Here is a 57259-nt window from a genome sequence, read left to right on the forward strand (position 1 = left end):
AGGTCGTACGCGCGGGGACCGTGTTCACCACCCACACCCCGGTGCCGGCTGGCATCGACCGGTTCGAGGCGTCGCTGGTTGAGCGTTACTTCTCCACCGACCTGCTCCCGGGCGTCGACGTGTCGGCGATTCTCACTCTCGGCGACGAGGTCGACAACGGCGGCAGCCCCGGCATGTTCAACATGGCCGTGATGGGCCTGCGGCTCGCGCAGCGCGCCAACGGCGTCTCCCAGCTGCACGGTGAGGTCAGCCGCGGCATGTTCGCCGGGCTCTGGCCGGGATTCGACCAGGCCGACGTGCCCATCACCTCGGTGACGAACGGTGTGCACGCACCCACCTGGACAGACCCGATGCTCATCGAACTCGCCGAGAACCGGCTCGGCACGTCAGAGACGGCCACCGCCGATTGGGCCTCACCGGCGGTCACCGACGCCGACCTCTGGGCGGTGCGCGGCGAGATGCGGCGCCAGCTCGTGATCGACGCGCGGCACCGGGTGACCGAGGCATGGCTCGAACAGAACCCCGGTTCGATTCCACCCGCGTGGTACCGCACCCTGCTCGACCCGTCGGTGCTCACGATCGGTTTCGCCCGTCGGGTGCCCACCTACAAGCGCCTGACGCTCATGCTTCATGACCCCGCGCGCCTCAAGTCGATTCTGCTGAACCCGTCGCAGCCCGTTCAGCTCATCATCGCGGGCAAGTCGCACCCGGCCGACGAGGAAGGCAAGCGCCTGATTCAGAAGCTCGTGCAGTTCGCCTCCGACCCCGAGGTTCGGCACCGCATCGTGTTCCTGCCGAACTACGACATCGGTATGGCGCAGAAGCTCTACCCGGGCACCGATGTGTGGCTGAACAATCCTCTGCGCCCGCTCGAGGCGTGTGGAACATCAGGAATGAAGTCGGCTCTGAACGGTGGCCTCAACCTCTCCATTCTCGACGGCTGGTGGAACGAGTACTACGACGGCGAGAACGGCTGGGCCATTCCCACCGCCGACTCGGCCGACAGCCCCGAAGAGCGCGACCTGCTCGAGTCCGAGGCGCTCTACGACCTCATCGAGCACCAGGTGGCGCCGCGGTTCTACGACCGAAACGCCGAGGGCATTCCCGAGCGCTGGACCACCGCCATCAGGCACACACTCGCCACCCTCTCGCCCGAGCTCTCGGCCGAGCGCATGGTGCGGGAGTACGTCACCCGTCTCTACGTGAAGGCCGCCCAGGCTGAGCACGAGATCAGCGGCCACGACTACAGCCCGGCAGTCGAGCTTGCCGAATGGAAAGATCGCGAACGCGCGGCCTGGCCGTCGGTCGCCGTTGTGCACGTCGAGTCGGGCGGTCTCGATGACACCCCGCAGGTCGGCGACGAACTGCAGGTTCGGGCCCGCGTGAACCTCGGTTCGCTGACCCCCGAAGACGTCTCGGTCGAGGTCGTCTATGGCCACGCCGGTGGCGGCGACCAGCTGGTGGATGCCCGTACGGTGGCCCTCTCGCCGACCACCATCCCCACCTCCACCACTCCTCTTGCCGTCGTGGCGCCGAGTGCAGCAGAGAGCGACTCGGAGGGGCTGTTCGCGTTCTCGGGCACCGTCGTGCTCGAGCGCGCCGGGTCTTTCGGCTACACGGTTCGCGTGGTGCCGAGGCACCCGCACCTCGCCTCCTCCGCCGAGCTGGGGCTCATCGCGTCGGCGCGGTAGGCGGGGTATGACCTGAGACGGGGAGGCGTCGGCAGCTGCTTGTGGGCAGCCGGCGCCTCCTTTCGTCGTGAGTTTGTCAGTGCGCGCGGAAGAGTTGGATCGACGAGGCCGACACGGGCAGAACGACCCCGGGTTCGAGGGCGGGGAGTTGGGCATCCGGAGCCGGCGGGGCGTCTTCGGAGCTGTCCCAGAGCAGCTCGTACGAGTCGACACCCTCGTGGTGCGGCAGGGTCACGGTGGTGGGGTGCTCGAGGCCGTGGATGATGAGCAGAATACGGTTGAACTCTTCGTGCTCGGGGGTCGAGGCGGCGAGAAACTGCAGGGTGCGGTTCTCGGGGGAGTTCCAGTCGACGTTACTCATCTCGTTGCCCTCGGCGTCGTACCAGTCCATCTGGCTGGCGCTCGGGGTGGTCTCGCCGAAGACACCGAAGTGGCTGGGGCGAAGGGCTGGGTTCTCTCGGCGGAGCTTCAGCAGGTACTGGGTGGTCTGCCAGAGTCCGTTCTGCCATTTGCGGCGATCCCAGCTGAGCCAGGTGAGCTCGCTGTCGTGACAGTAGGCGTTGTTGTTGCCCTTCTGGCTGCGGCCGAACTCGTCACCGGCCGTGATCATGGGCACGCCGGCTGAGAGCAGAAGCGTGGCCATGAGGTTACGAATGGTTCGGCGGCGACCGGCTTCGATGGTGCGATTGGTCGTCGCGCCCTCGACTCCGTGGTTGTACGACATATTGTTGTCGGTGCCGTCGCGGTTCGACTCGCCGTTGCCCACGTTGTGCTTGACGTCGTAGGCGGTGAGGTCGGCGAGCGTGAAACCGTCATGGGCCGTCACGAAGTTCACCGACGCGAGCGGGCCACGGTTCTGCGAGAAGGTGTTGCTCGACCCGGCGAGACGGGTGGCGAGCATCCCGACGCCGTCGCCCGGTGAGCCGTGGTCGCGAATCGATTTCACGTCGCGCAACCAGAATTTGCGCATGCGGTCGCGGTAGCGGTCGTTCCATTCGTGCCAGCCGGCGCCGAAGTTGCCGGTCTGCCAGCCGCCCATGCCCACATCCCACGGCTCGGCGATCATCTTGACGTCGGCGAGGGCGGGGTCGTTGACGATGGCCTCGAGCAGCGGATGCGACGGGTCGAAATAGGCGTCGGAGTTACGACCCAGCGTGGCCGCCAGATCGAAGCGAAAGCCGTCGACCTGCACGTCGTTCGCCCAGTACTTCAACGAATCGAGCACCATTCGCGACACGGCCGGAACGCTCGTGTTGACGCTGTTGCCGCAGCCGGTCACGTCGATGTAGGTGCCCGACTTCGTCTGCCGGTAGTAGTTCGCGTTATCGATGCCCCGAAAGCTGGTGCGCGGGCCGGTGATGCCCTCCTCGGCGGTGTGGTTGTAGACCACATCGAGGATGACCTCCAAACCGGCCTCGTGCAGCAGCTTGACCATGCCCTTGAACTCGCGGAGCACCGCGCTCGGGCCGCCCTGCTGGGCCGTCTTCGTGCCGTAGAAGGAGTGCGGGCTGAAGAAGTTGAGCGTGTTGTAACCCCAGTAGTTGCTGAGGCCCTGCTTCATGAGGCGGCGTTCGGAGACGAACGCGTGCACCGGCAGTAGCTGAACGGCGGTCACCCCGAGCTTCTGCAGGTAGCCGATGGTGGTCTCGTGTGCGAGGCCCGCATAGGTGCCGCGCAGGTGTTCGGGCATGCGGGTGTTCAGCTTGCTGAGGCCCTTCACATGGCCCTCATAGATGACGGTGCGATCCATGGCCGTGTTCGGTTTGACGGCGCCGTTCCAGTCGAACTCGTCGTCGACGACGACGCCCCGCCACGTGTCGGGGCCGGTGCGGGTGAGGCCGCGCGCGTACGGATCGAGGAGCAGCGCGTTCGGGTCGAATGAGTTCATGGGGGCATCCGGACCGCTCACCTTCAGCGCATACTTGCGCCCCGGAGCCAGCGACTTGGTACGCCCATGCCACACACTGTTCGCGTCACGGGTCAGTGAGACGGTCTTGTAGACCCAGTTGGCGTCTTTGTGGTCGAAGAGGCAGAGGTCGATGCGGGTGGCGTTCTCAGACCAGACCCTCAGCTCACCGCCGGCCGAGGTCTGCCTGATACCGAGGTGGGCGAAGGGGTCAGGCTGGGTCATGCGTTCTAGAGTAGTGAGTGCGTGTTACGGCAATAAAAACTGGGAGGGCTCGGCCTGTGGTGATCTACCTCGACCATGCGGCTACGACGCCCATCATTCCCGTTGCGCTCGCGGCGTACGTCGACGCATTGGGGCTGGTGGGAAACCCGTCGTCGATTCACAGCCAGGGCCAGCAGGCGAAACGGATGCTCGAAGAATCGCGTGAGACGGTGGCGGCGTCGCTCGGGGCCGATGCTGTGGAGGTGGTGTTCACCTCCGGAGGCACCGAATCGGTGAACCTCGGCATCAAGGGTCTGTGGTGGAAGCGGCAGGAGGGCGGGGTCTCACGCCCGCGCATCCTGGTTCCGGGTGGGGAGCATCATGCGACGAACGACGCGGTCGAGTGGTTGGTGCGGTACGAGGGCGCGGTGGTGGAGTGGTTGCCCGTCGACGCGTTCGGGCGGCTGACGCCCGAGGTCTTGGCAGCGGCGCTCGCGGGGGGCGCGGCGGACGCGGGGGCGGGCGTGGGGGATGATGTCGCGTTGGTCAGTTTTCTGTGGGCCAACAATGAGGTGGGCACGCTGCAGCCCGTGGCCGAGCTGGCGGCGGTGGCTGCGCGGTTCGGGGTGCCCGTTCACGTCGATGCGGTGTCGGCGTATGGATATGTTCCGATCGACTTTCGGGCGCTCGGGGTGGCGGCGCTCAGCGTGTCGGCGCACAAGATCGGCGGCCCGGTGGGGGTGGGGGCGCTGCTGCTGTCACGGAGCGCAGAAGTGGTGCCGCTGATTCACGGCGGGGGGCAGCAGCGCGGGCGCTCCGGTACGCAGGATGCGGCGGGAGCCGCGGCGTTCGCGGCCGCCGCCCGTGCCGCCGTGCACGGCCTGAGCGAGTTCGGCGACGAGCTGGCGGTGCTTCGCGATCGGCTGGTGGCGGGCATCCTGAGCCGTGTGCCGGAGGCGGTGCTGCGCGGCGACCCTTCGCGCGATGGGCGGCTGCCGGGCAATGCGCACTTCACATTTGCTGGCTGCGAGGGCGATTCGCTGCTTTTTCTGCTCGATGTTGCGGGGTTTTCGGTGTCAACTGGGTCGGCGTGCCAGGCGGGGGTTCCTGAGGTGTCGCACGTGCTGACCGCGATGGGCGTGCCCGAACTCGAGGCGCGCGGGGCGCTGCGCATGACGCTCGGGCACGGCACGACGGTGGCCGATGTGGATGCGCTCGTCGGGGCGATGCCGGCGGCGGTCGCGCGGGCGTCGAAGGCCGGGTTCGCCGACCGGGTGGTGGCGTAGAGCGATCGGCCGCTCGGGGCGCGTCGTGCCGGGTCGCTTCGTGCGCGGCGTGCGGGTCTGCAGCTACAGGGGTAGCCGAGTGGTGTCTCGCCTGTCGGAGACGTCTGAAAGGTCAGCGGCGGCGGCGGCCGACTCGGAGGCGGCGTTCAGCTTGGCGGTGAGCATTTCGCGGGCGGACTCGCGGTCGACGAGCGGCCCGTACGTGGCCAGGAGCGGCGATGCGGTGACGGGCGACTCGATCTGGGCATCCGGAGTCGGCGACATGGAGCCCTGCGGCGCTCTCCGTCGGGTCCAGGCGACGGGGCTCGGGGCGCCTTTCTCGTTCATGACGGTAACGATGGCCTCGCCGGTCGCGAGGTTCTGCAGTACCTCGGCCAGGTCATACCCTGACTTCGGGTAGGTCGAGACGGTGGCGCGCAGGGCTTTCGCGTCGTCAGGCGTGAACGCGCGGAGCTGATGCTGGATGCGCGACCCGAGCTGTGCGAGAACCTCACCCGGCACGTCTTTCGGGGTCTGCGTGACGAAGAAGATGCCCACGCCCTTCGAGCGGATCAGCCGGACGGTCTGGGTGATCGAGTCGAGAAAGTCTTTCGAGGCGCCCCGAAACAGGAGGTGCGCCTCGTCGAAGAAGAACACGAGTTTCGGTTTGTCGAGGTCGCCCACCTCAGGTAGGTCGTTGTAGAGGTCGGCGAGCAGCCACATCAGGAAGGTCGAACAGAGCCGGTTTGTCGGCAACGCCCGGTACCTCGAGCAGGCTCACGATTCCGCGGCCGTCGGCGGTTGTGGGATGCCCCGGCCGATGCCGCCCAGACTGAAGAACTCGGTCGGGGTGGCTGTCGATTGCCAGTCCTGGCCGATTCCCTGCGTGCGGGCGAGAAGTTTTTCGTTCGATTCGCCTGCGGAGGCGATGCCGGAGAGATCGCCCTTGATGTCGGCGGCGAAGACGGGAACGCCGGCTGCGGCGAGTTGCTCGGCGAGCACCTGCAGGGTTTTGGTCTTGCCTGTTCCGGTGGCGCCTCCGACCAGTCCGTGGCGGTTCGTCATGGCCAGGGGGATGCGCACCTGAACAGCCGGCTGGGCGTCGCCGTTGACCAGGGCGCCCATCTCGAGGGCTGCTCCTTCAAAGGTGTAGCCGGCACGAATGGTGTCGACGGCTTCGGGGGTGAGTGGGCCGAGTTTGGCAGCGGGGGTGGGGCTGGCGGCGACGGCAGCGGCTGCGGCGTTGACCGCCGCAGTATCGACGGCGTCTTGGGCCCGCTTCAGAGCGGCTTCGGCCACCTGTTGGGCGCGGCGAGCGGCTTCGACCGCGGCGGCGGCTTCTTCTTGGGCGAGGCGAGGAGCGTCATCGGTCATGTCGCCAGCTTAGAACGCGGGCATTCGCGGCGATAGGCGATAGGCGATAGGCGTTGGTCCGGCCTGGTGTCTCAGAGGTTCAGAGCCGTGAGAATGGCTCGGTGGTCGCTGGCGCCGGCGCTGAGGGTGGTGTTGGAGGTGACCTGCATTCCGCGTTGCAGGAGGTGATCGAGCCGCGTGACCGGCATGTTCGACGGCCAGGTGTTGCCGAACAAGCCGCCACTCTGGTTGGCCTCGCTGAGCTGACCCTCGATGCCGCTCATCGCCCGATCGGTGAGGGCGGCGTTGAAGTCGCCGACCGCGATGACGCGCTGGTTCTCGTCGCGCGGCAGCGTCTCAGCTAGAGCGCTCAGCATGGAGTCGCGGTCGGAGACCTCGCCGGGGCGGGCCGACGCGGCATGGATGACGTAGATGCTCACGAGGCCCTGCGGTGTTTCGAGATCGGCGGCCAGCGCCCTGTTCCAACCGAGGCCGAGCGGCAGCGGCTGGGCGTGTACGACCGGGTACTTGCTCCACAGCCCGACGGTGCCCACCCCGAACGAATAGGGATATTTCTCGGCCAGCGTTGACGACACGGTGGTGAAGTCGGGTGCGGTCATCTCTTCGAGCGCGATGACATCGGCGCCGGTTGCAGCAAGCGTCAGCGCTGATTCGTCGCCGGTCGACGACGATGCCTCGATGTTCTGGCTCGCCACGGTGAGGGTCGTGCCGGCGGCTGTGTTCGCGGCCGGGGCCGACCAGCTGAGGGGCACTGTCGCAGACCCGAACAGCAGGGCCCAGGCGAAAACCGGCACGAGCACGGCCGCACGGCTCCACCGACGCCGGGCCACCAGCCCGAGAACGGCGAGCGGAACGATGAGAAGGCCGAGCCACGGGATGATCGTGTCGATGATGAGCCCCACCCCGCCGACATCCGGAATCGCCCGGTGAAACACGAGTATCAGCGTGAGAAAGACGGCGAGAGCTACGACGACTGCGGCAAGCGCCGGATGCCCGGGGCGACGCCCGGAGGCTCGTTCGAGCGGCTCGACCGGGGTCGGGCGCGTGGGGCTCGAAAGCAACGACATGGTTTCATTGTCGACGACGCGGCTGAGGCTTTGGTGTCAGAACTGTGCACAGGGTTGCGTGTCGCGCAGTTGTGCACAGATGAGGCAACCCGGCGCGCGTGTCAGCGGGGGCTCATACACTTGGTACATGAAAGTTTTGGCAGCAATGAGTGGCGGGGTCGACTCCGCCGTGGCCGCAGCACGAGCGGTCGAGGCCGGGCACGACGTCGTCGGTGTGCACCTCGCGCTCAGCCGTATGCCCGGAACCCTGCGCACGGGCAGCCGCGGCTGTTGCACGATCGAAGACTCCTCCGACGCGCAGCGTGCCGCGAACATCATCGGCATTCCTTACTATGTGTGGGATTTCTCCGAGCGGTTCAAGCTCGATGTGGTCGACGACTTCATCGCCGAATACACAGCCGGCCGCACGCCGAACCCCTGCATGCGCTGCAACGAGCGCATCAAGTTCGCCGCCCTTCTCGAGAAGGCTCTCGACCTGGGTTTCGACGCCGTGGCCACGGGCCACTACGCCACGATTCTCACTGACGAGAACGGCAACCGCGAGCTGCACCGCGCCAGTGCCTGGGCGAAAGACCAGAGCTATGTGCTCGGTGTTCTGACGGCGCAGCAACTGGCGCACTCCATGTTTCCCCTCGGCGCGACGCCGTCGAAGGCGCTCGTTCGCGCGGAGGCCGCCGAGCGCGGTTTCAGCGTGGCGAACAAGCCAGACAGCCATGACATCTGCTTCATCCCTGACGGTGACACCCGCGGTTGGCTGGCCGACAAAGTCGGTACGGCGACCGGTGACATCGTCGAACGCGACGGCACGGTCGTGGGCAGCCACGAGGGCGCTCACAGCTTCACGGTGGGCCAGCGACGAGGCCTACACCTCGGCACACTCGCCGACGACGGTCGCCGGCGCTTCGTGCTCGAGGTGAAGCCCGCTACCAACACGGTTGTGGTGGGGCCGAAAGAGGCGCTCGCCATCGCCGAGATCGCCGGCTCACGCTACACGTGGGCTGGGCTTGCGCCCGAGCATCCTGACGTGGCGTTCGAATGTGAGGTTCAGATTCGTGCGCATGCCGACCCCGTGCCGGCGGTTGCCCAGGTGCTCGACGGCGTCGACGGGTCGCCCGAGCTGGTCATCCGGCCGCACTCGCCCCTCATCGGGGTCTCGCCCGGGCAGACCGCGGTCGTGTACATCGGCACCCGGGTGCTCGGCCAGACCACGATCGACCGCACGGTCAGTGCACTGCCCGTCGACGCGTCTGCCGGAGTGTCCGTCGACGCCTCTGTCACCGCGTGACCGGAGCTGACGTGGCTGACACCGCAGACGATCTCACTCTCGACCAAGCAGCGGCAGAGGGGGCCGGTCTCACGGCACGCATCCAGGAGCTGCGAGACGCCTATTACGACAAAGACGCATCGCTTGCGTCTGACGAAGAGTACGACGGCCTTCTGAAGCGGCTGGGCGAACTCGAACGGCTCTTTCCCGAGCTGCAGAGCCAAGACAGCCCCACCCAGACGGTCGGTGGCCGCGCCGAGACCACACTGTTCTCGCCGGTCGAGCACGCCGAACGCATGCTCAGCCTCGACAACGTCTTCTCTCTCGACGAGTTCGCCGAGTGGGCCACGAAGGTCGAGCGCGACTCAGGCCGTGCGGTGCACTACCTGTGCGAGCTCAAAATCGACGGGCTCGCCATGAACCTGCGCTACATCGACGGTGAATTGGTTTCTGCCGCGACGCGCGGTGATGGGGTCGTGGGCGAAGATGTGACTGAGAACGTGGCCTTCATTCCGGGCATCCCGACCCGGCTGGTGCCTTCAGGCAAGACGCCGGTTCCTGCGCTCATGGAGGTGCGCGGCGAGATCTTCTTTCCCGTCGCCGCTTTCGATGAACTGAACGCTGCACAGATGGCAGCCGGCGACCGCATTTTTGCGAACGCCCGTAACGCGGCAAGCGGGTCGCTCCGGCAGAAGTCAGAGGGCAAGAACCCCGACCAGCTCGCTCTGATGCGTGCGAGGCTCGGCCGACTCCGGATGCTCGTGCACGGTATCGGCGCGTGGGCCAACCCTCCCGTGGCGTCGCAATCGGCGGTGTACGACCTGCTGCAGTCGTGGGGTCTGCCCACGAGCACCCACTACCAGGTGAAGCCCGATGCGCAGGGTGCAGCAGACTTCATCCAGCATTTCGGTGAGCACCGCTACAGCGTTGAGCACGAGATCGACGGCGTGGTCGTCAAGGTCGACGAGCTCGCACTGCACGAAGAACTCGGCGCGACCAGCCGTGCTCCGCGGTGGGCTATCGCCTACAAGTACCCGCCCGAGCAGGTGCAGACCAAGCTGCTTGACATCGTTGTGAGCGTCGGTCGCACCGGCCGAGCCACTCCCTTCGCGGTGATGCAGAAGGTACGCGTCGCTGGTTCTGAAGTGCGGCAGGCCACTCTCCACAACCAAGATGTGGTGAAGGCCAAGGGCGTGCTCATCGGCGACACCGTGATTCTGCGAAAGGCCGGCGACGTCATCCCCGAGGTGCTCGGCCCGGTTGTCGAACTGCGAGATGGCACCGAGCGCGAGTTCGTCATGCCGGAGTTCTGCCCCGAGTGCGGCACCCGGCTGGCTCCGGCGAAAGAGAACGACATCGACCTGCGCTGTCCCAACGCACGCAGCTGCCCCGCGCAGGTTCGTGGTCGGGTGGAGCACGTCGGGTCGCGCGGTGCCCTCGACATCGAGGTACTTGGCGAAGTAGCCGCAGCCGCTCTCACTCAGCCGGTCGAGCCGGCAGAGCCGCCGCTCGTCACGGAGGCCGGCATGTTCGACCTGACCGTCGAACAGATCTTTCCGATCACCACTGTCGTGCGCGACTCGGAGACCGGCATGGAGAAGCTCGACGACAGCGGCAGCCCGAAGCGCGAGTCGCCGTTCCGTCGTCGCCGGCAGAAGAGAGACGGCCCGTTCGTCGCGCTGCCGCATTCGGCCGAGGTGACCACTTCGTTCGACGGAGACGAGTTCTTCGTTCCATCCAGCAACGCCATCAAGCTCATCGAGAACATCGGCAAGGCAAAGACGAGCCCACTGTGGCGCATTCTCGTCGCCCTCAGCATTCGCCACGTCGGCCCGGTCGCCGCCCGCGCCCTCGCCGACTACTTCGGTTCGCTCGACGCCATCCGCGCCGCAACCCGCGACGAGTTGGCGGCGGTCGACGGTGTGGGCGGCATCATCGCCGACGCACTCATCGACTGGTTTGCCGTCGATTGGCACGTCGAGATCATCGACCGTTGGGCGGCCGCCGGCGTGCAGTTCACCACCCCCGGTCATCCCGGCCCCGGTGCGGCAACAAGCGGCGGCGGAACCCTTGACGGGCTCACCATCGTCGCCACCGGCAGCCTCGAAGGGTTCACCCGCGAGGGTGCTCTTGAAGCCATCATCGCCGCCGGCGGCAAGGCGGCCTCTTCCGTCAGCAAGAAGACCGACTTCGTGGCTGCTGGCCCTGGCGCCGGCTCCAAGCTCCCCAAGGCCGAGGCCCTTGGCCTCCGCATCATCAACGCCGAGCAGTTTGCCCTTCTCCTCGCCGAGGGCCCCTCCGCCCTGGCCGAGCCCGAGCCGATCGCCGAGCCTGACCCCGACGTCTCCGAGGAGCCATCTGACTAGGCCCGAATCGCATGCGAGCATTACTCACAGCATTTAGTGAGCAATGATCGTATATTCTCGACTCAGCAGACGATCGAGCCGACCACCCGGGCGGTGACCGCTGCGCAAACGAGGAGTCAGCCATGTCATTGCGCGATCTGATCAAAGGCCTGGGTAGTGAGGTGGCAAGCAACCTGTCACTCGGTCTCTCGGCGGTGGGTACACCGCGGGTCATGCCCCCCGATCTTCGTGCAAGCGGCATCGACGGCACAGCCACGGTGCAGAGCATGTCGACGATGAATGTCGGTTACGGCAACACTCAGAACAATCCGATCATCTCGTTTCAGCTCGAGGTGGCGGTGCCGGGTCGGGAAGCGTACTCGATCGTCACCAACCAGACCGTGCCGTACCTGCTTGTGGGGGCGATCATTCCAGGGTCCACCGTGTTCGTGAAAGTCGATGCGAACAACCCAGGGAGGCTCGCCATAGATTTCGAGAACATCATCCCCAACGCCGGATCGTCTGGTGTTGGTCTGCCGGGCGGTGGCCTCTCGGGTGCCAATTTGCCTTCCAGCGGAACTCAAGGTGGCACTGGTGTCGGCGGGGCCATGAGTGGGGCAAGCATGCTCCGCACAGGTCAGCCCGGCACGGCGATTCTGCAGCAGACGTTCAGCGTCGGCAACATCACCGCGCCAAACGGCGATCCGGTGCTCGGTGTCATCATGCAGATCACCTACCCCGGGCTAGCGCCTCTGATCGGTAAGAATGGCCAACGAATTCCCCGGGCGCGTTACGAGCACGTCGTCGCGGGCGCGCAGTTTCCGATTAAGGGCAACCCCGGTAACCCCGATCTGTTCGCCATCGACTGGCCGGAGATGGATCGGGCTGACGGCACCGTGACGGCTGACCCGGCAGGCAACGTATGACCGTGGACTAGGAAGGCTCGCCGATCTGTGTGTCAACAAGGAGGCCGCGCGGCTCGGCCCCGCGCAGACGAGAAGCTCGCAGGCGGGCATCCGGCGCACCGAATACACTTGATGGGTTGTCGCAGCCACGAGCGCGCGACCCGACCAGCGCAGAGGCCCAGACCAGCGCAGAGTATTACGGAGCCGCATGTCTACTGAAACACCCCCGACCACAAGCGAGAGCGCCCGCCCGGCGACGAGCGCCAACAGCCGGCCGGTCGCCGCGAACAGCAACGGCAACGGCGGCAGCAACGGCCCCGGTGAGATCACCACCGAGCAGGTGGCGCACCTCGCGAACCTCGCCCGCATCAACCTCACGACGGCCGAGATCGCAAAGATGACCGTCGAACTCGCCGCGATCGTCGAGAACGTTGCAAAGGTCACCGAGGTGGCGACGCCTGACGTTCCGGCGACGAGCCACCCGATTCCCCTCACGAACGTGTACCGCCCCGACGTCGTCGGCGAGACCCTCACGCAGGAGCAGGCGCTCTCGGGGGCGCCCGAGCACGACGGCAGCCGCTTCCGCGTCTCAGCAATTCTGGGAGAAGAGCAGTGAGTCACGACCTGACCCGCCTGAGCGCGTCGAACCTCGCCGAGAAGCTGACGAGCGGCGAGGTGTCGAGCGCCGAGGCCACGGATGCCCACCTGAACCGCATTGAGGCCGTCGAGCCCGACGTGCACGCCTTTCTACACGTCGCGGCCGACGCTGCACGTGCCACAGCGAAAGCCATCGACGCGCGCCGCGCCGACGGGGAGAAGCTCGGCCCCCTCGCTGGAGTACCGATCGCCATCAAAGACGTTCTGTGCACGATCGACATGCCGTCGACCGCCGGCTCGAAGATTCTTGAAGGCTGGGTGCCGCCGTACGACGCCACCGTTGTGAAGCGGCTGCGCGCGGCCGGCCTTGTGCCGCTCGGCAAGACCAACATGGACGAGTTTGCCATGGGCTCCTCCACCGAACACTCCGCGTACGGCCCCACCCACAACCCGTGGGATCTCGATCGCATCCCCGGTGGTTCGGGCGGTGGCAGCGCGGCCGCAGTCGCGGCGTTCGAGGCGCCGCTGGCGCTCGGCAGCGACACCGGCGGCTCCATCCGCCAGCCCGCAGCCCTCACGGGCTCGGTCGGTATGAAGCCCACCTACGGTGGGGTGAGTCGCTACGGCGCCATCGCGCTGGCGTCGAGCCTCGACCAGGTCGGGCCGGTGAGCCGCACGGTTCTCGACTCGGCGCTGCTGCACGACGTCATCGGCGGGCACGACCCGCGCGACTCGACGAGCCTTCGCGACGAGTGGCCGAGCTTCGCCGCTGCGGCTCGCGAGGGTGCCGCCACGCGCAGCTTGAAGGGCCTCACGATCGGCATCGTAAAAGAGCTGCAGGGCGACGGTTTCCAGGCCGGCGTCACGCAGCGCTTCCAGGAGGCCGTCGAGTTGCTGACCGCCGCCGGCGCCGAGGTCGTGGAGGTCAGTACTCCGAGTTTCGAGTACGCGATCTCGGCCTACTACCTCATTCTGCCCGCCGAAGCGTCGAGCAACCTGGCGAAGTTCGACTCGGTGCGCTTCGGGCTTCGGGTGAACCCGGTGGGCGGCGGAACCGTCGAAGACGTCATGTCGGCCACCCGCGAGGCCGGGTTCGGCCCCGAGGTGAAGCGCCGCATCATCCTCGGCACCTACGCGCTCAGCGCCGGCTACTATGACGCGTATTACGGCTCGGCCCAGAAGGTGCGCACGCTCATCCAGCGCGACTTCGCCCGCGTGTTCGCCGACGTCGACGTGCTGGTGAGCCCCAGTGCCCCGACCACGGCGTTCAAGCTCGGCGAGAAGCTCGACGACCCGCTCGCGATGTACCTGAACGACCTCACCACGATTCCGGCCAACCTGGCGGGCGTGCCCGGCATCAGCCTGCCCGTAGGGCTTGCTCCTGAAGACGGGCTGCCGGTGGGCATCCAGTTCATGGCCCCGGCCCGTGAGGATGCCCGGCTCTACAAACTCGGTGCAACCCTCGAGGCGCTGCTCGAAGACAAATGGGGTCACACCCTGCTCAGCCAGGCGCCCGATCTGGCACCACAAGAAATGTTCGCGTCTGAAGAAGGTGCCGTCTGATGGCCAAAGCTGAACTGATGCCGTACGACAAGGCCATCGAGATGTTCGAGCCTGTGCTCGGCTTCGAGGTGCATGTCGAGCTCAACACCAAGACGAAGATGTTCTCTGACGCCCCGAACTTCTTCGGCGGCGAGCCGAACACGAACGTGACGCCGGTCGACCTCGGCCTGCCGGGTTCGCTGCCCGTCGTGAACGAGCAGGCCGTGAAGTACTCGATCAGCCTGGGGCTGGCTCTCGGATGCTCGATCGCACCCTCATCGCGGTTCGCTCGCAAGAACTACTTCTACCCCGACCTGGCGAAGAACTACCAGATCAGCCAGTTCGACGAGCCCATCGCGTTCAGCGGATCGGTCGAGGTCGAGTTGCCCGACGGGCGCCTCTTCACGGTGCCGATCGAGCGCGCGCACATGGAGGAAGACGCGGGCAAGCTGACGCACGTGGGTGGGGCCACCGGCCGCATCCAGGGTGCAGAGTATTCGCTGGTCGACTACAACCGTGCCGGTGTTCCGCTGGTCGAAATTGTCACTGACATCATCTACGGAGCCGAAAGCGACGCGCCTGAGCTTGCGAAGGCCTACGTGTCGACCATTCGCGACATCGTGGTGTCGCTCGGCATCTCAGATGCCAAGATGGAGCGCGGAAACCTGCGCTGCGACGCGAATATCTCGCTGCGCCCGCGTACTGCGCCGGGGGAGCCGCCGGCAAAGCTCGGCACCCGCACCGAGACCAAGAACGTGAACTCGCTGCGCTCGGTCGAGCGGGCCATTCGCTACGAGATCCAGCGCCAGGCGGCCATTCTGGCCAAGGGCGGAACCATCACGCAGGAGACCCGCCACTGGCACGAAGACACCGGTGAGACCTCTGCCGGGCGCCCGAAGAGCGACGCCGACGACTACCGGTACTTTCCGGAGCCCGACCTGCTGCCCGTCGAACCGAGCGCCGAGCTGATCGAAGAGCTTCGCGCCGCCCTGCCCGAAGCCCCGGCGCTTCGACGTCGTCGGCTCAAGGCCGACTGGGGTTTCACGGATCTCGAGTTTCAAGACGTCGTGAACTCTGGCCTGCTGAACGAGATCGTTGCCACGACGGCCGCGGGGGCATCCGCCCAGTCCGCGCGCAAGTGGTGGACCGGCGAGATCGCTCGCGTCGCCAACGTGCGCGGTGTCGACGCGTCGAGCCTGGTCTCGCCGCTCCATGTGTCTGAGCTTGTGGCGCTCGTCGACGCGGGAACGCTCACCGATCGGCTGGCCCGCCAGGTTCTCGACGGCGTGATCGAGGGAGAGGGCACGCCCGACGAGGTCGTGGCGAGCCGTGGCCTCGCAGTGGTCTCCGACGACGGGGCGCTGATCGTGGCGATCGACGAGGCGCTGGCATCGCAACCGGATGTTCTGGCCAAGATTCGCGACGGCAAAGTTCAGGCGGCCGGCGCCGTGATCGGTGCGGTCATGAAGGCCATGAAGGGCCAGGCCGACGCCGCCCGGGTACGCGAACTGGTGCTCGAGCGCGCGAACGCCTGAACAAGGGCGTATCGGTAGAGGGTAGTCGCAGGGCCTGGGCCGGTTCGCGGCCCGACTGTTTCGACGGTCGGGCCGCGACGCCTATTTGCCGGCGAGCCCCGCCACCAGATTGATGGTGGCCGCGAGAATGACGGCTCCGAACACGTATGACAGCAAGGCGTGCCGGAGGGCGGTCGAACGAAAGTCGCTCGATTGGAATGTCGTGTCAGAGACCTGGTATGTCATTCCGATGGTGAATGCGACATACGCGAAATCGCTGTACCGCGGCGACTCCTTCTGGTTGAAGTCGACGCCGCCGTCAGACCCTCGGTAGAAGAGCGAGGCGTAGCGCAGTGTGTACAGCGTGTGCACGAGCGTCCACGACAGGGCGAGGCTGACCAGCCCGAGTGCCCCGGCGCCGAATCTCTCTGCGCCACTCTGATCGCTCGAACCCAGCAGCACAATCACCACCGCGCCGATGCTCGCAACGCTGGCGAGCAGGATGAGAACTTCGGCGACGGGCCGCGAGGGATCTTCGCGCGTGGCGTGGCTCGCCGTCTGTTCCGGTGACAAATGATGCACGCGAGCCCACACCCACACCAGATAGGTCAGTGAAGCTGCGATCCAGCCGACGACAACCGCGCCCGACCAGTAGCCGAGCGCGCCGGCGCCCAAGCCGAAGAGAAGGCCGATGACAAGCATCACCAGCACACGAGAGACGGAGCGGTGCGTGACCGGCAGTTGAGAGGGAGTGTTCACCTCAGGATCATGCCACGAACGACTGCCGTGACTCCTCGTCGGCGCGCGGAACAATCGTGATGAACCGCGGTGCAGAGCGCAGGGTGACGCGTACACGCATCCGGCCCTGCCGCAGCAGGATCATGGCGATGACGCCAGCGGCCAGCACCGGCATCAGTCCCGAGATGGCCATGCCCACGTGGGCGCCGTAGGTTTCGACGATCCAGCCCATCAGCACGCCTCCGATGGCCTGCCCGCCGAGCAGCACCATCACATACACCGACATCACGCGGCCACGCACGCCCATGTTCGACGAGAGCTGCACGAGCGAGTTCGCGCCCGTGATGAACAGAAGGTTTGCGAAGCCCACGCCGACGAGCACCACCGAGAAGAACACCTGGTTCGGCATGAACGCCACCACTGCCTGCAAGCCGCCCAGCACGGCGGCGGCTCCAATGACCGTGCGAAGATGAATTCCCAGGCGCCGGGTCGAGGCGATTGCTCCGGCGAAGGCTCCGACGGCCATCAGTGTGTTGAACAACCCATACCCGCCCGCGCCCGCGTTGAACACGTCTCGGGCGTACGCGGCCAGAAGCACGGGCATCGAGAAGGTGAAGAGCGACATGACGGCGATCATGGCGACGGTCCAGAAGATGGCGGGCTTGGATGCCACGTACCGCAGCCCCTCACGCAATTGCCCCTTGGCGCGCACTGCCGGCGTGGTGCGGTGCAACTCGGAGGGGCGCAGCAGCAGCAACGCGGCTACGACGAACAGACAGCTGACGGCGTTGAGGGCAAACGACCATCCGGCGCCCACCGCCACTAGTAGCAGACCGCTGAGGGCGGGGCCGATGAGCCCGCCCAACTGGAACACCGATGAATTCACGCTGATGGCGTTGTGCAGGAGCTTCGGGCCCACCAGCTCGGTGACGAACACCTGGCGCGCGGGGTTGTCGAACACGGTCACCGAACCGAGCAGGAAGGCGATGACATAGACGTGCCACACCTGCACGCCGCCGCTCAGGGTGAGCGCCGCGAGTGCGGCGGCCAGCACGAAGCTCGCCAGCTGTGTGAAAAGCAGAATGGTGCGCCGCGAGTGGCGGTCGACGAAGACGCCGCCGAACAGGCCGAACAGCAGCATGGGGGCGAACTGCATGGCCACGGTGATTCCCACGGCGGCGACGCTGCCCGAGAGTTCGAGAACGAGCCAATCCTGAGCGATGCGTTGCATCCAGGTGCCGGTCATCGAGACCATGTTCGACAGGGTGAAGATGCGGTAGTTGCGCACTCGCAGTGACACCAGGGTGTCGCGCCACGGTGGGCGGTGGTGAATGACGGTGATCGGCGCTGTTGCCGGCGAAGCTGAGGGAGACACGAGAAGAACCTGAAATCTGTTGCGCAGTAATTGTCTTGTTCTTCGAAGTTATCGGCCTGGCGCCCATTGTTGAGGTAAATTGAGGCTATTACTCGTATTACGTTTTCGAATGCAAGGACAATGGATGTTCGATCCTGTGCTGCTCAGAACCTTCCTCGCGGTGGTCGAAACCCACAGTTTCACGGGCGCCGCCCAGCGGCTCGGCATCAGCCAACCCACCGTCAGCCAGCACATTCGCAAACTCGAACAGGCCGCGGGCCGTGTGTTGGTGGCGCGCGACACCCGTGATGTACGAATGACCGACAACGGTGACGCGATGGCGGGGTTCGCGCGCACGATTCTTGCGGCGCACTCGGCGGCGTCGGCGTATTTCTCCGGATCGGCGATGCGGGGGCGGCTGAGGTTCGGGGCGGCCGACGACCTCGCGATCACACAGTTGCCGCGCATCCTGCGCCATTTCAGGCAGCTCTACCCGCAGATCAACCTCGAACTGACGGTCAACCAGAGCACGCCGCTGTACCGGCGGCTGAAGAGCGGTCAGCTCGACCTGATCTTCATCAAACAGATGTCTGATTCAGATGAGGGCTCGCTTGTGCGGCGCGACGATCTGGTGTGGGTGGGGCAGGAGAAGACGCTGGTCGAACCGGGTGCGCCGGTGCCGCTGATCGCCTACCAGGCGCCGAGCATCAGTCGGCAGAGTGCCATCGACGCGCTGGAGGCGGCCGGGCGCACGTGGCGCATCACGTGCAACACCCGCGAGGTGAACGGAATGCTCGCGGCGGTGCGAGCGGGGCTTGGAATCGCGGTGTTCCCGCAGTCGCTGATTCCTGACGATCTCGTCATTGTGGGGCCGCGGTTCGGGCTGCCAGAGCTCGGGCACGTCGACTTCAGGCTGCTCGCGAACCCGGCGGCGTCGGCCGAGCCGATCGCGGCGCTGACGACGGCGATCATGGGTCGCGCGCTGAACTGGGCAGCGTGAACGGTGCCGAGGCAGCGGGTCAGTCGGTGGGGAAGTGCACGCCCGTGAGGTTCTCTGAGGCGGCCCAGAGGTGCGCGCCGGGGCGCTCGGTTTCGGCGCGTTTGGCGAAGTGGGCGAAGGTGGGCGCGCCGGTGAGCTCGAGAAAACCCGCGGGGCCGAAGTAGTCGCCGCCCAGAACCTCGGGGCTTGTCGCCGCGAACAGTTCGGGCAGGGCACCCGCCTCGGCTGACTGCGTCATGCCCGGCAGCGAACTCATGCGTTTCGACAGTGCCGAGGGCTTCGCGCGGCCGAGGTTCGGGCCCGCCGACTGCAGATTGGTACGGCTGAACCCGGGGTGCGCGGCTGCGCTCACGATCTGCCAGCCGTTGGCCTTGCTGCGCCTGGCGAACTCTTTCGCGAACATCAGGTTGGCGAGCTTCGAACGGGCATAGACGATCCAGGCGTTGTAGTGGTTCTCGCTCTGCAGATCGTCGAAGTCGAGACGACCGAACCAGTGCATGATGCTCGACATGGTGACGACGCGTGCCCGGTCAGAGCGCAGCAGCGCCGGTAGCAGCCGACCGGTCAGGGCAAAATGGCCCAGATGGTTCGTGCCGAACTGCAGCTCGAAGCCGTCATCGGTGAGGGTACGCCGGGGAACAGCCATGACGCCCGCATTGTTGAACAGCAGGTCGAGCGGATGCCCGTTGCCGACAATCTCGTCTGCCAGGCGCTCGATCGACCCCAGATTCGCCAGGTCGAGCGCTGCCAGGGTGACCCTGCCGCGCCCGGCCTCGCTGGCATTCGGAGTCTGCTGCAGGCGGGCAAGCGCGGCAGCGCCTTTGTCGGGGTTGCGGGCGGTGATGACGACGTCGGCGCCGGCGCCCAGCAGCCGCGCCGCGGTGGCGAAACCAAGCCCCGAATTTCCGCCCGTCACGAGCGCGCGAACGCCCGTGAGGTCGGGAAGGGTGATGTCGGGTTCTACTGCTGCCATGGTCGTCTCGCCTTCTTCTTCTTCTCTCTCGTCAGACGCGGTCGTCGCGCCCGGTGAGGGCAAGCAGTCGAGACTGCAGGGGAGCGTCAGCCGGCACCGGAACGGGTGAAGCGAACAGCCCGCTCGCCTCGAGCGTGTCTTTCTGCGGCTCGAAGACGGTGTAGACCGCCTCGACGAGAGCCGGGTCGAGGGTGTCGCTCGTGGCGGTGGCGCGCGCCAGATCCCACGTGTGGATCGTGACGTCAGAGACCTGCTCTCGCAGGTAGTCGCGCGCGGGGATCGTCGCGTACGACACGTGCACCGGCGATTCGGGGTCGGCCTTGCTCCACGCCGAGGTGGCGGCGGCAGAGTAGCGGTGCCATTCGGCGATGAGGTCATCGCCGAGCGGGCGGATGAGCGCCTGAGCCTGGCGCACGGTGCGCCCCTCGAGCAGCAGTGGCACCCACTGTTGCTCTTCGACGACGTGCTGCACGAGCTGGTGGATGTTCCACTCGGTGTCGGGCGTGGGCGCTGACCAGTCAGTGACAGCCGACAGGCGGTCGCCGAACTCGGCGTGGGCGGTTTCGTGGAGGCTAATCCAGTCGGTGGTCATGGGTTCTCCTCGGGTCTTCACAAGAGTAAAGCTTCTGGTGCGATCATCCATTCCTGAGTCCCTCCCTGTGCACAACGCGCGCAGTGCGGCTATTGTGCAGGAGTCTCGCCGCGGCGTGTACGGTCGTCTCGTGCCCCTTCAAACCCGTGCGTTGACACCGGATGACCTGCCCCAGCTGCTCGCTCTCAATACCGCTGCCGTTCCGGCCGTGAACGAGGTCGAGAGGGAGACTCTCGGCCGACTTGTCGAACTCAGCCATCTGCCGGTCGGAGTGGTCGACGACGACGCCCCAGCCAAGGTCGTGGGCTTCGCCCTGGCGATGCTTGCCGATGCGCCGTACGAAAGCGAGAACTACCGCTGGTTTTCCAAGCGGACGAAAGACTTTCTCTACGTCGACCGCATTGTTGTAGCCGACGGCGCGCGCGGCCACGGCATCGGCCAGCTGCTCTACGCCGCGGTCTTCGAGGCGGCTCGAGCCGCAGGCCAGCACCGCGTGTTCTGCGAGGTGAACGTCGAGCCGCCGAACCCGGGTTCGATGCGTTTTCACGGCCGGCTCGGGTTCACCGAGATCGGCCAGCAGGCCACGAAGGGTGGCACCGTCATCGTCGCGATGCTCGAGGCGCCGCTGCCCAGCCAGGCGCAGGCATAAGCACAGCCGCCATTCGGGCACGGCGGCTAGCGTCGCAGCATGAAACGCACGCAGATCACACGTGAGGTGCCGGGCCCCGGTCAAGAGTCGGTGTGGGAGTACCCGCGCCCGCCCCGCGCCGAACCATCCGCCGAACGCATCGTCATCGTGTTGGGCGGCGAGAGCATCGTCGACACCACCGACTCGGTACGCATACTCGAGACGAGCCATCCGCCCGTCTACTACCTGCCCGTGGCGGCGTTTCGCCCGGGGGCACTGTCGGATGCCCCTGGCCAGTCATTCTGCGAGTTCAAGGGACTCGCGGGCTATCTCTCGGTACACGGTGGCTCGCAGACGGCAGCCTCGGCAGCCTGGTACTACCCCGACCCGTCGCCGGGTTACGAGGTGCTCGCCGGGCGGGTGGCGGTGTATCCGTCGGCCATGCAGCAGTGCACCGTCGACGGCGAGGTCGTGACGAGCCAGGAGGGCGACTTCTACGGCGGTTGGATCACCTCGCGCGTCGTCGGCCCCTTCAAAGGAGCGCCCGGCACGCTCGGCTGGTGATGCAGCACGACTCACACCACCGCGAACCCGCGCGCCCGTAATCGGCGCCTCTCGGCCTCCAGCGTCGCCAGCAGGTGCTCCCTGGTCTGCCTGATGTGCTCCACGGCGAGCCGCTCGGCCGTGAGGGCATCACGCTGCCGCATCGCGGCCACGATCGCCCGGTGTCCGTCTCTGGAGTGCGCCCGCGATGCCTCGGTCTGCACCTCGAGCCAGCGGGTGCGGGCAAGCCGGGTCATCGACCCCGTGGCCGCGGCGACGAGAAACGGGTTCTGTGACAGCCGGGCGACCTCGACATGAAAGTCGGTGCCCGCTCGCAGCACCTCCTCGCCCGGCCCCGACGGGTCGACCGCCTCGAGCATGAGGTCGAGCGAGGCGAGTTCGGCATCCGTGGCCCTCGAGATGGCGAGCCCGATGGCGGCGGCCTCGATGATCTCGCGGTACTCGAGCAGGTCGCGGGTCTCAGCGAGGTCGATGGGCGCGACCATCCACCCTCTGCCGTCACGCTGCATGAGGCCCTCGGCTTCAAGACGGGTCAGCGCGGCACGCACGGGGGTGCGTGAGGCCGAGAGTTCGGTTTCGAGCCCGCGTTCGGTGAGCCGCTCGCCCGGAGTCATATCGAGGCTCAGGATGCCCGCCCGAAGCCGTTCGTAGATGACGGCGGTCTGCGACGTGTCGGTCATGCCTCCCAGCCTAGTCGATGTGGTATACCGTGTTGGTATACCGCTATGGTATTCCAATGACAACTTCTCTGCGCAAGAGCCAGAGCGCCAATACACCGAGACCGGCACCGACACCGACACTGGGCTTTCGGCCCTGGTCGATGCTTGCGCTCGGCGTACTGGCGCAGGTCGCGGGCACCATCGCCATCAGCGGGCCGGCGTTCCTGATTCCGCTGCTGCACTCCGAACGCGGGCTGTCGCTGGCCGAGGCGGGCCTGTTCGTTGCTGCGCCGAGTGTGGGCATGGTACTCACCCTCATCGCGTGGGGCGCGCTGGCCGACCGCATCGGGGAACACTGGGTGATCGGTGCCGGGCTCGTCGTCACCGCCCTCTCGGCGGTGGGCGCGCTGTTCGCGACCGACCTCGTCTCCACTGGCGCGTTCCTGCTGGTCGGCGGTATGGGCGCCGCCAGCGCGAACGCTGCAGGGGGTCGTCTGGTGGTGGGCTGGTTTCCGACCCGGCGCCGCGGGCTCGCCATGGGCATCCGGCAGATGGCCCAGCCGCTCGGCGTGGCCGTCGCGGCCATCGTCATCCCGCCCCTTGCTGCGGGCGGGGGCCTGAGCGCCGCGCTGCTTTTCCCACTCATCGTCGTGGCCGTCGCTGCCGTTCTGGCCCTGGTCTTCATCGTCGACCCGCCGAGGCGTGCCGACGACGTGCTGGTGCCCGGTCAGCGGCCTAAGAACCCGTATCGTGCGACATCGCTGCTGTGGCGCATCCACGGGGTCTCTGTGCTGCTGGTGATCCCGCAGTTCGTGGTGTCGACGTTCGCGCTGGTGTGGCTCATCGGCAACGAGGGCTGGCCGCCGCTCGCCGCTGGCATCGTGGTGGGCGGCTCACAGTTCGTCGGCGCCGTCGGGCGCATCGTGGTGGGTATCGTCTCCGACCGGGTGGGCAGCCGCATGAGGCCGCTGCGGGTGGTCGCCGCGGCTGCCAGCGCCATCATGCTCGTGCTCGCTCTGACCGATTCGCTGCACCTGGCAGGGTTCGCGGCGGTCGGCATCGTTTTCGCATCGGCCATCACCGTGGCCGACAACGGGCTGGCTTTCACCTCGGTTGCCGAGATCGCCGGCAGCAGATGGTCGGGCCGGGCGCTCGGCGCACAGAACACGGCGCAATACATGGCTTCGGCGGCAACGGCCCCGCTCATGGGTCTGCTGGTGGGTGCCGTGGGGTTCGGGGCGGCCTTCGCCGTCGTCGCAGTACTGCCGTTGGTGGCCATACCGCTCGTTCCGCTTCAAGACAAGGTCTCAGGCAAAAAGTTGTAGACGCCATGCCGTGACCTCAGATCGTTACAGCAGCATGCTAGCGTGCAAAAATGCCTCGAATCGCGGGAGTCGCCGCAGCGTTCCCCCCTCATTCCTATCCGCAAGCAGAGATCACTGAGCTGCTCGGCCCGATCATCACTAATGACGCCAGCAAACGGTTGTTACTGAACCGGCTGCACCAGAACAGCAAGGTGGCGTCGCGGCACCTTGTCATGCCGTACGAGTGGTATCGCGACAGCTCGTTGAACTTCACGTTGACAAACAACATCTTCATCGGTGCGGCCGTCGACCTGGCCGAAGAAGCGGTCGTGAGCGCCCTGGCAAAGGCCTCTTTGCAGGCAACTGACATCGATTACGTCATCTTCACGTCGGTGACGGGCATCTCGGCTCCGTCGGTCGATGCCCTGCTCGCACTGAGGCTGGGGTTTCGTTCTGACGTGAAACGCGTGCCCATGTTCGGGCTCGGGTGCGTGGCCGGTGCAGCCGGCATTGCTCGTGCGAACGACTACCTGCTCGGGCATCCGAATGACGTGGCCTTACTCATCTCGGTCGAATTGTGCTCGCTCACCGTGCAGCGCGGCGACGACTCGATGGGCAATCTTGTCGCCAGCGGGCTCTTCGGCGACGGAGCAGCGGCCGTTCTGATGGTCGGCAGCGACCGCGCCGAGACCATGGCCGTCACCGGGCCCGACGTGCTCGACTCGCGCAGCCGCCTGTACCCGGGAACGGAGGCGGTGCTCGGCTTCAACCCCGGCGAGAGCGGTTTTCGCATCGTGTTGACGGCGGGCGTCGCCGACGTCATCGATGAGCATTTCGACGACGATGTGGTGGGCTTTCTCACCGAGCACGACCTCGCCGTGGCCGATATCGACGTCTGGATGGCCCACCCCGGTGGCCCCCGCGTGCTCGAATCGTTCTCGTCGGCACTGGGGTTGCCACAGGGTGCCCTCGATGTGAGCTGGCAGTCGATGGCGGCGAAGGGCAACATGTCGTCGGCCTCGATTCTGCACGTGCTCGCCGAGACTCTCAGCCTCGAACGGTTCGATGAGGGTGGCCTCGGGCTGCTGTTCGCGCTGGGCCCGGGCGTCTGTGCCGAGATCGTGCTGCTGAAATGGCCGGAATCGCAGGCGCAGGAACAGCAGACGAGCGACTAGTGCTTCTCTATCTCGCCCTCATTCTGGCCACGGGCGGCGAACGATTCGTCGAACTCGGCGTCTCCGCGCGCAACGCCGCGTGGGCTTTTGAACGAGGGGGAGTGGAGTTCGGCCAGAAGCACTTTCCGTTCATGGTCGTGCTGCACACGGCGATGTTGCTGGCGTGCCTCGGCGAGGTCTTTCTCCTCGGGCGGGAGTTCGTGCCCTGGCTCGGCTGGCCCATGCTCGCGATTGCGCTCGCGAGCCAGGTGCTGCGTTGGTGGTGCATCGGTACGCTCGGCCGGCGCTGGAACACCCGCGTCATCGTGGTTCCGGGCCTGCCGCTGGTGAACCGCGGGCCTTACCGCTGGTTCGCTCACCCGAACTATGTGGCCGTGATTGCCGAAGGGGTGGCGCTGCCGCTCGTATACAGCGCGTGGATCACCGCCGTCGCGTTCACCGCGATCAACCTCGTACTGTTGCTGCGCGTTCGCATTCCCGTCGAAGAGACCGCCCTCGCCTTCGGGCTGACCCAGGCGCGACAGGAGTCGTAGGCGGCATGCCTGGAGTGAGCGCCTTCGACGCCGACGTCGTAGTGGTGGGCGGCGGCCCGGTGGGGCTCGCAGCGGCCATCGGGGCGCGTCTGGCCGGTCTCAGCGTGATCGTCGTCGAACCGAGAGTGGCGCCCGTGCAGAAGGCCTGCGGCGAGGGGCTGATGCCGGCGGCGGTTGACGAACTTCGGCGGCTCGGGGTGGCGGTGGCCGGGCATCCGATCGCCGGAATCACCTACCGTGACGCCCGCCGCTCGGTCTCGCACCGGTTCGGCGGCGAGGCCGGGCGCGGGGTGCAGCGCGTCGATCTGTCGGGCCTACTGACGGCGCGTGCAGAGCAGCTCGGAGTGCTCTTTCGGGTGGGCCGGGCCGAGACGCTGGTTCAGGATGCCCGCTCGATCACGCTCGGGCTCACGGGTTCGTCGACCCTCCGTGCCCGCTGGTTGCTCGGCAGCGACGGCCTGCACTCCACCGTGCGCACCCTCGCGGGGCTCGATCACGCCGCCATACCGTCGCCTGCAGCGCGGCGGTATGGGTTGCGGCAGCACTTTCACATCGCTCCGTGGAGCGACTTCGTCGAGGTCTACTGGAGCCCAGGGTTCGAGGTCTACGTCACCCCGGTGGGCGACCGGATGATCGGGGTCGCGATGCTCGGCCCCCGCGGTCTCGACTTCGCTGAGGCCGTGCGTTCGGTACCGGCGCTCGCGGCGGTGAACGATCTGCAGCGGTTCGCGGCCGACACGCTGCAGGGTGCAGGCAGCCTGCGCCAGCGGGTGACGCGGCACTCGGAGGGAAGGGTGCTGCTGGTCGGCGACGCCTCGGGGTACATCGACGCGCTTACCGGCGAGGGCCTGCGCATCGGGTTTGCGCAGGCGGCGGCCGCGGTGGCGGCGATCGTGGCAGAGCAGGGGGAGGCCGACAGTCGAGCTGCAGAGTCCGCGCAGACCGTTGGCGCGGCCTACGAACGCGGCTGGCGTCGGGTGAGCGGGCCCGCGAACAGGCTGACCACGGCGCTGCTTCTCGCGTCGCGATCGCCGCTGCGGGCATCCATTGTTCCACTGGCGGTTCGGGTTCCGAGACTGTTCGGAGCCGCTGTCGACCGCCTCGCCCGCTGAGTGCGCCTGCACGCCACATCGCCCGCTGAGTGCGCCTGCACCCCACATCGCCCGGGAGTGGGCTGGGAGTTGCCGTCAAGGGGCCGGGGGTCGGCCGCCGCGAGGCAGAGACTAGGAGGGTGAACGTTTTTCCTGAGAGCATGCGCAACCGGTTGCGGTCGACCTTCACCGGGCAGCTCGAAGGCCAGCCCGAGTGGGTACTGAACCTCGATCGGGGTGACGACGCCGGGTTCTTCGCGCCGGGTTCGGCCACGTGGGCGGTGCACGGTCAGACGGCCACCATCGTCGCCGGTGTTCGTGCGCTGCTGATGCAGGCGCTGCACCCGGGAGCCATGGCCGGGGTGCACGACCATTCCAGGTACAAGGAAGACCCGCTGGGGCGTCTGGCCGGAACCATCCGCTGGATCTTCACCGTCAGCTACGCCGACACCGAAACCGCTGTTGCGACCTCGAACTGGGTGCTGAAGCTGCACGAGCGCGTGGTGGGCACCTACCTCGACGCCCAGAACGTCGAGAGCCCGTACGCGGCGAACGACCCCGAGTTGCTCTCGTGGGTGCATCTGGCGTTCACCGACTCGTTTCTGGCCACGGCGAAGCTCTGGTCTGGGCCGATTCCCGGCGGCGCCGACGCCTACGTTCGCGAGTGGGCGAAGGCCGGGGAGCTGATGGGGGTGCCGAACCCGCCGCGGTCAGAGGCCGAGCTGCGCGACCAGCTGCACGCGTTCGTCGAGGCCGGAGTACTGAAGAGCGACGACAGGGTCGCCGAGGCGGTGAAGTTCATTCGCCGGCCACCGCTCGCACGAGCACTGATGCCGGGGTACGCCGTGCTCTTCGAGGGCGCCGTCTCCTCTATTCCAGGCGAATATCGCCGGATGCTCGGCCTCACCCCCGCGCACATCGGCCCACTGCAGCTGCCCACCATCGGGGCCACCGGGCTGGTGCTGAAGGTGATCGGCAGCATGCTCGGCGCAGACAAGCCGAGCGAGCTCGCTGCCCGGCGCCGCCTCACGCGCCTCGGCCTGCTCGAGGGTGCCGCGTAGCCGCAGCCGGCGCACGCATGACGCCGGCCCGCAGTAGCTCAGCGTACCTCAGCGAAAGCGCATGGTCGGCGGCATCGGCTTCGGAGGTTCAGAGAGCTTCCGCAGCCGCCGCCGCTCGAGGCGGGCCGACACCACCATGACCAGCGCGAACACGATGCCCGCCATCATCACGATGAGCAACACCGGGCCGTACAGACCGTGGGTCACTGCGTTGGCGACGGCAGCGCCCACCGTGACGAACGACCCGAGAAAGCCGAGCAGCGAGAATCGCGTGGCGCGGTCGAGGTTCACGGTCGGTCAGGCCAGTCGGCTGGCCGGCGAGGTGGTCTTCGCCGGGTCGCGCTCGACGATGTCGCCCAACGCCTCGTCGATGGCGGTGAGCACGGCGGCCTCGAGCTTCACTCCGGCGGCCGCCACGTTCGACGCGATCTGCTCGGGTTTGGATGCCCCGATGATGGCCGACGCCACGTTGGGGTTCTGCAGCACCCACGCCACCGCGAGCTGCGCCATGGTGAGCCCCACCTCATCGGCGATGGGCTGCAGTTTCTGCACCCGCTCGAGGGTCTCGTCGCGCAGCCAGTTCTTGATCATCTCGTCGCCACCTTTGCTGTCGGTGGCGCGTGAGCCCTCGGGAACAGGCGCGCCCGGCTTGTACTTGCCGGTCAGCACACCCTGCGCCACAGGTGACCAGACGACCTGCGAGATGCCGAGTTCTTCTGAGGCGGGAACCACGTCGCTCTCGATGACGCGCCAGAGCATCGAGTACTGCGGCTGGTTCGAGATGAGCTGAAAACCGAGCTTCGAGGCGAGGGCGGAGGCCTCGCGCAGCTGCGGCGCCGTCCACTCGCTCACGCCGATGTACAGCGCCTTGCCCGCCCGCACGATGTCGGCGAACGCTGTCATCGTCTCTTCGAGCGGGGTCTCGTAGTCGTAGCGGTGGGCCTGGTAGAGGTCGACGTAGTCGGTGCGCAGGCGCTTCAGCGAGCCGTCGATCGATTCGAAGATGTGCTTGCGCGACAGACCGGTGTCGTTGTGCCCCTTCGGGCCGGTGGGAAAGTACACCTTGGTGAAGATCTCGACCGACGCACGGCGCTCGTTCTTCAGCGCCTTGCCGAGCACCTCTTCTGCCACGGTGTTCGCGTAGGCGTCTGCGGTGTCGAATGTGGTGATGCCCGCTTCGAGCGCGGCCCGCACGCTGAGCTTGGCGATGTCATTCTCAACCTGCGAACCGTGCGTGAGCCAGTTGCCGTAGGTGATTTCTGAAACCTTGAGTCCGCTGTTGCCGAGATACCTGAAGTCCATGCTTCAAACGCTACCCCCTCAACGGCCGAGCCCCATGCGGGCGATGCCCAGCAGTGATTCTCCGGGGAGAAAAGCGCGGGTCAGTGCCAGTGCGATCTTCGGCAGATCGCCCTCGTCGCGAAACAGCAGGCTCATGCGTTCGTAGCGCGGGTTGAACTTGGTCTTGAAGTTGTGCAGCGACTGAAAACCGTAGAGCGGTTCGAGCGCGGTGCCGAGCGAGTCGAGTACGGCGTCGATGCCCGTGGGCTGGTAGTCGGCCCCGTGCGCGAGGGGCGCTCCCGAGAGCGAGACGAACAGGGCGCCCTCGGCCTGAAATGCCAGGCACGACGACGCGATGAGAAACTCCATCACCAGCTTGAACCCGTCGTCACGCCGGCGCATCAGGTCGAGGGTCCAGCCGCGAATCGTGCCGTCGGCGCCATATACCGGCAACCACGAGAGCACTCCGTGCACCGTTCCCGACTCGTCCAGCGCCAGCGCGGTCTTCACGTGTGGGTCGAGCGCCTCGTCGACGCCACCCAGCGTGAACCCCATCTCGGGCAGCGCTTTGTCGCCCACCCATTCCTCAGAGATGGCGCGCACCTGCGACACGACAGCCCACGGTTCGTCAGCCAGCGCGGTCATGCGAAAACTGATGTTCTCGCGCTCGGCTCTGTTCAGCGCCGACCGGATGCCCTGCCATTTCTTTCCCGTCATCTCGAGCGTGGGCAGGTCGATGATGGTGTCTTCCGCGACCTGCAGGTTTGCCCAATCGGTGGGTGCGGCATCCAGTACCGTGTCAGACACCGAGAAGAGACACGGCGCCAACCCGATGCGCTCGCACTCGGCCACGAACTCCACGATGGTCTGTGCGAGCTTCTCGGGTGGCCCAACAGGGTCACCGAGGGCGATGGCCACGCCGGAGTGGCGCTGGTAGGCCACGAAACTCTCGCCATCGGCCGTGATGAAATACGAGTTGGCGGGCCACATGGTCATCCACGACAGGGTTCCGCCGCCGTCGGTGGTGAGAATCTCGAGCGGGCTCGCGGCGGCCGTGGCATTGCGCACGACCCGTCTCGACCGGCGAAGCGGCACCCGGTATGCGCGGTGCCCGAGCAGAAAAATGACGAGCAGGGCGATCCAGAGCGCCGAGTTGGCCATGGCCGTGAAGAGGTCGGCAGGAAAGTCGAGGGCGACGATGGCGTAGATGGCGAGCCCCACGAACTCGAGCACGTTCAGGGCGCCCAGAATGACGCCGAGAACCCACGGCAACCGATGGCCGAGGCGGATGCCGTTCGCGATGAACGCGATGATGATGACGTCGACGGCGACATCGATCCACACGCTCGTGTCAGAGGTCGTGGCCCGCAGAGAGTCGTCGGTGGGAAAGAGCGTTCCGATGACTTCGACCGCCGCCAGAATGACCAGGCTGGCGAACGCGAGGATGCGCCACTCCCGTGCGCTCGGACGCCCGGCGGGATGCGCCCGGTCGAGTACAAACGGAGCAACCAGCATCACGACGGCGACACCCAGGAAGTGTTCGAGGTCGGCGAGAGTGCCGAGGTAGATCAGAGAGACCGTTACATACGCGAGCAGGGCGAACCGCAGACGCAGCCGCCATGGCGCACGCACGGTGATGAGCGCGGCGGCCAGGCACGCCAGCACCCCGCCCGACGGCCCTACGTCGTAGTGCGAGGCCAGGTCGGCCGCCCAGGCGCTGTCGAACGAGCGCGCCGCCAGCAGCACGAAGAGCGTGCCAGAGACGGCGGCGATCTGGCCGCCGGCGAAGATGCCGAATGCGCGCAGCGTTCCGAACTTCACTTCGGCCCAGCCCACTGCCACGACGATGCCGATCAGAATGAGGGCGTACTGAATGGGAACCTGCGACAAGAACGTGCCCGTGATCAGCGTGTACCAGTGCCCGTCGAGAAACGACGGAACCCCGTAGGCCACATCGTGGTACCAGCTGCGGCGTGCAATCGGGCTCCACAGGGCTCCGGTCGCGAGGGCAACCACCACAAAAGCGCCGAGCAGCCCGGCGGTGAACGGGGTGCGCCTGGCGGCCCGGGCGAGCGGGGCGAACACGGTGGTGACGGCCGACCGGATGCCCCGCAGCGGCTTCTCGCCCGAGTGCATGCCGGCGGCGCTCGCGAGCGGGCTGAGGCTGCCGTCGGGCTCGAACAGATCGGCCATTTCGAGGGGCGCGGGGGTGGTATCGGAATCGGGTGTGCTGCCGTCGGCACTCCCGGCTGCACCAACGGCAGTTGTCGACGAGCCCGCTGCGGCGGCTGCCGCCGTGTTTCGCCGGTACACCACGGTGATCGCCACCACCACGATCGCCACCGCCACGGCGACGAGCGCGATCCAACTGAATTGGTGGATGATCGCCACCGCGGCCCGCCCCAGGGAGTAGACGATGGTGGTTACGGCCCCGGCCCAGAGCACTGCGCCGGTGGCATTCGCGGCGAGGAAGCGGCGGTAGGGCATCCGGAGCGTACCGGCGAGAGGCCCGACGAGAATGCGCAGGAACGCGACGAACCGCCCCCCGACGACAGCCCACGCGCCCCAGCGGTTCATGCCGGCGATGGCGCGGTGAATCTGCTCGGCGCCGAACTGTTTCGGAAATCTGCGCGCGCCGACCGTGAGCAGCCGAACACCGAACCGCCGCCCGATCAGGTACCCGATGGAGTCGCCGAGCACCGCGCCGATGACGGCCGAGGTAGCGACGAACCACGGTGAGACGTGCCCGTCGATCGAAAGCAGGGTGGCGGCGATGAGAACCGTTTCGCCCGGCAGCGGAATTCCGATGCTTTCGACTGCCACGAAGAAGGCCACCACGAGTAGTACGGCAAGCGGGGGAATCGTGGCCAGCCATGCGATCATGCCCACACCCCTTTGGTTCTCTGCGGAGCGCGACTCCCCGTGGGTTTCCATGATAGGTCGGTGGCGCTGCGAGCAGCAGCACCCGGGCAGCCGGGCTGCGAGAATGGAGTCATGACCGCAACACTCGTAGCCAAAGCACTGTCGGGCGGGCACGGGCACCGCGTTCTGTTCAGCGATCTCAGCCTCACCGTCTCACCGGGCGACGTGGTGGGGCTCGTTGGGGCGAACGGCGCCGGCAAGACCACTCTGCTGAGGCTGCTCGCGGGCGTCGACGCGCCGCTCGCCGGCACGGTGATGCTGGCCCCAGCCGATGCCTTCGTGGGCTGGCTGCCCCAGGAGCACGAGCGGGTGGCAGGCGAGAGCATCGCCGACTACCTCGGTCGGCGTACCGGATGCACGGCGGCGACCCTCGACATGGAGACCACTTCCGTGGCGCTCGGCAGTGACGACCCGCTCGCCGCCGACGCCTACTCGGTTGCCCTCGACCGCTGGCTCGCGAGCGGAGCAGCCGACCTCGACGACCGCTCCCCGGCCACCCTCGCCGAGCTCGGTCTCGACCTGCCCGTCACCCACCTCATGACCGCCCTCTCGGGTGGCCAGGCCGCCCGCGTCGCCCTGGCGGCCCTGCTGCTCTCGCGGTTCGACATCGTGCTGCTCGACGAGCCGACGAACGACCTCGACCTCGACGGCCTCGCCCGGCTCGAGGCGTTCGTGCGGGGCCTTCGCGGGGGAGTTGTGCTCGTGTCGCACGACCGCGAGTTTCTCGCCCGCTGTGTCACCACCGTGGTCGAGCTCGACCTCGCCCAGAACAGCGTTTCGGTGTACAACGGCGGCTACGAGTCGTTTCTGGAGGAGAGGGCCACGGCCCGCCGCCACGCGCGCGACGAGTACGACGAGTTCGCCGCGAAGAAGGCCGACCTCGTGGGCCGCGCGCGCGTGCAGCGCGAGTGGTCGTCGCAGGGCGTGCGCAACGCCATGAAGAAGTCGCCCGACAACGACAAGATCCGCCGTAAAGCGTCGGCAGAGTCGAGCGAGAAGCAAGGCCAGAAGGTGCGGCAGATGGAGAGCCGCATCGCGCGCATGGACGAGGTCGATGAGCCCCGCAAAGAGTGGCAGCTGCAGTTCACCATCGGCTCGGCCCCGCGTTCGAGCTCGGTCGTCGCGACGCTCAGCGCCGCAGTGGCCCGCCAGGGCGACTTCACGTTCGGCCCGGTCAGCCTGCAGATCGATGGCGGCGACCGCATCGGCATCACCGGCCCCAACGGCGCCGGCAAGTCGACGCTGCTGCGGCTGCTGCTCGGCACCCAGCAGCCCGACGAGGGTTCGGCGAGTCTCGGCCGCAGCGTCGCCATCGGCGAGATCGACCAGGCGCGCGGCCTGCTCGAAGGCTCGACTGTGCTGTTCGAGGCGGTGAGTGCAGTCGTACCAGACATGCCGGTCGCCGAGGTGCGCACGCTGCTGGCCAAGTTCGGGCTCAAAGCCGACCACGTCGACAGGCCCGTCGACAGCCTGTCGCCTGGCGAACGCACCCGGGCGGCCCTCGCGCTGCTCCAGGCGCGGGGAGTCAACCTGCTCGTGCTCGACGAGCCCACCAACCACCTCGACCTGCCGGCCATCGAGCAGCTCGAGGAGGCACTCGACGCGTACGAGGGCACCCTGCTGCTCGTCACGCACGACCGCCGCATGCTCGAAACGGTCACCCTCACCCGCCAGTGGCAGGTCGAGGCCGGTCGCGTGAGCGAGGTCTGAGCGTGAGCGCCCAACACTACGTCGGCCTCGTGCGCGGCATCAACGTCGGGCCGACCACGCGTGTGGCGATGGCCGACTTCCGCCAGGTGTTCGAGTCGCTCGGCTTCGCCGACGTGAAGACTCTGCTGCAGAGCGGCAACGTCGTCTTCACAACCGACCGCATGCTGACGGCCGACGATACGGCGGCGGTCGAACGAGACTTTCACGCAGCAACGGGTCTCAAAGCCGGGTTCGTCATTCTGGCGGCTGCACGTTTTCACGAGATCGTCGCGGCGAACCCGCTGCAGAGCATTGCCGCCGACCCATCGAAAGCGGTCGTCACGTTCGTGCCGGGGGCTCTGGATGCCCAGAGCATCGCCCTTCCCGACCCCGCCGCCACTCTGCCCGAAGTTCTCGCGCTCGGCGACGGCGCCGTCTACTCATGGCACCCCGAAGGCATCTCGAACTCGCGCCTGCCGGTCTCGTTCTGGAAGCAGCTGGGCCCCGTCTACACCGCCCGTAACCTCAACACGGCCGCGAAGCTCCAGGCGCTGCTCGACGAGCGCGCCTGAGCGCGGGCAGGATCCACTGAGCCTCGCTGATCCGGCTGAGCCTCGCTGAGCCCGGCTGAGCCGCCGCGATGTCGGTGGCGCAGCATAGGCTGGAGGGTATGGCCGAGGGAGCGAAGCGAGCAGCGGGGTGGGCGTCGAAGCCCGTGCGGCAGGCGGCGTCCGCAGCCCGGCCACGGGTGTTCGGTGGCGGTGAAGACGACGGCAGTGCGACCATGCTGCACATCGACATGGATGCCTTCTTCGCGTCAGTAGAACTGCTCGAGCATCCAGAACTCGTCGGAAAAGCGGTGATCATCGGCCACGCGGGTGGGCGCGGAGTGGTGACCTCGGCGACGTATGAGGCGCGGCGGTTCGGTGTACATTCGGCGATGCCGGTGGCTCGGGCGTTGCAGCTGTGCCCGCATGCCGTGGTGCTTCCGGGGCACATGGAGAAGTACAAGCGGTTCTCGGGCGAGGTGATGCGCATCTTTCGGAGCGTCACTCCGCTGGTCGAGCCGCTCAGCATCGACGAGGCGTTTCTCGACGTGGCCGGCGCCAAGCGGTTGCTCGGGCTGCCGTCGACCATCGGGGCGCTGGTGCGCGCGCAGGTCGAGGCCGAGACGGGGCTCACGTGCTCGGTGGGGGCTGCGTCGACGAAGTTCATTGCCAAAATGGCGTCGGGGAGGGCGAAGCCCGACGGGATGCTCGTGATTCCGGCCGCAGAGACGCTCGCGTTTCTTCACCCGCTGCCCATCTCTGCCCTCTGGGGAGTCGGCGCGAGCACCGCCGAGTCGCTCAGCCGACTCGGCATCAAAACCGTCGGAGAGCTTGCGGCCACCCCGCTCGACACGCTCATCCGGCGGGTGGGGGAGGCGTCGGGAGCGAAACTTCACGCCCTCGCGTCGGGGCTCGACCCGCGTTCGGTGGTCACCGAGCGGGTCGAGAAGAGCATCGGGCACGAGATCACGTTCGAGTTCGACGTGGCAGATGAGCAGAAAATCAGGCTCGAATTGTTGCGTCTGAGCGACCAGGTGGCCGTGCGGCTGCGTCGCGCGGGGCTGGCCGGCAAGACGGTCGCGCTGAAACTGAGGTTCACCGACTTCTCGACCATCACCAGGTCACGCACGCTCGCCGAGCCCACCGACCTGGCGCAGACCATCTCCGACGCTTCGCGCGAGCTGTTCGCGGCGCTCGGGCCCGTCGACCAGCGTGTGCGCCTCATCGGCGTGCGCGTGGAGAACCTCGTGACGGCCGGCGACACCGTGCACCAGCCCTCCCTGTGGGACGACGAGTCTGCTCCGCCCTCCGGCTGGCGCGATGCCGAGGCCACCGCCGACCTCATCGCGGCCAAGTTCGGCCGCACCCTCCTCAAACGCGCCTCCCTCGTGCAGCCGGGCCCCCGCGACCGCCCGGCCGCCACCCCACAGCCGCCCACCCCCTGAACCGCGTTTTTGCCCTCAGGGTTCGGAGTACGGACGGGGTCAGGCGCGACGGTAGACGATGGCCGAGTGCGGCGGGAGCGACGAGGGTGACGACGCGTCAGGAGGGGAATCGTTTGACGAGGCTGCCGAGGCTGAGGCAGCGGCGGGGTTGGGATCGGCCAGAACGTCGGCGGTGGCGAGCAGCAGCTCGCCGAGGGGGGCGTCGATTATGGAGTCAGCGACGGCGGAGGCGTCGAGGGGGGCGTCGGAGAAGTTGATCAGGATGCTGATCGCGCCGCGACGCAGCTCGAACCACCGCGCCTTCTCGTCGAAGCGCACGTCGATGTGGTCGAAGCGCGGGTCGGTGAACTCGGGCGCGGTGCGCCGCAGCGTCGCCAGCTCGCGGTACAGCCGCAGTAGCTTCACGTGCCGGCTCTCGACGCCAGGAGTCGAGTCGCCAGCTGCGCGCGGGTCGGCAGCGCGCGAGTCGGCAGCGCCGGCGACGGCAGGCGAAGACGCGTCGGCGAGGCCGGCCTCGGCCCAGTCGAGCTTCGAACGCTCGAAGGTCTCGGGGTCTTGGGGGTCGGGCACAGAGGCTTCGTCCCAGCCCATTTTAGCGAACTCGGCGATGCGGCCTTTGGCGGTGGCTTCGCCGAGGTCGTGTTCCGGATGCGACGTGAAGAACTGCCACGGTGTCGATGCGGCCCACTCCTCGCCCATGAACAGCATGGGGGTGAACGGCCCGAGCAACGTGATGACGGCGGCGATGGCGAGCTGGCCATCCGTCAGCTGTGCGCTCAGGCGGTCGCCGGTGGCCCGGTTGCCGATCTGATCGTGGTTCTGGTTCGCCACGACCAGCCGCCACGAGGAGGTGTGTGCCGTGTCGATCGGCTTGCCGTGCTTCGTCTCGCGAAAGCTCGAGTAGGTGCCGTTGTGGAAGAAGCCCTCGGTGAGCACCTTCGCCAGCGCCGCCAGTGAGTCAAAGTCGGCGTAGTAGCCCGTGGTCTCGCCAGTGAGGGCGACGTGCACGGCGTGGTGGAAGTCGTCGCTCCACTGGGCGGTCAGGCCGTGGCCCTCGCTCTCCCGCGGAGTGAACATCACCGGGTCGTTGAGGTCAGACTCGGCGATCAGTGTGAGCGGCCGCCCGACGAACGACGAGAGCGCGTCGACCTCGGTCGACATCTCTGCGAGCAGGTGCGGGGTCGAGCTGTCGTGCAGCGCGTGCACCGCATCGAGGCGCAGCCCGTCGACGTGGTAGTCATTCAGCCACATCAGGGCGTTGTCGATGATGTACCGTCGCACTTCGGCCGAGTCGTCGCCGTCGAGGTTGATCGACGAGCCCCACGTGTTCGAGGCCGCGTCGTTCAGGTACGGGCCGTACAGCGGCAGATAGTTGCCGCTCGGGCCGAGGTGGTTGTAGACGACGTCTTGGATGACCGCCAGGCCTTTTTCGTGACAGGCGTCGACGAACCGCTGGTACGCGGCGGGCCCGCCGTAGAGTTCGTGCACGGCGAACCAGAGCACTCCGTCATAGCCCCAGTTGTGCGTTCCGTTGAAGCCGTTCACGGGCAGAACTTCAACGAAGTCGACACCGATCGACACGAGGTGGTCGAGCTTGCCGATGGCCGCGTCGAGGGTGCCCTCAGGGGTGAACGTGCCGATGTGCAACTCGTAGATCTCGCCGCCGGCAAGCTGGCGGCCCTTCCACGTGCTGTCGTTCCATTCGTGCGAGGCCGGGTCGTAGGTGCGCGAGAGACCGTGCACACCGCCTGGCTGCCGCCTCGACCTGGGGTCTGGCAGGGCCGGAGCATCGTCGCCGCCCGAGCCGTCGAGCACGTACCCGTAGTCGGCCTCGACGAACGCTCGGCCGTCGAACTCGGGAGCCGTGAACCAGCCGTCGCCGCGTGGTGTCATGGCGATGGAATGCAGCGGCAGATCAGCGCCCTCACGCACACGCAGCGTCACATCTTTCGCCCGCGGGGCCCACACATCGAACTGTTTCAGCGTCATGGTCAGGCTTCCTCTGCGGGCACCAGCAGTGCCACCGGGTAGGTCGAGAGCAGGTCGGCGAGCAGGATGCGCGCCCCATCGTACGAGCGACCCGTGATGACGTCGACCACCCGCGGGTGATCGGTGCCGATGCTGGTGTCGCCCCAGCCGCCCGCCGCGGCGAGCCCCACGGGCAGCCGGGTGGCCACGGTGATGGCGTCGTCACGGTCGAAGGCCACCACGTGCAAGGCGGCTGACCCTGCGGCCACGAGCGGGCGGTATCCCACGAACAACCCGGGCCGGTCGCGCCGCAACCGGAGCGCACGAGACGTGACCAGGAGCTTCGCCGCGCCAGAACCGTCGATCGCCGGCACTTCGCCGGCGTCGATGCGTGCCAGCAGCTCGCGGCGCATGCCGTAGTCGACCGGGCGGCGGTTGTCGGGGTCGACGAGCGACGTCTCCCAGAGTTCAGAGCCCTGGTACACGTCGGGGGCGCCCGGCGCGGTGAGTTGCAACAGCTTCAGCGACAGCGAGTTCGACCACCCCGGCGCCAGAACCTGGCTGAGAAAGGCATCGAGTAGCGAACCCACGGCGGGGTTGTCGAATGCGCTGTCGACCAGCTCGTGCATCCGTGCCTCGAATTCGTCGTTCACGTCGAGCCAGTCGGTCGAGTCGCCAGCTTCGCGGGCGGCCTTCTCTGCGTAGGCGTGCAGACGTTCGCGTGACGCGGGCCATGACCCGATGATGGCCTGCCAGAGCAGGTTCTCGAGCTGACCGTCACCGAGCGGCACGAGTTCACGGAGTTTCGCGACAGTGGATGCCCACTCCGTCGGCAGCTCAGAGATGACGCTGATGCGTGCCCGGGTGTCTTCGCCGCGCTTGGTGTCGTGGGTCGAGAGAGTGGTCATGGCGTTCGGGTACGAGCGCATGCGGGTGACCTGGCGTTTGTGGAACTCGGCCACGTCGATGGCGAACTCTCCCGGGTCGGCTCCGACCTCGTTGAGCGAGGTGAGGCGGTTGTAGCGGTAGAACGCGGTGTCTTCGACGCCCTTCGCCATGACCATGCCCGAGGTCTGCTGGAAGCGGATGGCGGCCTCGTTCGAGGCGTCGCCGAGCGCGGGCAGAATGGCGTCGATCGTGGCGGCGAGGTCGGGCCGGTGCGAAGCCGCGAGGGCTGCGGCCTTCTGCAGCTGGTCGAGGCCGAGCGGCAGGTACGAGCGGTACACCGGAAAGCAGGTGAGCAGCTCGCCGATGGCGTCGGCGACGGTCGCTGGTTCGAGCGGAGAGCCGGCGGGCGAGCCTCCGGCCGCATCGGCCTCGGGGGCAGGGCCGATTCCGAACCTGTTCACCGCCCCGCTCGCCTCGAGGTCGCGCGCGATGCGCAGCACCTCCGAGTGCAGAATGCCGTCGGCGACTTCGCGCTTGGTCTCGTGGATGAGCGCCTCGAATGACGAAGGAACGGGGCGCGAAGGAGTCGCGAGCGACTGATCGAGGGCATCCAGGGCCGCCTGCCCCGCCGGGTCGACGAGCACGCGGTCGAAGTCGGCGAGCGCGTCGTAGCCCGTGGTGCCCGCCGTCGCCCACTCGGGCGGCAGCTGCTCGCGCCCCTCGAGAATCTTTTCGACGAGCACATAGCCGTGCCCGGTCAGCTCGCCGAGCCGTTCGAGGTAGGCGCCGGGGTCGCGCAGGCCGTCAGGATGATCGACCCGCAGCCCATCGGCCAGCCCCTCGGTGAACCACCGCGCGATCTCCGCGTGCGACTCGGCGAACACGGCCTCGTCTTCGACCCGGATGCCCGCGAGCGTGTTCACCGCGAAGAACCGTCGGTAGTTCAGATCGTAGTCGGCCCGTCGCCAGTTGATCAGTTCGTAGTTCTGGCGCGCGTGCACTGTGGCCGCATCGGCCCCGTCGTCAGCGGTGCCGGGCGCCAGAGGGTACCGGTTCTCGTAGTAGTGCAGCTCGTCGCCCACCACCTCGAGCCCGTCGAGCGAGTCGTCGCCCAGCACAGGTAGACGCACCTTGCCGCCGCCGAACTCCCAGTCGATGTCGAACGCAGCCGCGTAGCGCGAGGCCTGGCCGTGCGTCAGCAGATCCCACCACCACAGGCTGTCGCCCGGCGTCGCGACGCCCACGTGGTTCGGCACGATGTCGATGAGCACGCCGAGCCCGAGCGACCGAGCCTCCGCCACCGCCTTCTCGAGACCAGCCGCCCCGCCCCGGTCGGGGTCGACCTGCGCGTGATCGACCACGTCGTAACCGTGGTCTGACCCCTTCTCGGCCTTCAGCAACGGCGAGAAGTAGAGCCAGTCGGCCCCGAGGTCTCGGAGGTACTTCGCTGCCTCTGCCGCTTCGGCGAGAGTGAACGCCGAAGTGATCTGCAGGCGGTAGGTCGACGTGGGGCTCGGCATTGTGCTCGTTTCTGTGTGAGGTCAGCCGACCGACGGCCGGTTGGCGGGAATGATCGGCACGGCGCCGGTCATGCTGCTGAGAGAGGCCGCGACCGAGTGGTCGGGGTCGGGAAGGTCGGTTCGGTGCGCGCGCAGCACCAGCATCGATTTCGGGTAGACAGTGATGACGTCGCCCGGTTTGCTGGGCGCCTCATCGGTGGCCTGGCCCGCGGTGTCGATGACGACATCCCAGGCCCGGGCGTACTCGACGCTCGGCAGGGTGAAGGGCACGGCCGCGTCGTCGGCGTTGAAGTAGAGCAGAAAGTTCACGTCGGTGACGCGCTCGCCGCGGTAGTCGCGCCCGCGAATGCCCTGCCCGTTGAGAAACACGCCCACCGAGCGGCTGAGCGGGGTGTCCCACTCCTCTGGCTCCATCTCGCGTGCCTCAGTGTTCAGCCATACGATGTCGGGCAGCGGCTCGCCGCGCCCGCGCCTCACCGGCCGGCCATCGAAGAAACGGCTGCGCCGAAACGTGGGGTGCTCCTTGCGCAGGCGCATCACGGCTGACGTGAACTCGGTGAGCGGCTCGTCAGCCGTCTTCCAGTGCACCCATGAGAGCTCGTTGTCTTGCGCGTAGGTGTTGTTGTTGCCCATCTGCGTGCGGCCGAGTTCGTCGCCGTGCAGAAGCATCGGTACACCCTGGCTGAGCAGCAGTGTAGCCAGAAAGTTGCGCTGCTGCCTCGCGCGGAGGGCCCGGATGCCCGGGTCGTCGGTTGGCCCTTCGACACCGCTGTTCCAGCTGCGGTTCGACGACTCGCCGTCTTGGCCGTTCTCGCCGTTGGCGTCGTTGTGCTTCTCGTTGTACGACACCAGGTCGGCCAGCGTGAAGCCGTCGTGCGCGGTGACGAAGTTGATCGAGGCCACCGGGCGACGCCCGGAGTGCTCGTACAGGTCAGAAGACCCCGTGAACCGCGAGGCGAACTCGCCGAGCGAGGCGGGCTCGCCCCGCCAGAAGTCACGCACGGTGTCGCGGTACTTGCCGTTCCACTCCGACCATTGAGGCGGAAAGTTGCCCACCTGGTACCCGCCCGGCCCGACATCCCACGGCTCGGCGATGAGCTTCACCTGCGACACCACCGGGTCTTGCTGCACGAGCTCGAAGAAGCTCGACAGTCGGTCGACGTCGTAGAACTCGCGGGCGAGAGTCGAGGCGAGGTCGAACCGAAAACCGTCGACGTGCATCTCGGTGACCCAGTAGCGCAGCGAGTCCATGATCAGCTGCAGCGAGTGGGGGTGCCGCACATTGAGGGTGTTGCCGGTACCGGTGTAGTCCATGTAGTACCGCTTGTCGTCATCCATCACGCGGTAGTAAGCCTCGTTGTCGATGCCCCTGAACGAGAGCGTCGGGCCTAGATGATTGCCCTCGGCGGTGTGGTTGTACACAACGTCAAGAATCACTTCGATGTTGGCCGCGTGCAAGGCCTTGACCATGCCCTTGAATTCCTGCACCTGCTGGCCGCGCTCGCCCGCAGACGAGTAGGCGCTGTGCGGTGCGAAGAACCCGATCGTGTTGTAGCCCCAGTAGTTGTGCAGGCCCTTTTCCAGCAGGGTCGAATCCTGCACGAACTGGTGCACGGGCATCAGTTCGATGGCCGTGATGCCCAACCGCTGCAGGTGTTCGATGGTGGCCGGGTGGGCGATGCCGGCGTACGTGCCGCGCTGGTCTTTCGGCACCTCGTGGTTGAGCTCGGTGAGCCCCTTCACGTGCGCCTCGTAGATGATGGTCTCGTTGTACGGCACCTTCAACTCGCGGTCGCCCGACCAGTCGAAGAACGGATTGATCACCACGCCGTACATCATGTGCTTGGCCGAGTCGAGGGTGTTCTCTGAGTCGGGGTCGCCGAAGTTGTACGAGAACAGCGACTGATCCCAGTCGATAGTGCCGCTGGTCGCCTTTGCGTACGGGTCGAGCAGCAGCTTGTTCGGGTTGAAGCGCTGACCGTTCTTCGGGTCGTACGGGCCGTACACGCGGTACCCGTAACGCTGCCCGGGCTGAACCTGGGGCAGGTAGCAGTGCCAGACGAAGGCGTCGACTTCGTGCAGCAGAATGCGGGTCTCTGCGCCTTTCTCGCCGAACAGACAGAGCTCCACCTTCTCTGCGCCTTCACTGAAGATGGCGAAGTTGGTGCCGCTGCCGTCGAATGTCGCGCCGAGGGGGTATGCAGATCCGGGCCAGCTGTCCACAGAGATCTCCTGTTCAGTTGAGGTGGGGTCGTTGTGAAAGAGGGTGGTGCGTTAGGAGAAGTGAGGTGCGATCTCGCTCGCGATGAACTCGAGATGATCGAGGTCGCTGAGGTCGAGTACCTGTAGGTAGAGTCGTTCGGCCCCGAGGTCAGCCAGTTCGCCGATGCGGTCGATGGCTTCGGATGCTGTGCCGCCGAGCCCGCTCTTTCGTAGCTCCTCGGGGTCGCGCCCGATCGCCGCCGCCCGAAGTCTGAACTCTGCCTCGTCTGCCCCGACTGCGGTTGTCACCGCAACCGAGTAGACCATCGAGTCGGCGTCGCGGCCGATGGCCTCGCAGGCGGCCCGAACGCGCTCGAACTGCGGCCGGATGTCGGCGATCTCAGGAAACGGAATGTTGAATTCCGTGGCGAACCGTGCGGCCATGGCCGGCGTGCGCGCCTTGCCGGAACCACCCACGATGATGGGCAGCGCGGCCTGCACCGGTTTCGGCAGCGCGGGCGAATCGACGAGGCGGTAGTGCTCACCCTCGAACGAATACGTCTCGCCCACCGCGGTGCCGAAAAGCCCGGTGACGATCTCGAGCTGCTCTTCGAGTAGGCCGAAACGCTTCTCCGGGAACGGGATGCCGTAGGCCTCGTGCTCGCGTGCGAACCAGCCGGTTCCGAGGCCGAGTTCGGCTCGGCCGCCCGACATCTGGTCGACCTGGGCGACCTGAATCGCAAGGATGCCCGGGTACCGGTACGTCACCGACGAGACCAGCGTGCCCAACTTGATGCGGGAGGTCTCCCGGGCCAGCCCGGCCAGAGTAGTCCAGGCGTCGGTCGGGCCCGGTAGCCCCGGCTCGTCGCCCATGGCGAGGTAGTGGTCAGAGCGAAAGAACGCGTCGAAGCCCAGTCGTTCACTCGCCTGCGCCACAGCGAGAATGTCGTCGTACGTGGCGCCCTGCTGGGGCTCTGTGAAGATTCGCAAGTGCATGCCTTCAGCCTGACATACTTCGCTGCGAACGCGCGGTTCAGGCTGCTTGACGCAGGCGCACCCGGTGCCACGTAGTAGGCTCCGCGCCGAAACCCACCCGAATGCGGTCTTCGCTCGTGGGCCGATCGGCGTCGTAGAGCACCGTCACGCCGCCGCCGGCGAGGGCCACAGTGAACGTCATCGCCCCCGAGCGCGGGGTGAGGCTGCGCGCCTGGCCATCGCGAGATGTGAACGAGATGATGGTCACCGTCGAGGAGAGCCGTGACAGCAGGCCCGCCGAGAGCGGGGGAGCAACCGTGACGGCCCGGCCGTTCACACGGGTGCCGTTCGTGCGGAGCCAGGCCTCGGTCATTCGGCGATGCGCCGCTACGGCCAGGAACATGACAGCAATGATCACGATCACGGCGAGAACGAACAGCGGCATCATGGTGGAGTCAGAATAGCGGGTCGCCCGCGGAAGTGGGATAATGGCCTCACACGGGAGTCCGGTGAGCCGGGCTGAGAGGAAGGTTCTCAACCTTCGACCGTCGAACCTGATCTGGATCATGCCAGCGCAGGGAGCAGACACTCTCCGAGCCGTCGCTTCCGTCGGCTCCCGCTTACTGCGGTGCTGACGGAAGCGACGTCTCATCACCCGTGCCCTGAAAAATTCGTTCAACGAAAGGGCACGACAAGTGCAGACAGCAACAGCAAGAATCGGTGTATCAGCGGCGCGCAGTTCGCTCGGGCGCTGGCGGGTGGTCGACATCATCGTGGCCAGCGTCATCGGCGTGGCGGCGGGGCTCATCTTCTGGGGCTGGGGGTTGGCGTACAACCCCATCGGCACTCCGCTCGAGGCGGCTCTGCCGGGGCTCCAGGGTCTGGTGAACGGCGGCTGGCTGTTTGCTGGCGTGCTGGGTGCACTGGTCATCCGGAAGCCCGGTGCGGCACTGTACACCGAGCTCGTGGCCGCCATCGTGTCGGCTCTGATCGGCACCCAGTGGGGGCCGTGGACCTTGGTCTCGGGGCTCACACAGGGCATCGGCGCGGAGATCGTGTTTGCGCTCTTCCTCTACTCGAGCTACCGGCTCGGAGTGGCGCTGCTCGCCGGGGTAGGAGCCGCTGTTGCGCTCTCGATCACCGACCTCATCGTGTCGTACCCGGGGTCAGACACTCCGTTCATCATCATCTACACGGTCACATCGATCATCTCGGGCGTCGTGATCGCCGGGCTGCTGTCGTGGCTGGCGATGCGCGGAATCGCCCGAACCGGTGCGCTCAGCCGGTTCGCGTCGGGTCGCGAATCAGCGGTGCGGGTCTAGCGCATGGCCCGGGGTCGCTCGGTGCCGCCGCCACGCGGTTCTGCCGCGGTGGCGGGGTCGAGCGACCCCGCGGGAGCCGTGGCCGGCGTTGCCGGCGGCGCGGGCACCGGCGGCGGTGGCGCACGGGTCGAAGCGCGCGGCTGGGGCTGGCGGCACGCCGGTCGAGCGGCGTGGGCCGTGAGCCAACTCGACCTCGTCATAGAGCCGGGCGAACGCGTGCTGCTCTTGGGAGCATCCGGAGCCGGCAAGTCGACGCTCATCTCCGCGCTCGCGGGCGTGCTCGGCGGCGACGACGAAGGCGAACAGTCGGGGGAGTTGAGCGTCGGCGGGGTGCGTCCGGTGGATGCGCGCGGCCGGGTCGGGCTGCTGCTGCAAGACCCCGACTCGCAGGTCATGCTCGCGCGGGTCGGCGACGATGTCGCCTTCGGCTGCGAGAACCTCGGGGTTTCTCGAGATGAGATCTGGCAGCGGGTGGCAGAGGCGCTCGACGCCGTGGGGCTGCGAGTTCCGCTCTCGCACCCGACCTCAGAGCTCTCGGGAGGGCAGAAGCAGCGCCTCGCGCTTGCAGGCGTGCTGGCCATGCAGCCGTCGCTGCTGTTGCTTGACGAACCCACTGCCAACCTCGACCCCGAGGGGGTACGCGAGATTCGCGATTCGGTCGCGCGGGTGCTCGAGCACTCCGAGGCCACGTTCGTGGTGATCGAGCACCGCGTCGAGATCTGGCGGCACCTGGTGAACCGTGTCGTGGTGCTCGCGCCCGGCGGGGGAGTGCTCGCCGACGGGCCTCCCGGCGACGTGCTCGTCGAGCGCGGCGCTGAGCTGGCGGCGTCGGGGGTATGGGTTCCCGGGTTTCCGCCGGCGCGGCCGGTACGGCGCGCGCGCCTCTCCTCCGCGGGTAGTGGCTGGCCTGTGGGTGATGACTGGTCTGAGGGTGGCGGGTCGGCTGCGGGTCTCGACGCGGATCAGCAGAGGGCCGCCCACGCGGCCGCGAGTGGCCTCGGGGTCGAGCGGCTGCTGCGCGCCACAGACCTCTCAGTGGCGCGGGTGAAGGGCCGAGCCGTGGCGGTGGGTCTTGCGCTCGAGATCGAGCGCGGCACAGCCACCGCTATCACCGGGCCGAACGGCGCCGGCAAATCGACACTGGCGCTCACCCTGGCCGGGCTACTGCCGCCCCTGGCCGGGCGGCTCGAAGCCGGTGAGGCCTTCGCCGCGGGTGCCGGGCCGAGCCCCATCCGCTGGATGTCGCGCCAGCTGCTCACCCGCGTGGGCACCGTCTTCCAAGACCCCGAACACCAGTTTCTGAGCACCACCGTGCGCGGTGAACTCGCCGTCGGCCCGCGCGCCCTCAAGCTTCCGCAAGCCGAGATCGATGAGCGAGTGGATGCCCTGCTCGCGCGTCTGCGCCTCACCGCGCTCGCGGCGGCGAACCCCTTCACCCTGTCGGGCGGGGAGAAGCGGCGCCTCTCGGTGGCCACCGTACTCGCCACCCGCCCCTCGCTGCTCGTGCTCGATGAGCCCACGTTCGGGCAGGACTCTCGCACCTGGGCCGAGCTCGTGGCGCTGCTCGCCGAGCTGCTCGACGAGGGCACCGCGCTGGTCGCCGTCACGCACGACACCGATTTTGTCGACGCGCTCGCCGACCGGGAGCTGCGCATGCCGGCGCGGGCCGAGGGGCTGGCATGAGCATCCTGACTCCGACGCGTGGCACACACGTGGTCTATTCGATCAACCCGGTCGCCAAACTGGCGGCGGCATTCGTGCTGAGTTTCACGCTGGTGCTCTCGATCGACTGGGTGTCGGCGTCGGTCGCGCTGGTGCTGGAGGGCATCCTGTTTCTGTGGGCGGGGCTGAGCGCGCGGCAGTTCTTTCTGCGCACGCTGCCCGTGTGGGTTGCCGCGCCCGCCGCGGCCGTGACCACGGTGCTCTACGGCAGGCCGGCGGGCGCCACCTACTTTCAGCTCTACCTGATTCACGTCACCGACGGCTCGTTCGAGCTGGCGCTGGCTACTCTGCTGCGAGTGCTCGCCATCGGGCTGCCCGCGGTGGTGCTCTTCGTCACCATCGACCCCACTGACCTCGCCGACGGCCTGGCGCAGGTGCTGCACCTGCCGAGCCGATTTGTACTCGGCGGCCTTGCGGGCCTGCGGCTCGTGGGGCTGTTTCTCGACGACTGGCGGTCGCTGCAGCTCGCGCGGCGGGCCCGTGGGGTGGGCGATTCGGGGCGCATCAGGCGGTTCTTCAGCCAGGGATTCGCACTGCTGGTGCTCTCGATCAGACGCGGCAGCAAGCTCGCCACCGCGATGGAGGCGCGTGGATTCGGTTCGACGATCGAGCGGACCTATGCCCGCGAATCGCGATTCGGGTGGCGGGAAGCGGTGCTCATCGCGCTGGCGGCGCTGGTCGCGTTGGTGGCTGTCACGGTGTCGGTGTCAACCGGAACGTGGAACTTCATCGGCAGCGCCAGCTGAGCGCACGCTCGCGATACGGTGGATGCATGACAGATTCAACAGCACCCACCGGTTACACCGTCGAGTACGTCGACGGCCCCCTGAAAGGCCAGATCGATACCCGTCTGTACGTCGACGGCGCGTACGACAAGACGTTCGGCGTCATTGCGCTGGTCGACGGCCTCGAGTCGAACTTCGAGTACACCGCCGTCGGTGAGCGTGAGCTCAACGGCCAGACCCACGTCAGCTACTCGTTCGACGCCGCCTCGAGCGACTCGCCCGTGAGCGACGACAACGCGCAAGACCTGGGCGAGGCCCTCGTCTAGGTTCTGCGCTCGATTGTCGATCGACTTTCCCCACTCCGTCGGCCGCCTCCGCGCTGGGCGACAGGGTGGGGAAAGTCGATTTGTTCGCGGAGCGACGGATGCGGGTGTGGGCGCAGGTCAGGAGCGCGAGGCGATGAGGGCCTGGATGACCTCCACGGGGTGGGTGAGGCGCCAGAGCGGCCCCGGGTCGGTGAGCGCATGGTCGAGTTTCAGCGGCACGGTGAGCGCTCCGCCCGGCAGGTTGAACGACACCGTGCCCGCGGCTGTTCCACCCGAGCCGGTGGAGACGGTGGCCGTCGAGACGGAGTGCGTGATGGGGGTCGCCGACCAGAGCATCCGGGAGTCGTCGCTGACAGCTACGCCCTGTGCACTCTGGCCCCACGGGGTCGAATACGTCACGAACGCGTCACCTGTCGTCACGATGGTCGTCGACGTGAGATTGGTGGCGGCAGAGGCGAGCAACGTGCCCATGTCGGCGTTCAGCGTGTCGTAGCCAGGCTCCCGCAGCATGCTTCCGTAGAGGGTGGCCGGCTTGCCGCTCACCTGCACCGTGGCCTTGTAGAGCAGGCAGAGCCCCGCCTGGTCGGTGTAGCTCAGCGACAGGCCGGTGACCCCCTTGTCGGGCATGTAGCTGGCCAGGTTCGTCACCAGGCGGCCGCCGTTCACGGTGGTCGAGGGCAGTGGCATGATCTCGCCGATGACGGGCACGCTGAAGGCGAGCTTTGCAATACGGGCGAGATCGGATGCTGTACCCACCGAATCGCTCGACAACCCCGTGGCGTCGGAGACATGGGTGCCCGTGAAGCCGTTCTTCGCCAGCCACGCGTTCGCGGCCGTCACATACCCGTCGACGGAGCCGAATGCCCACCGCGCCAGCGCATCGGCGTGGTTGTTGCTCGAACCCAGCAGCATGGCCTGCAGCATGTCGCGCTCGCTCCACGACTCGCCCGTGATGAACGAGATGGCCCGCGCGCTGTCGGCGATGTAGCTCACGTAGCCGGCGTAGTCTTCGGGCGTGATGACGATCGACTCGCCCTGCTTGCCAGCGTCGACGGGCTTGGCGTCGAGCACCACGAGTGCCGTGATCACCTTGGTGGTGCCCCCGAGCGGAACCGCCGAAGCGTCGCCAGACGAGGCCAGAACGCTGTCGGCGCCGTCAGCTGTGAGGGCGCTCGCTCCGGTCTGCGGCAGAGTGGGGGGAGTGGGCGCCGCGATGGTGGTGTCAGCCCCCAGAACGGTGGCACTCGCAGCGGGAAGAGGGCCGATGAGGGTGGCCGGCCCGTAGACCCCGATGCCCAGAATGACGAGGGCGCCGACCCCCACGAAAACACCACGGCGGATGCGGCTGGCTATCGTCGAGGGCATGCCTCAGGCTAACCCGCAATCACGCCCAACCGAGGTCGTGCAGGCGTGCGTCGTCGATTCCGTAGAAGTGGGCTATCTCGTGCACGAGAGTGATGTGGATCTGGTCGCGCAGTTCGTCGAGGTCTGCACAGATGCTGAGCAGTGGTTCGCGGTAGAGCACGATGCGGTCGGGCATCTCGCCGAAGCCGTACTGGCCGCGCTCGGTGAGGGCGACTCCGTCATACAGGCCGAGGAGGTCGAGCGAGCCGTCTTCCGGGCGGTCTTCGACCACGAAGACGACATTGTCGAGGCCGTCGATCATGTCATCGGGCAGCAGGTCGAGTTCGGCCACGACCAGGGTCTCGAACGCGTCTTCGTCGAGGTCGAGCATCCGGAAGCCCCTTTCACGAAAAAACGAGCGGCCCGGCGAACCGGACCACTCGTTCATTCACTCGGTGGGGTGAGTAACGGGGCTCGAACCCGCGACCTCCTAGACCACAACCAGGCGCTCTGCCAACTGAGCTATACCCACCATGTGCCATGCGAACACGGCAACCAGACGATTCTATTACAGCTTTGAGGCGAACTCTGCCACAACCTCGGCCGCGATGACTTTCAGGTCTGCCGAAGCGGGCCCGGGAGCGGGTACGAACACGGCTTTGCGGTAATACTCGAGCTCGCGAATCGACTCGAGAATGTCGGCCAGTGCACGGTGGCCGCCGTCTTTTGCGGGGGCGTGAAAGTAGATGGGCGGAAACCAGCGGCGCGCGAGCTCTTTGATCGACGAGACATCGACGCTGCGGTAGTGCAGGTGGGCGTCGACCCGCGGCATGTACTTCGCGAGAAACATGCGGTCGGTGCCGATGGTGTTGCCCGCGATCGGCGCCTTCAGCTCGTTGGGAACGAACTTCAGAATGTACTCGAGCACCTCGAACTCGGCCTCGGCCAGGCTCACGCCGTTCGGAATCAGCTTGTCGAGCCCCGACGTCTCGTGCATCGTGCGCACGAAGTCGTTCATGTGCTCGAGGGCCGAGTCGTCGGGCTTGATCACGATGGTGAATCCGGGGTCGAGCAGGTTCAGCTCGAAGTCGGTGACCACCACCGCCACTTCGACGAGTTCGTCGACGGCGAGGTCGAGCCCGGTCATTTCACAGTCGATCCAGACCATGCGGTCTGTTTGTGCACTCATGCGCCCAAGTCTATCCGGCGGCATCACCGCGTCACGGTGCGGCGGTGGTGCGCGGCCGGGAGCTGCCCGCTGGCATGATGTCGTGCATGGATGAGGGAAACGGAACGGCGAACGGTGAGCGGTTCGGCATCACCGAGCCGGCGCGCCTGGGCGACGAGCGCACGAGCATCGTCGGCATGCTGCAGCGCCAGCGCGATCTTGTCTGCTGGAAGCTGCGGGATGCCCCGACTGACGCACTCGGTGCCGGCCAGACCCCGAGCGGCATGAGCCTGCCCGGGCTGGTGCGGCACCTCACGAACGTCGAGCGCTCGTGGCTGCGCGACGTCTTCGCGGGCGAGCAGGGGCTTGAGTACGACTGGAGCGACGACGACCCCGACGCCGAGTGGCGAATGCCCGCGGCAACCACGATGGCCGCGCTGCTGGCCGACTACACGGCCGAATCGCAGCGCTGTGACGCCGTCGTGGCCTCCGCTGCCGACCTCGACGTTGTTTCGGCGCGGCGTGGCTTCTCGCTGCGCTGGATTCTGCTGCACCTCATAGAGGAGACCGCGCGCCATCTCGGGCACGCAGACCTGCTGCGCGAGCAGCTCGACGGCTTCGTGGGCGAGGAGCCCACGGATGAGAGCTGCCCGGTGGCCGACGACGCAGCGGCACAACGACCGGCTGCTCCCAGCCGCAAGGAGGAGAGTGGCAGGAGCGACTCGGGCGAAGCCGGGGCCGCGCCCATCGACGACAGGACACCCATGGCATCCACAGCTCTCCCCGGCGGCACCTTCACCCTCGCTGGCGGCCCCACCCTCACCCGCATGGGGTATGGCGCAATGCAGCTCGCGGGCCCGCACGTCTTCGGGCCCCCGGCCGACCGCGAGGGCGCCGTCGCCGTGCTGCGGGCGGCCGTCGAGCTCGGCATCACCCACATCGACACGTCTGACTTCTACGGCCCGTATGTCACCAACGAGATCATCAAAGAGGCCCTGCACCCCTACCCCGCGGGCCTGCACCTCGTCACGAAAGTCGGTTCGCTGCGCGACGCCGAAGGCAACTGGCCGAAGGCGCTCTCACGCGACGAGCTGCGCAAGGCCGTCGACGACAACCTCGAGCATCTCGGTCTCGACGCGCTCGAGGTTGTGAATCTGCGGGTGGGTGGGTTCGACGCCCCCGCACCCGGTTCGCTCGCCGAGCCGTTCACCGTGCTCGCCGAGTTGCAGCAGGAGGGGCTCATCCGGCACCTCGGCGTGAGCACCGTCGATGCCGCCCAGCTCGCCGAGGCCCAGAGCATTGCGCCCGTCGTGACCGTGCAGAACTTCTACAACATCGCCAACCGCGCCGACGACGCACTCATCGATTCGCTCGCCGCACAGGGTATCGCCTACGTGCCGTACTTTCCGCTCGGCGGGTTCACGCCGCTTCAGTCCGACACGCTCAGCCACGTCGCCGAGCAGCTGTCGACGACACCGATGGCCGTAGCGCTGGCGTGGTTGCTGCAGCGCTCGCCGAACATCCTGCTCATTCCGGGCACCTCGTCGGTCGCTCACCTGCGCGAGAACGTGGCGGGTGCCGCTCTCGAGCTGGCACCGGATGCCCTCGAGAAGTTGAACGCCATCGCGGGCTGAGCGCCGCCGCGTAGCCCGGGCCCCGCGGCCTCAGCCGAGGGTGCGCGGCGTGCGCCGGGTCAGCCGGGAAGCTGCTGCAGGGCCCACGAATTGCCGTCGGGGTCGCTGAAGTAGGCGTAACGCACTCCGCCACCCATGTCGCTGACGTCGGAGACATCGACACCCCGCCCGCCCAACTCGGCCCGGGCCGCATCGACGTCGTCGACGACGAGGTGGATGCCGTGCACCGGTGGGCCTCCAGCAGCCCCCATGCCCACCCCGATGACGATCGAGCAGGCCGAACCGGGCGGCGTCAGCTGCAAGATGCGCATGCCATTGCCGGGTTGCACGTCGTGGTCGAGCAGAAACCCCACTCTGTCGACGTAGAAGGCGATGCTGCGGTCGATATCGCTCGAGGGCAGCGGAATCAGTTCGAGTCTCATGTGCATGGTGGGTACCTGGTGTTCAGTGGTTCGCAGAGATGATGCCCACGATGCCATTGATCAGAAAGTACGCACCTACGGCGGCAACTCCGATCCAGATGGCGATTCTGCTCGTGCTCGGTTTCTTCGGATCTCCGGGCTCGTTCGGCTCGAGTGGAGGTGGGGTGTAACTCACGATGGCAGCCTTACCTGATTGACGATACTGAGAGAATTCTCACGAGTGACTGTCACATTTGTGACATGTGACAGTCACCTTGGGAGAACGGCCCCATGCGAACGGTACATAATGGGCGAGCGTACCATTTTGGTTGAACGTTCACATTGGCGTGACACTGGGCCGCGACACCCATTCGTTTGCAGAGACAGGCCCTCATGGCAGCTGATCCCCGCCCAGAGCGTGCGCCGAGCATCCGCGATGTCGCCCGATTGTCAGGTGTTTCGCACCAGACCGTCTCACGCGTGCTCAACAATGCCACCGGTCTTCGCGACGAGACCCGCCAGCGTGTGCAGGAGGTCATCGACGAGCTGCATTACCGGCCGAACCGGGCCGCTCGCATGCTCGTCACGAGCCGCTCACGCACCTTCGGCATTCTCTCGGCGTCGAGCGCCCAGTACGGCCCGGCCTCCAGCATTGCCGCCATCGAGCACGCGGCGCGCGACGAAGGGTACTTCGTCAACACGGTCACGCTCGACAGCGGCGACCGGGCATCCATCGAACGCGGCCTCAACCATCTGCTCGACCAGGCCGTCGAGGGCGTGGTGGTCATTGCGCCACAGGTGCGGGTCTTCAACACGCTTCGCGAGATGAACCTCACGGTGCCCATTGTCACTCTGCAGTCGAACGGCACCACTGACCACGCACTGTCTGTCGATCAGATTCTCGGTGCGCGGCTGGCCACCCGACACCTCATCGAGCTGGGGCACCGCGACATCTATCACCTCGCGGGCCCGCAGGACTGGATCGAGGCCGAAGCCCGCATGCACGGCTTTCTCACCGAGATGTCTGACCACGACGTGCCGGCGACGGCTCCTATTCTCGGAGACTGGACCGCCGAGTTCGGCTTCTTTGCCGGCCGTGAGCTTCTGCGCGTGCGAGACTTCACGGCGATCTTCTCCTCGAACGACCAGATGGCCCTGGGCCTCATTCATGCGATTCGGGATGCTGGCCTCGATGTGCCCGGCGACATCAGCATCGTCGGGTTTGACGACATTCCCGAAGCGCGGCACTTCTGGCCGCCGCTGACAACCGTGCGCCAAGACTTCGCCGAGCTGGGGCGGCGGTGTGTGGCGCTGCTGCTGAACGGTGGCGCGGCTGAGACGGGCGTGGCTTCTGAGCTCGTTCCCGAGTTGCTCGTGCGCTCGAGCACAGCACCGCCTGCCCGCTGATCGAGCTCGCCCGACGGGCGTGTCTGACGGCTGCAGCAAGCGCGGTTACCGAACTGTGATAACCGCGGCTTGACAGCGCGCATTGCCATGTGGCTCAATGAGTTCAGCCCAAAGTGAACGTTCACATGAACGGTCACATCTGGGGTTCCCCGGCGTGAATCGCCTGACCCAACCGCATTTTGTGACGAAGGAGTCCGCACGTGAACTACGGCGCTGAAGTTGAGGTCACCATTGCGCGTGTTCGCGCTGAGGTGTCTCGTCTGCACGCCGAGCTCACTCGCTACGAGCTCGTCATCTGGACGGGCGGCAACATCTCGGCCCGGGTGCCGGGTGCCGATCTCTTCATCATCAAGCCCAGTGGTGTGAGTTACGACGACCTCGCACCCGAGAACATGATTCTCTGCGATTTCGACGGTGTCGTCATCGAAGCGACTCCGGGGTCGAACCGTTCGCCCTCAAGCGATACCGCGGCGCACGCCTACGTGTACCGCCACATGCCAGAGGTCGGCGGCGTTGTACACACGCACTCCACGTACGCCACGGCGTGGGCCGCACGGGGTGAGGCCATCCCGTGCGTCATCACCGCGATGGCCGACGAGTTCGGCGGAGAGATTCCTGTCGGCCCGTTCGCCATCATCGGCGACGATTCCATCGGCGTGGCCATCGTCGAGACGCTCACCGGTCACCGTTCGCGTGCCGTTCTGATGCAGAACCACGGTGTCTTCACTATCGGCGCCGATGCCAAAGACGCCGTGAAAGCCGCGGTGATGGCCGAAGATGTGGCCCGCACCGTGCACATCTCCCGGCAACTCGGCACCCCGTTGCCGATTGCACCAGAAGCGATTGACGCCCTTTTCGACCGCTACCAGAACGTCTACGGACAATCTGCCCTCCCCACTTCTCGTCGCTGACGAGACACAAGCCTGCGCGACCTCGCACCGATGTCCGCTGGAATCACAGCATCTGCTGAACAACGAAGTCCAAGCACGAATTGAAAGGAAATACTGTGAAGAAGAAGGTTGTACTTTCTCTCCTGGCCTCAGCCGCCATGGTTGTCTCACTGGCCGCCTGCTCTAGCGGCAGCTCATCGTCGTCGTCGTCGACCGGAGGCGCCGCAGCCGGCGCCGGCGGCCTCATCGGCGTCGCAATGCCCACCAAGTCGAGTGAGCGTTGGATCGCTGACGGAAACAACATCAAGCAGCAGCTCGAGGCAGCCGGTTACACCGTCGACCTCGAGTACGCAGAAGATGACATCCCCACCCAGGTCACTCAGCTCGAGAACATGATCACCAAGGGCGCCAAGGCCCTGATCATCGCCTCGATCGACGGCACCACGCTGACGAACACGTTGCAGAACGCCAAAGACAACAACATCCCGGTCATCGCTTACGACCGCCTCATTCGCAACTCGCCGAACGTGGACTACTACGCGACCTTCGACAACTACAAGGTCGGAGTCGAGCAGGCGACCTCGCTGCTCACCGGGCTGAAGGTTCTCGACGCCAGTGGCAACAAGACCGGCACCAAGGGCCCGTTCAACATCGAGCTGTTCGCCGGTAGCCCCGACGACAACAACGCCACGTTCTTCTTCAATGGCGCGATGGACACCCTGAAGCCGTACATCACCGATGGCACCCTCGTTGTGAAGAGCGGCCAGACCGACTTCAACACGGTGGCAACACTGCGTTGGGACCCGGCCACCGCTCAGGCGCGCATGGAGAACATCCTGACGTCGACCTACTCGAACGGCACCACGAAGGTCAACGGCATCCTGTCGCCCTACGACGGCCTGTCGCGCGGCATCATCTCGGCGCTGACCTCTGCTGGGTACACCACGGCTGATATCCCCGTCATCACCGGTCAAGACGCTGAGCTCGACTCGGTCAAGGCCATCAACGCCGGCGAGCAGTACTCGACCATCTACAAAGACACTCGCGAGCTCGCGAAGGTTGCTGTAGCCATGGCCACCGCTGTTCTCACCGGGGCAACGCCTCAGACGAATGACACGAAGACCTACAACAACGGCATCAAGGTCGTTCCGGCCCAGCTGCTGCAGCCGGTCACGGTCACCAAAGACAACGTCAAGAGCGTTCTGATCGACGGTGGCTACTACACCGCTGCTCAGGTCAACGGCTAGTCTGAACCACCCCCACTCGGCCCGGTCCGCTGTCACCAGCGGGCCGGGCCGCACCCCTTACGCATCACCCCGCCCACTTATAAAGGAAGAGATATTGTGACCACCAATATCCTGGAAATGCGCAGCATCACGAAGACGTTCCCGGGCGTCAAGGCGCTGCAGAACGTGACGCTCGACGTCGGCCGCGGCGAGGTGCACGCGATCTGCGGCGAGAACGGCGCAGGCAAGTCCACGCTGATGAAGGTCTTGAGCGGCGTGTACCCGTTCGGAACCTACGAAGGCGACATCGTCTTCGAGAACGAGACAATGGAGTTTCGCGACATTCGTGACAGCGAGGCCAAAGGCATCGTGATCATCCACCAGGAACTGGCGCTCAGCCCGTTCCTGTCGATTGCCGAAAACATTTTTCTGAACAACGAGATCACGGGCGCCTTCGGCCTGATCGACTGGAACAAGACCAACATCGAGGCATCCAAGCTCCTCGCCCGCGTGGGCCTCAGGGAGAACCCCACCACGAAGGTTCGCGAACTCGGGGTGGGTAAGCAGCAGCTCGTCGAGATTGCCAAAGCGCTCTCGAAACGAGTGAAGCTTCTGATTCTGGATGAACCGACCGCCGCCCTGAACGATGAAGACAGTGATCACCTGCTCGACCTGATTCTCTCGCTGAAGGCGCAGAACATCACGTCGATCATCATCAGCCACAAGCTGAACGAGATCAAGAAGATCTCCGACACGGTGACGGTCATTCGAGACGGCAAGGCCATCGAGACCATCGCCAAGATCGACGTCACCGAAGACCGCATCATCAAAGACATGGTGGGTCGCGACCTCGAACACCGCTACCCCGATCACACGCCGCACATCGGCGACGAGATTCTGCGCGTCGAGAACTGGACCGCGTACCACCCGCAAGACCCGACTCGCGTCATGGTCGACAACGTGAACATCAACGTGAAGCGCGGCGAGATCGTCGGTATTGCTGGTCTGATGGGCGCGGGTCGTACCGAGTTCGCGATGAGTCTGTTCGGGCGCTCGTACGGCACCAAGATCTCAGGTTCGGTCTTCAAGAACGGCAAAGAGATCAAGACCCGCACGGTTTCGGAGGCCATCGACAATGGTCTGGCATACGCCACCGAAGACCGCAAGTTCTACGGGCTCAACCTCATCGAAGACATCAAGCGCAACATCTCGATGGCGTCGCTGAAGAAGCTCGAGCGCGGCGGATTCGTCGACGACAACGAAGAGTTCAAGGTGGCTGAGGGCTACCGCAAGTCGATGAACATCAAGGCACCCTCGGTACTGGCGAAGGTCGGCAAGCTGAGCGGTGGCAACCAGCAGAAGGTCGTACTCAGCAAGTGGATCTACTCAGACCCCGACGTGCTGATTCTCGACGAGCCCACCCGCGGCATCGATGTGGGCGCCAAATACGAGATCTACACGATCATCAACCGCCTCGCAGCCGAAGGCAAAGGCGTGATCGTCATCTCGAGTGAACTACCCGAACTCATCGGCATCTGCGACCGCATCTACGCGCTCGCCGAAGGCCGCATCACCGGTGAAGTGCCTATTGCAGAGGCCACCCCCGAAACGCTGATCAAGTACATGACCATGGAAAAGGAACGAGCCTGATGTCCAACCTCGAAACGAAGCCGGCCGACGACACGGCAGCAGGCGGCCGGGTCAATCCGGTCGAGAACAGATTCACCACCGCGATCACCCACGTACTCAGCGACCTGGGCAAGAACGGTATCTTCATCGCCCTCGTGCTGGTGGTCGTGGTCTTCGAGATCCTGACCAATGGTGTGCTGCTGCGGCCGCAGAACGTCTCGAACCTCATCGTGCAGAACGGGTACATCCTGATTCTGGCTATCGGCATGGTGATGGTGATCGTGGCCGGCCACATCGACCTGTCGGTGGGTTCGGTTGCCGCCTTCATCGGTGCCGTCTCGGGCGTGTTCGCAGTGAACATGGGGCTGCCGTGGTGGCTCTCGATCATTCTGTCGCTGCTGATCGGTGCCGTGGTGGGTGCATGGCAGGGGTTCTGGATCGCGTACGTCGGAATCCCGGCGTTCATCGTGACGCTGGCGGGCATGCTCATCTTCAGAGGGCTCGCGCTCGTGGTTCTCGGCAACGCGAACATCGGCTCGTTCCCCGAGCTGTACCGCTCGATCGGTAACGGTTACCTGACGAACCTGTTCGGCGATTTCGCCGTCGACCCTCTCACCATGGGCGTAGCGATTATCGCCATCGTCGCATTCATCGTGCAGTCGGTGCGTACGCGCCGCGGCC

General features: G+C 66.5%; 51 protein-coding genes, 1 tRNA gene, 1 pseudogene and 1 riboswitch (2 of these 54 only partly in view). Of the genes and pseudogenes, 30 read left to right on the forward strand and 23 right to left on the reverse strand.

The features are described from left to right. Window positions 1–1691, forward strand: the 3' portion of a protein-coding gene (glgP, locus tag D4765_RS06735) for an alpha-glucan family phosphorylase (RefSeq protein ID WP_136641523.1). 919 nt of this gene lie to the left of the window's left edge; only the last 1691 of its 2610 coding nucleotides appear in the window; the start codon falls outside the window, past its left edge; it ends in the stop codon at window positions 1689–1691. 76 nt (window positions 1692–1767) lie between these two features. On the opposite strand, the gene glgX (D4765_RS06740) is transcribed toward glgP, so the two are convergent. Beyond that, window positions 1768–3822 carry a glycogen debranching protein GlgX gene (gene glgX, locus D4765_RS06740; RefSeq protein ID WP_136641524.1) on the reverse strand — a complete coding sequence of 685 codons (2055 nt, stop codon included), beginning with the start codon at window positions 3820–3822 and terminating at the stop codon, window positions 1768–1770. A 56-nt stretch (window positions 3823–3878) separates the two neighbouring features. On the opposite strand from glgX (D4765_RS06740), the gene D4765_RS06745 reads away from it, so the two are divergent. Next, complete coding sequence (locus D4765_RS06745) at window positions 3879–5087, forward strand: cysteine desulfurase family protein (RefSeq protein WP_136641525.1); 1209 nt, start codon at window positions 3879–3881, stop codon at window positions 5085–5087. A gap of 63 nt (window positions 5088–5150) precedes the next feature. Here D4765_RS06745 and D4765_RS20120 read toward each other — a convergent pair whose 3' ends face one another. From D4765_RS20120 to D4765_RS06755, 3 genes are all read right to left on the reverse strand, one after another. Then, window positions 5151–5822 (reverse strand): helicase HerA-like domain-containing protein, encoded by a 672-nt coding sequence (locus D4765_RS20120; RefSeq protein WP_416352004.1) that lies wholly within the window; start codon window positions 5820–5822, stop codon window positions 5151–5153. 21 nt (window positions 5823–5843) lie between these two features. Further along, the gene (locus D4765_RS20125) at window positions 5844–6440 is read right to left on the reverse strand and encodes a helicase HerA-like domain-containing protein (RefSeq protein WP_416352003.1); all 597 of its coding nucleotides are present in this window, start codon (window positions 6438–6440) and stop codon (window positions 5844–5846) included. 71 nt (window positions 6441–6511) lie between these two features. Further along, window positions 6512–7507 (reverse strand): endonuclease/exonuclease/phosphatase family protein, encoded by a 996-nt coding sequence (locus D4765_RS06755; protein WP_136641526.1) that lies wholly within the window; start codon window positions 7505–7507, stop codon window positions 6512–6514. Window positions 7508–7634: 127 nt separating this feature from the next. Between D4765_RS06755 and mnmA the strand changes: the two genes are divergently transcribed. From mnmA to gatB, 6 genes are all read left to right on the forward strand, one after another. Continuing rightward, complete coding sequence (gene mnmA, locus D4765_RS06760) at window positions 7635–8792, forward strand: tRNA 2-thiouridine(34) synthase MnmA (protein WP_136641527.1); 1158 nt, start codon at window positions 7635–7637, stop codon at window positions 8790–8792. Window positions 8793–8803: 11 nt separating this feature from the next. Beyond that, the gene (ligA, locus tag D4765_RS06765) at window positions 8804–11137 is read left to right on the forward strand and encodes an NAD-dependent DNA ligase LigA (RefSeq protein ID WP_136641528.1); all 2334 of its coding nucleotides are present in this window, start codon (window positions 8804–8806) and stop codon (window positions 11135–11137) included. Window positions 11138–11259: 122 nt separating this feature from the next. After that, window positions 11260–12042 (forward strand): hypothetical protein, encoded by a 783-nt coding sequence (locus D4765_RS06770; protein WP_136641529.1) that lies wholly within the window; start codon window positions 11260–11262, stop codon window positions 12040–12042. Window positions 12043–12346: 304 nt separating this feature from the next. Further along, the gene (gene gatC, locus D4765_RS06775; protein WP_237280301.1) at window positions 12347–12637 is read left to right on the forward strand and encodes an Asp-tRNA(Asn)/Glu-tRNA(Gln) amidotransferase subunit GatC; all 291 of its coding nucleotides are present in this window, start codon (window positions 12347–12349) and stop codon (window positions 12635–12637) included. Next, window positions 12634–14181: an Asp-tRNA(Asn)/Glu-tRNA(Gln) amidotransferase subunit GatA gene (gene gatA, locus D4765_RS06780; protein ID WP_136641531.1), complete on the forward strand. Its 1548-nt coding sequence runs from the start codon at window positions 12634–12636 to the stop codon at window positions 14179–14181. The genes gatC and gatA overlap by 4 nt, the downstream gene beginning before the upstream one ends. Beyond that, a complete protein-coding gene (gene gatB, locus D4765_RS06785; protein ID WP_136641532.1) occupies window positions 14181–15695 on the forward strand; it encodes an Asp-tRNA(Asn)/Glu-tRNA(Gln) amidotransferase subunit GatB in 1515 nt (504 codons plus the stop codon). Before gatA ends, gatB begins: the two co-directional genes overlap by 1 nt. Before the next feature lie 81 nt (window positions 15696–15776). Here the strand turns inward: gatB and D4765_RS06790 are convergent, their stop codons facing one another. Both D4765_RS06790 and D4765_RS06795 read right to left on the reverse strand, forming a co-directional pair. Beyond that, the gene (locus tag D4765_RS06790; protein ID WP_237280296.1) at window positions 15777–16433 is read right to left on the reverse strand and encodes a DUF1345 domain-containing protein; all 657 of its coding nucleotides are present in this window, start codon (window positions 16431–16433) and stop codon (window positions 15777–15779) included. A 7-nt stretch (window positions 16434–16440) separates the two neighbouring features. After that, window positions 16441–17787: an MFS transporter gene (locus tag D4765_RS06795; protein ID WP_237280297.1), complete on the reverse strand. Its 1347-nt coding sequence runs from the start codon at window positions 17785–17787 to the stop codon at window positions 16441–16443. A gap of 124 nt (window positions 17788–17911) precedes the next feature. Here D4765_RS06795 and D4765_RS06800 point away from each other — a divergent pair, with 124 nt between their 5' ends. Next, window positions 17912–18766 carry a LysR substrate-binding domain-containing protein gene (locus D4765_RS06800; RefSeq protein ID WP_136641533.1) on the forward strand — a complete coding sequence of 285 codons (855 nt, stop codon included), beginning with the start codon at window positions 17912–17914 and terminating at the stop codon, window positions 18764–18766. 19 nt (window positions 18767–18785) lie between these two features. Here D4765_RS06800 and D4765_RS06805 read toward each other — a convergent pair whose 3' ends face one another. Together D4765_RS06805 and D4765_RS06810 are read right to left on the reverse strand one after the other, a co-directional pair. Continuing rightward, complete coding sequence (locus D4765_RS06805; protein ID WP_136641534.1) at window positions 18786–19739, reverse strand: SDR family oxidoreductase; 954 nt, start codon at window positions 19737–19739, stop codon at window positions 18786–18788. Between the two features lie 31 nt (window positions 19740–19770). After that, complete coding sequence (locus tag D4765_RS06810) at window positions 19771–20331, reverse strand: TIGR03086 family metal-binding protein (protein ID WP_136641535.1); 561 nt, start codon at window positions 20329–20331, stop codon at window positions 19771–19773. A 130-nt stretch (window positions 20332–20461) separates the two neighbouring features. Between D4765_RS06810 and D4765_RS06815 the strand changes: the two genes are divergently transcribed. Then, window positions 20462–20980 carry a GNAT family N-acetyltransferase gene (locus D4765_RS06815; RefSeq protein ID WP_161580369.1) on the forward strand — a complete coding sequence of 173 codons (519 nt, stop codon included), beginning with the start codon at window positions 20462–20464 and terminating at the stop codon, window positions 20978–20980. A 39-nt stretch (window positions 20981–21019) separates the two neighbouring features. Then, entirely contained in the window at window positions 21020–21523 is a 504-nt protein-coding gene (locus D4765_RS06820; protein ID WP_136641537.1) for a DUF427 domain-containing protein, read from the forward strand. A gap of 11 nt (window positions 21524–21534) precedes the next feature. Here the strand turns inward: D4765_RS06820 and D4765_RS06825 are convergent, their stop codons facing one another. Next, entirely contained in the window at window positions 21535–22203 is a 669-nt protein-coding gene (locus D4765_RS06825) for a GntR family transcriptional regulator (RefSeq protein ID WP_136641538.1), read from the reverse strand. Between the two features lie 56 nt (window positions 22204–22259). Between D4765_RS06825 and D4765_RS06830 the strand changes: the two genes are divergently transcribed. The 5 genes from D4765_RS06830 to D4765_RS06850 all read left to right on the forward strand — a co-directional run bounded on the left by D4765_RS06830 (window position 22260) and on the right by D4765_RS06850 (window position 27346). After that, window positions 22260–23507 (forward strand): MFS transporter, encoded by a 1248-nt coding sequence (locus tag D4765_RS06830; protein WP_136641539.1) that lies wholly within the window; start codon window positions 22260–22262, stop codon window positions 23505–23507. Between the two features lie 50 nt (window positions 23508–23557). After that, window positions 23558–24661, forward strand: coding sequence for a type III polyketide synthase (locus D4765_RS06835; RefSeq protein WP_136641540.1), 1104 nt, complete (start codon window positions 23558–23560; stop codon window positions 24659–24661). Continuing rightward, window positions 24619–25194, forward strand: a complete 576-nt coding sequence (locus tag D4765_RS06840) for an isoprenylcysteine carboxyl methyltransferase family protein (protein ID WP_136641541.1) — start codon at window positions 24619–24621, stop codon at window positions 25192–25194. Before D4765_RS06835 ends, D4765_RS06840 begins: the two co-directional genes overlap by 43 nt. A 5-nt stretch (window positions 25195–25199) precedes the next feature. After that, complete coding sequence (locus D4765_RS06845; RefSeq protein WP_136641542.1) at window positions 25200–26306, forward strand: NAD(P)/FAD-dependent oxidoreductase; 1107 nt, start codon at window positions 25200–25202, stop codon at window positions 26304–26306. Window positions 26307–26446: 140 nt separating this feature from the next. Then, window positions 26447–27346 carry an oxygenase MpaB family protein gene (locus tag D4765_RS06850; RefSeq protein ID WP_136641591.1) on the forward strand — a complete coding sequence of 300 codons (900 nt, stop codon included), beginning with the start codon at window positions 26447–26449 and terminating at the stop codon, window positions 27344–27346. Window positions 27347–27394: 48 nt separating this feature from the next. On the opposite strand, the gene D4765_RS06855 is transcribed toward D4765_RS06850, so the two are convergent. Genes D4765_RS06855 through D4765_RS06865 form a run of 3 tightly spaced genes read right to left on the reverse strand, consistent with a single transcriptional unit; the run spans window position 27395 to window position 31510 of the window. Beyond that, a complete protein-coding gene (locus D4765_RS06855) occupies window positions 27395–27637 on the reverse strand; it encodes a hypothetical protein (RefSeq protein ID WP_136641543.1) in 243 nt (80 codons plus the stop codon). Window positions 27638–27643: 6 nt separating this feature from the next. After that, window positions 27644–28648, reverse strand: coding sequence for an aldo/keto reductase family protein (locus D4765_RS06860; RefSeq protein ID WP_136641544.1), 1005 nt, complete (start codon window positions 28646–28648; stop codon window positions 27644–27646). 18 nt (window positions 28649–28666) lie between these two features. Then, window positions 28667–31510, reverse strand: coding sequence for a phosphatidylglycerol lysyltransferase domain-containing protein (locus D4765_RS06865; protein ID WP_161580370.1), 2844 nt, complete (start codon window positions 31508–31510; stop codon window positions 28667–28669). Window positions 31511–31621: 111 nt separating this feature from the next. Here D4765_RS06865 and D4765_RS06870 point away from each other — a divergent pair, with 111 nt between their 5' ends. The 3 genes from D4765_RS06870 (at window position 31622) to dinB (ending at window position 35231) form a co-directional block, all read left to right on the forward strand. Then, window positions 31622–33259, forward strand: a complete 1638-nt coding sequence (locus D4765_RS06870) for an ABC-F family ATP-binding cassette domain-containing protein (RefSeq protein WP_136641546.1) — start codon at window positions 31622–31624, stop codon at window positions 33257–33259. Window positions 33260–33261: 2 nt separating this feature from the next. Beyond that, window positions 33262–33810 carry a DUF1697 domain-containing protein gene (locus tag D4765_RS06875; RefSeq protein WP_161580371.1) on the forward strand — a complete coding sequence of 183 codons (549 nt, stop codon included), beginning with the start codon at window positions 33262–33264 and terminating at the stop codon, window positions 33808–33810. A gap of 212 nt (window positions 33811–34022) precedes the next feature. Further along, window positions 34023–35231 (forward strand): DNA polymerase IV, encoded by a 1209-nt coding sequence (gene dinB / locus D4765_RS06880; protein ID WP_420824528.1) that lies wholly within the window; start codon window positions 34023–34025, stop codon window positions 35229–35231. Between the two features lie 39 nt (window positions 35232–35270). On the opposite strand, the gene treZ is transcribed toward dinB, so the two are convergent. From treZ to D4765_RS06905, 5 genes are read right to left on the reverse strand one after another with little or no spacing between them, the layout of a single operon-like run. Next, on the reverse strand, window positions 35271–37220 hold the full coding sequence (gene treZ, locus D4765_RS06885; RefSeq protein WP_136641549.1) for a malto-oligosyltrehalose trehalohydrolase: 1950 nt from the start codon (window positions 37218–37220) through the stop codon (window positions 35271–35273). A 2-nt stretch (window positions 37221–37222) separates the two neighbouring features. Further along, on the reverse strand, window positions 37223–39607 hold the full coding sequence (gene treY, locus D4765_RS06890) for a malto-oligosyltrehalose synthase (RefSeq protein ID WP_136641550.1): 2385 nt from the start codon (window positions 39605–39607) through the stop codon (window positions 37223–37225). A 21-nt stretch (window positions 39608–39628) separates the two neighbouring features. Further along, complete coding sequence (glgX, locus tag D4765_RS06895; protein ID WP_136641551.1) at window positions 39629–41830, reverse strand: glycogen debranching protein GlgX; 2202 nt, start codon at window positions 41828–41830, stop codon at window positions 39629–39631. Window positions 41831–41881: 51 nt separating this feature from the next. Then, window positions 41882–42805 (reverse strand): LLM class F420-dependent oxidoreductase, encoded by a 924-nt coding sequence (locus D4765_RS06900; protein ID WP_136641552.1) that lies wholly within the window; start codon window positions 42803–42805, stop codon window positions 41882–41884. Between the two features lie 37 nt (window positions 42806–42842). Beyond that, complete coding sequence (locus tag D4765_RS06905; RefSeq protein WP_136641553.1) at window positions 42843–43232, reverse strand: hypothetical protein; 390 nt, start codon at window positions 43230–43232, stop codon at window positions 42843–42845. A 40-nt stretch (window positions 43233–43272) separates the two neighbouring features. Then, a riboswitch (TPP riboswitch) is annotated at window positions 43273–43382 on the forward strand. A 97-nt stretch (window positions 43383–43479) separates the two neighbouring features. Here D4765_RS06905 and D4765_RS06910 point away from each other — a divergent pair. The 4 genes from D4765_RS06910 to D4765_RS06925 are packed head-to-tail and all read left to right on the forward strand — an operon-like array spanning window position 43480 to window position 46879. After that, window positions 43480–44106, forward strand: coding sequence for an ECF transporter S component (locus D4765_RS06910; protein WP_136641554.1), 627 nt, complete (start codon window positions 43480–43482; stop codon window positions 44104–44106). Between the two features lie 3 nt (window positions 44107–44109). Next, window positions 44110–45789, forward strand: a complete 1680-nt coding sequence (locus D4765_RS06915; RefSeq protein ID WP_136641555.1) for an ABC transporter ATP-binding protein — start codon at window positions 44110–44112, stop codon at window positions 45787–45789. After that, entirely contained in the window at window positions 45786–46574 is a 789-nt protein-coding gene (locus D4765_RS06920) for an energy-coupling factor transporter transmembrane component T family protein (protein WP_136641556.1), read from the forward strand. The genes D4765_RS06915 and D4765_RS06920 overlap by 4 nt, the downstream gene beginning before the upstream one ends. A gap of 26 nt (window positions 46575–46600) precedes the next feature. Continuing rightward, the gene (locus D4765_RS06925; RefSeq protein ID WP_136641557.1) at window positions 46601–46879 is read left to right on the forward strand and encodes a hypothetical protein; all 279 of its coding nucleotides are present in this window, start codon (window positions 46601–46603) and stop codon (window positions 46877–46879) included. A 117-nt stretch (window positions 46880–46996) separates the two neighbouring features. Here the strand turns inward: D4765_RS06925 and D4765_RS06930 are convergent, their stop codons facing one another. The 4 genes from D4765_RS06930 to orn form a co-directional block, all read right to left on the reverse strand. Then, on the reverse strand, window positions 46997–48244 hold the full coding sequence (locus D4765_RS06930; RefSeq protein WP_136641558.1) for a D-alanyl-D-alanine carboxypeptidase family protein: 1248 nt from the start codon (window positions 48242–48244) through the stop codon (window positions 46997–46999). Between the two features lie 19 nt (window positions 48245–48263). Next, entirely contained in the window at window positions 48264–48614 is a 351-nt protein-coding gene (locus tag D4765_RS06935; RefSeq protein ID WP_136641559.1) for a metallopeptidase family protein, read from the reverse strand. A 65-nt stretch (window positions 48615–48679) separates the two neighbouring features. Then, window positions 48680–48755: transfer RNA gene (locus tag D4765_RS06940), tRNA-His, on the reverse strand. A 36-nt stretch (window positions 48756–48791) separates the two neighbouring features. Then, a complete protein-coding gene (orn, locus tag D4765_RS06945; protein ID WP_136641560.1) occupies window positions 48792–49412 on the reverse strand; it encodes an oligoribonuclease in 621 nt (206 codons plus the stop codon). A 176-nt stretch (window positions 49413–49588) separates the two neighbouring features. On the opposite strand from orn, the pseudogene D4765_RS19640 reads away from it, so the two are divergent. Together D4765_RS19640 and D4765_RS19645 are read left to right on the forward strand one after the other, a co-directional pair. Beyond that, a pseudogene (locus D4765_RS19640) lies at window positions 49589–49996 on the forward strand (DinB family protein); the annotation flags it as partial. 159 nt (window positions 49997–50155) lie between these two features. After that, window positions 50156–51025 carry an aldo/keto reductase family oxidoreductase gene (locus D4765_RS19645; RefSeq protein ID WP_237280303.1) on the forward strand — a complete coding sequence of 290 codons (870 nt, stop codon included), beginning with the start codon at window positions 50156–50158 and terminating at the stop codon, window positions 51023–51025. A 59-nt stretch (window positions 51026–51084) separates the two neighbouring features. Here D4765_RS19645 and D4765_RS06955 read toward each other — a convergent pair whose 3' ends face one another. Together D4765_RS06955 and D4765_RS19135 are read right to left on the reverse strand one after the other, a co-directional pair. Continuing rightward, window positions 51085–51453 (reverse strand): VOC family protein, encoded by a 369-nt coding sequence (locus D4765_RS06955; RefSeq protein WP_136641562.1) that lies wholly within the window; start codon window positions 51451–51453, stop codon window positions 51085–51087. Window positions 51454–51469: 16 nt separating this feature from the next. Beyond that, a complete protein-coding gene (locus D4765_RS19135; protein ID WP_161580373.1) occupies window positions 51470–51622 on the reverse strand; it encodes a hypothetical protein in 153 nt (50 codons plus the stop codon). Between the two features lie 197 nt (window positions 51623–51819). On the opposite strand from D4765_RS19135, the gene D4765_RS06960 reads away from it, so the two are divergent. From D4765_RS06960 to mmsB, 5 genes are all read left to right on the forward strand, one after another. Further along, window positions 51820–52833 (forward strand): LacI family DNA-binding transcriptional regulator, encoded by a 1014-nt coding sequence (locus D4765_RS06960; protein ID WP_136641563.1) that lies wholly within the window; start codon window positions 51820–51822, stop codon window positions 52831–52833. A 200-nt stretch (window positions 52834–53033) separates the two neighbouring features. Further along, entirely contained in the window at window positions 53034–53744 is a 711-nt protein-coding gene (locus D4765_RS06965) for an L-ribulose-5-phosphate 4-epimerase (RefSeq protein WP_136641564.1), read from the forward strand. Window positions 53745–53839: 95 nt separating this feature from the next. Then, on the forward strand, window positions 53840–54970 hold the full coding sequence (gene chvE, locus D4765_RS06970) for a multiple monosaccharide ABC transporter substrate-binding protein (RefSeq protein ID WP_272898612.1): 1131 nt from the start codon (window positions 53840–53842) through the stop codon (window positions 54968–54970). 96 nt (window positions 54971–55066) lie between these two features. Beyond that, a complete protein-coding gene (gene mmsA, locus D4765_RS06975; RefSeq protein WP_136641565.1) occupies window positions 55067–56599 on the forward strand; it encodes a multiple monosaccharide ABC transporter ATP-binding protein in 1533 nt (510 codons plus the stop codon). After that, window positions 56599–57259: the 5' portion of a multiple monosaccharide ABC transporter permease gene (gene mmsB, locus D4765_RS06980; protein ID WP_136641566.1), read on the forward strand. 581 nt of this gene lie beyond the right edge of the window; only the first 661 of its 1242 coding nucleotides appear in the window; its start codon is at window positions 56599–56601; its stop codon lies beyond the right edge, outside the window. Before mmsA ends, mmsB begins: the two co-directional genes overlap by 1 nt.

The sequence above is a fragment of the Subtercola vilae genome (assembly GCF_004923255.1).
Lineage (GTDB): Bacteria > Actinomycetota > Actinomycetes > Actinomycetales > Microbacteriaceae > Subtercola > Subtercola vilae.

What these genes read in the sequence shown, in the direction of transcription:
- glgX (WP_136641524.1), bottom strand. Translation starts at nt 3,822, where the DNA reads ATGACCCAGCCTGACCCCTTCGCCCACCTCGGTATCAGGCAGACCTCG.
- D4765_RS20125 (WP_416352003.1), bottom strand. Translation starts at nt 6,440, where the DNA reads ATGACCGATGACGCTCCTCGCCTCGCCCAAGAAGAAGCCGCCGCCGCG.
- D4765_RS06755 (WP_136641526.1), bottom strand. Translation starts at nt 7,507, where the DNA reads ATGTCGTTGCTTTCGAGCCCCACGCGCCCGACCCCGGTCGAGCCGCTC.
- mnmA (WP_136641527.1), top strand. Translation starts at nt 7,635, where the DNA reads ATGAAAGTTTTGGCAGCAATGAGTGGCGGGGTCGACTCCGCCGTGGCC.
- D4765_RS06770 (WP_136641529.1), top strand. Translation starts at nt 11,260, where the DNA reads ATGTCATTGCGCGATCTGATCAAAGGCCTGGGTAGTGAGGTGGCAAGC.
- gatB (WP_136641532.1), top strand. Translation starts at nt 14,181, where the DNA reads ATGGCCAAAGCTGAACTGATGCCGTACGACAAGGCCATCGAGATGTTC.
- D4765_RS06800 (WP_136641533.1), top strand. Translation starts at nt 17,912, where the DNA reads ATGTTCGATCCTGTGCTGCTCAGAACCTTCCTCGCGGTGGTCGAAACC.
- D4765_RS06805 (WP_136641534.1), bottom strand. Translation starts at nt 19,739, where the DNA reads ATGGCAGCAGTAGAACCCGACATCACCCTTCCCGACCTCACGGGCGTT.
- D4765_RS06810 (WP_136641535.1), bottom strand. Translation starts at nt 20,331, where the DNA reads ATGACCACCGACTGGATTAGCCTCCACGAAACCGCCCACGCCGAGTTC.
- D4765_RS06820 (WP_136641537.1), top strand. Translation starts at nt 21,020, where the DNA reads ATGAAACGCACGCAGATCACACGTGAGGTGCCGGGCCCCGGTCAAGAG.
- D4765_RS06825 (WP_136641538.1), bottom strand. Translation starts at nt 22,203, where the DNA reads ATGACCGACACGTCGCAGACCGCCGTCATCTACGAACGGCTTCGGGCG.
- D4765_RS06830 (WP_136641539.1), top strand. Translation starts at nt 22,260, where the DNA reads ATGACAACTTCTCTGCGCAAGAGCCAGAGCGCCAATACACCGAGACCG.
- D4765_RS06835 (WP_136641540.1), top strand. Translation starts at nt 23,558, where the DNA reads ATGCCTCGAATCGCGGGAGTCGCCGCAGCGTTCCCCCCTCATTCCTAT.
- D4765_RS06840 (WP_136641541.1), top strand. Translation starts at nt 24,619, where the DNA reads ATGGCCGGAATCGCAGGCGCAGGAACAGCAGACGAGCGACTAGTGCTT.
- D4765_RS06845 (WP_136641542.1), top strand. Translation starts at nt 25,200, where the DNA reads ATGCCTGGAGTGAGCGCCTTCGACGCCGACGTCGTAGTGGTGGGCGGC.
- D4765_RS06850 (WP_136641591.1), top strand. Translation starts at nt 26,447, where the DNA reads ATGCGCAACCGGTTGCGGTCGACCTTCACCGGGCAGCTCGAAGGCCAG.
- D4765_RS06860 (WP_136641544.1), bottom strand. Translation starts at nt 28,648, where the DNA reads ATGGACTTCAGGTATCTCGGCAACAGCGGACTCAAGGTTTCAGAAATC.
- D4765_RS06865 (WP_161580370.1), bottom strand. Translation starts at nt 31,510, where the DNA reads ATGATCGCATGGCTGGCCACGATTCCCCCGCTTGCCGTACTACTCGTG.
- D4765_RS06870 (WP_136641546.1), top strand. Translation starts at nt 31,622, where the DNA reads ATGACCGCAACACTCGTAGCCAAAGCACTGTCGGGCGGGCACGGGCAC.
- dinB (WP_420824528.1), top strand. Translation starts at nt 34,023, where the DNA reads ATGCTGCACATCGACATGGATGCCTTCTTCGCGTCAGTAGAACTGCTC.
- treZ (WP_136641549.1), bottom strand. Translation starts at nt 37,220, where the DNA reads ATGACGCTGAAACAGTTCGATGTGTGGGCCCCGCGGGCGAAAGATGTG.
- treY (WP_136641550.1), bottom strand. Translation starts at nt 39,607, where the DNA reads ATGCCGAGCCCCACGTCGACCTACCGCCTGCAGATCACTTCGGCGTTC.
- D4765_RS06900 (WP_136641552.1), bottom strand. Translation starts at nt 42,805, where the DNA reads ATGCACTTGCGAATCTTCACAGAGCCCCAGCAGGGCGCCACGTACGAC.
- D4765_RS06905 (WP_136641553.1), bottom strand. Translation starts at nt 43,232, where the DNA reads ATGATGCCGCTGTTCGTTCTCGCCGTGATCGTGATCATTGCTGTCATG.
- D4765_RS06915 (WP_136641555.1), top strand. Translation starts at nt 44,110, where the DNA reads ATGGCCCGGGGTCGCTCGGTGCCGCCGCCACGCGGTTCTGCCGCGGTG.
- D4765_RS06920 (WP_136641556.1), top strand. Translation starts at nt 45,786, where the DNA reads ATGAGCATCCTGACTCCGACGCGTGGCACACACGTGGTCTATTCGATC.
- D4765_RS06925 (WP_136641557.1), top strand. Translation starts at nt 46,601, where the DNA reads ATGACAGATTCAACAGCACCCACCGGTTACACCGTCGAGTACGTCGAC.
- D4765_RS06930 (WP_136641558.1), bottom strand. Translation starts at nt 48,244, where the DNA reads ATGCCCTCGACGATAGCCAGCCGCATCCGCCGTGGTGTTTTCGTGGGG.
- D4765_RS06935 (WP_136641559.1), bottom strand. Translation starts at nt 48,614, where the DNA reads ATGCTCGACCTCGACGAAGACGCGTTCGAGACCCTGGTCGTGGCCGAA.
- orn (WP_136641560.1), bottom strand. Translation starts at nt 49,412, where the DNA reads ATGAGTGCACAAACAGACCGCATGGTCTGGATCGACTGTGAAATGACC.
- D4765_RS19645 (WP_237280303.1), top strand. Translation starts at nt 50,156, where the DNA reads ATGGCATCCACAGCTCTCCCCGGCGGCACCTTCACCCTCGCTGGCGGC.
- D4765_RS06955 (WP_136641562.1), bottom strand. Translation starts at nt 51,453, where the DNA reads ATGCACATGAGACTCGAACTGATTCCGCTGCCCTCGAGCGATATCGAC.
- D4765_RS06960 (WP_136641563.1), top strand. Translation starts at nt 51,820, where the DNA reads ATGGCAGCTGATCCCCGCCCAGAGCGTGCGCCGAGCATCCGCGATGTC.